This is a genomic window from Streptomyces pseudoechinosporeus (assembly GCF_054783935.1).
In genome coordinates this window covers 1-56,329 of record NZ_BAAGPS010000048.1, presented here as the reverse complement: position 1 = coordinate 56,329, position 56,329 = coordinate 1, and the positions used below count along the sequence as shown (strand labels likewise).

At 69.6% G+C, this 56,329-nt stretch carries 52 protein-coding genes, 1 tRNA gene and 2 pseudogenes (1 of these 55 cut by a window edge); 29 read left to right on the top strand and 26 right to left on the bottom strand.

Going from position 1 to position 56,329, the window contains the following annotated elements; translation table 11 throughout:
- Window positions 1-386, top strand: partial view of a TetR/AcrR family transcriptional regulator gene (locus ACYVO6_RS33940; RefSeq protein ID WP_461067978.1) — the 3' portion only. Its footprint begins 223 nt before the window's first position; only the last 386 of its 609 coding nucleotides appear in the window; its start codon lies beyond the left edge, outside the window; the stop codon is at window positions 384-386.
- Between the two features lie 203 nt (window positions 387-589).
- Here ACYVO6_RS33940 and ACYVO6_RS33935 read toward each other — a convergent pair whose 3' ends face one another.
- The 5 genes from ACYVO6_RS33935 to ACYVO6_RS33915 all read right to left on the bottom strand — a co-directional run bounded on the left by ACYVO6_RS33935 (window position 590) and on the right by ACYVO6_RS33915 (window position 9,201).
- Window positions 590-4,171 carry a family 78 glycoside hydrolase catalytic domain gene (locus ACYVO6_RS33935; RefSeq protein WP_461067976.1) on the bottom strand — a complete coding sequence of 1,194 codons (3,582 nt, stop codon included), beginning with the start codon at window positions 4,169-4,171 and terminating at the stop codon, window positions 590-592.
- An 81-nt stretch (window positions 4,172-4,252) separates the two neighbouring features.
- Window positions 4,253-4,546: a glycoside hydrolase family 78 protein gene (locus ACYVO6_RS33930; protein WP_461067974.1), complete on the bottom strand. Its 294-nt coding sequence runs from the start codon at window positions 4,544-4,546 to the stop codon at window positions 4,253-4,255.
- Between the two features lie 175 nt (window positions 4,547-4,721).
- Entirely contained in the window at window positions 4,722-5,765 is a 1,044-nt protein-coding gene (locus ACYVO6_RS33925; protein ID WP_461067972.1) for a LacI family DNA-binding transcriptional regulator, read from the bottom strand.
- A gap of 272 nt (window positions 5,766-6,037) precedes the next feature.
- A complete protein-coding gene (locus ACYVO6_RS33920) occupies window positions 6,038-7,816 on the bottom strand; it encodes an IclR family transcriptional regulator domain-containing protein (protein ID WP_461067970.1) in 1,779 nt (592 codons plus the stop codon).
- A 104-nt stretch (window positions 7,817-7,920) separates the two neighbouring features.
- Window positions 7,921-9,201: a M6 family metalloprotease domain-containing protein gene (locus ACYVO6_RS33915; protein WP_461067968.1), complete on the bottom strand. Its 1,281-nt coding sequence runs from the start codon at window positions 9,199-9,201 to the stop codon at window positions 7,921-7,923.
- 270 nt (window positions 9,202-9,471) lie between these two features.
- Here ACYVO6_RS33915 and ACYVO6_RS33910 point away from each other — a divergent pair, with 270 nt between their 5' ends.
- Complete coding sequence (locus ACYVO6_RS33910) at window positions 9,472-10,116, top strand: TetR/AcrR family transcriptional regulator (protein WP_461067966.1); 645 nt, start codon at window positions 9,472-9,474, stop codon at window positions 10,114-10,116.
- A 154-nt stretch (window positions 10,117-10,270) separates the two neighbouring features.
- On the top strand, window positions 10,271-11,812 hold the full coding sequence (locus ACYVO6_RS33905; protein WP_461067964.1) for an MFS transporter: 1,542 nt from the start codon (window positions 10,271-10,273) through the stop codon (window positions 11,810-11,812).
- Between the two features lie 158 nt (window positions 11,813-11,970).
- Here ACYVO6_RS33905 and ACYVO6_RS33900 read toward each other — a convergent pair whose 3' ends face one another.
- Window positions 11,971-12,474 (bottom strand): MarR family winged helix-turn-helix transcriptional regulator, encoded by a 504-nt coding sequence (locus ACYVO6_RS33900; RefSeq protein WP_461067962.1) that lies wholly within the window; start codon window positions 12,472-12,474, stop codon window positions 11,971-11,973.
- 108 nt (window positions 12,475-12,582) lie between these two features.
- Here ACYVO6_RS33900 and ACYVO6_RS33895 point away from each other — a divergent pair, with 108 nt between their 5' ends.
- A complete protein-coding gene (locus ACYVO6_RS33895; RefSeq protein ID WP_461067960.1) occupies window positions 12,583-13,395 on the top strand; it encodes a dioxygenase family protein in 813 nt (270 codons plus the stop codon).
- Window positions 13,396-13,422: 27 nt separating this feature from the next.
- On the opposite strand, the gene ACYVO6_RS33890 is transcribed toward ACYVO6_RS33895, so the two are convergent.
- On the bottom strand, window positions 13,423-13,941 hold the full coding sequence (locus tag ACYVO6_RS33890) for a GNAT family N-acetyltransferase (RefSeq protein WP_461067958.1): 519 nt from the start codon (window positions 13,939-13,941) through the stop codon (window positions 13,423-13,425).
- 166 nt (window positions 13,942-14,107) lie between these two features.
- Between ACYVO6_RS33890 and ACYVO6_RS33885 the strand changes: the two genes are divergently transcribed.
- Window positions 14,108-15,100, top strand: coding sequence for a sigma-70 family RNA polymerase sigma factor (locus tag ACYVO6_RS33885; protein ID WP_461067956.1), 993 nt, complete (start codon window positions 14,108-14,110; stop codon window positions 15,098-15,100).
- A 350-nt stretch (window positions 15,101-15,450) separates the two neighbouring features.
- On the opposite strand, the gene ACYVO6_RS33880 is transcribed toward ACYVO6_RS33885, so the two are convergent.
- Window positions 15,451-16,419: a helix-turn-helix transcriptional regulator gene (locus ACYVO6_RS33880; RefSeq protein WP_461067954.1), complete on the bottom strand. Its 969-nt coding sequence runs from the start codon at window positions 16,417-16,419 to the stop codon at window positions 15,451-15,453.
- A 94-nt stretch (window positions 16,420-16,513) separates the two neighbouring features.
- Here ACYVO6_RS33880 and ACYVO6_RS33875 point away from each other — a divergent pair, with 94 nt between their 5' ends.
- The 4 genes from ACYVO6_RS33875 (at window position 16,514) to ACYVO6_RS33860 (ending at window position 22,443) form a co-directional block, all read left to right on the top strand.
- Entirely contained in the window at window positions 16,514-18,031 is a 1,518-nt protein-coding gene (locus ACYVO6_RS33875; protein WP_461067952.1) for an MFS transporter, read from the top strand.
- A gap of 230 nt (window positions 18,032-18,261) precedes the next feature.
- On the top strand, window positions 18,262-19,023 hold the full coding sequence (locus ACYVO6_RS33870) for a DeoR/GlpR family DNA-binding transcription regulator (RefSeq protein WP_461067950.1): 762 nt from the start codon (window positions 18,262-18,264) through the stop codon (window positions 19,021-19,023).
- Window positions 19,020-19,967, top strand: coding sequence for a 1-phosphofructokinase (gene pfkB / locus ACYVO6_RS33865; protein WP_461067948.1), 948 nt, complete (start codon window positions 19,020-19,022; stop codon window positions 19,965-19,967). The genes ACYVO6_RS33870 and pfkB overlap by 4 nt, the downstream gene beginning before the upstream one ends.
- Window positions 19,968-20,277: 310 nt before the next feature.
- The gene (locus ACYVO6_RS33860) at window positions 20,278-22,443 is read left to right on the top strand and encodes a PTS fructose transporter subunit IIABC (protein WP_461067946.1); all 2,166 of its coding nucleotides are present in this window, start codon (window positions 20,278-20,280) and stop codon (window positions 22,441-22,443) included.
- A 506-nt stretch (window positions 22,444-22,949) separates the two neighbouring features.
- Here ACYVO6_RS33860 and ACYVO6_RS33855 read toward each other — a convergent pair.
- On the bottom strand, window positions 22,950-23,693 hold the full coding sequence (locus ACYVO6_RS33855) for a DUF6227 family protein (protein ID WP_461067944.1): 744 nt from the start codon (window positions 23,691-23,693) through the stop codon (window positions 22,950-22,952).
- A gap of 251 nt (window positions 23,694-23,944) precedes the next feature.
- On the bottom strand, window positions 23,945-24,973 hold the full coding sequence (locus ACYVO6_RS33850) for a P1 family peptidase (protein WP_461067942.1): 1,029 nt from the start codon (window positions 24,971-24,973) through the stop codon (window positions 23,945-23,947).
- Window positions 24,974-25,011: 38 nt separating this feature from the next.
- Between ACYVO6_RS33850 and ACYVO6_RS33845 the strand changes: the two genes are divergently transcribed.
- On the top strand, window positions 25,012-25,227 hold the full coding sequence (locus ACYVO6_RS33845) for a hypothetical protein (protein WP_461067940.1): 216 nt from the start codon (window positions 25,012-25,014) through the stop codon (window positions 25,225-25,227).
- A 28-nt stretch (window positions 25,228-25,255) separates the two neighbouring features.
- Here the strand turns inward: ACYVO6_RS33845 and mscL are convergent, their stop codons facing one another.
- The 6 genes from mscL to ACYVO6_RS33815 all read right to left on the bottom strand — a co-directional run bounded on the left by mscL (window position 25,256) and on the right by ACYVO6_RS33815 (window position 30,995).
- A complete protein-coding gene (gene mscL, locus ACYVO6_RS33840) occupies window positions 25,256-25,726 on the bottom strand; it encodes a large conductance mechanosensitive channel protein MscL (RefSeq protein ID WP_461067938.1) in 471 nt (156 codons plus the stop codon).
- Window positions 25,727-25,861: 135 nt separating this feature from the next.
- Entirely contained in the window at window positions 25,862-26,437 is a 576-nt protein-coding gene (locus ACYVO6_RS33835; RefSeq protein ID WP_461067936.1) for a hypothetical protein, read from the bottom strand.
- 201 nt (window positions 26,438-26,638) lie between these two features.
- Complete coding sequence (locus ACYVO6_RS33830; protein WP_461067934.1) at window positions 26,639-27,481, bottom strand: S-methyl-5'-thioadenosine phosphorylase; 843 nt, start codon at window positions 27,479-27,481, stop codon at window positions 26,639-26,641.
- A 74-nt stretch (window positions 27,482-27,555) separates the two neighbouring features.
- On the bottom strand, window positions 27,556-27,876 hold the full coding sequence (locus ACYVO6_RS33825) for an FmdB family zinc ribbon protein (protein WP_461067932.1): 321 nt from the start codon (window positions 27,874-27,876) through the stop codon (window positions 27,556-27,558).
- A 69-nt stretch (window positions 27,877-27,945) separates the two neighbouring features.
- On the bottom strand, window positions 27,946-29,235 hold the full coding sequence (locus tag ACYVO6_RS33820) for an MFS transporter (RefSeq protein WP_461067930.1): 1,290 nt from the start codon (window positions 29,233-29,235) through the stop codon (window positions 27,946-27,948).
- 233 nt (window positions 29,236-29,468) lie between these two features.
- A complete protein-coding gene (locus ACYVO6_RS33815; protein WP_461067984.1) occupies window positions 29,469-30,995 on the bottom strand; it encodes a potassium/proton antiporter in 1,527 nt (508 codons plus the stop codon).
- Window positions 30,996-31,184: 189 nt separating this feature from the next.
- On the opposite strand from ACYVO6_RS33815, the gene ACYVO6_RS33810 reads away from it, so the two are divergent.
- The gene (locus ACYVO6_RS33810; protein ID WP_461067928.1) at window positions 31,185-33,929 is read left to right on the top strand and encodes a penicillin acylase family protein; all 2,745 of its coding nucleotides are present in this window, start codon (window positions 31,185-31,187) and stop codon (window positions 33,927-33,929) included.
- Between the two features lie 112 nt (window positions 33,930-34,041).
- On the opposite strand, the gene ACYVO6_RS33805 is transcribed toward ACYVO6_RS33810, so the two are convergent.
- The gene (locus ACYVO6_RS33805) at window positions 34,042-34,629 is read right to left on the bottom strand and encodes a 5-formyltetrahydrofolate cyclo-ligase (RefSeq protein WP_461067926.1); all 588 of its coding nucleotides are present in this window, start codon (window positions 34,627-34,629) and stop codon (window positions 34,042-34,044) included.
- Window positions 34,630-34,762: 133 nt separating this feature from the next.
- On the opposite strand from ACYVO6_RS33805, the gene galU reads away from it, so the two are divergent.
- From galU to ACYVO6_RS33770, 7 genes are all read left to right on the top strand, one after another.
- The gene (galU, locus tag ACYVO6_RS33800; protein WP_461067924.1) at window positions 34,763-35,665 is read left to right on the top strand and encodes a UTP--glucose-1-phosphate uridylyltransferase GalU; all 903 of its coding nucleotides are present in this window, start codon (window positions 34,763-34,765) and stop codon (window positions 35,663-35,665) included.
- Between the two features lie 5 nt (window positions 35,666-35,670).
- Entirely contained in the window at window positions 35,671-36,993 is a 1,323-nt protein-coding gene (gene glp / locus ACYVO6_RS33795) for a molybdotransferase-like divisome protein Glp (protein WP_461067922.1), read from the top strand.
- 54 nt (window positions 36,994-37,047) lie between these two features.
- On the top strand, window positions 37,048-37,527 hold the full coding sequence (moaC, locus tag ACYVO6_RS33790; protein ID WP_461067920.1) for a cyclic pyranopterin monophosphate synthase MoaC: 480 nt from the start codon (window positions 37,048-37,050) through the stop codon (window positions 37,525-37,527).
- Window positions 37,524-38,027 carry a MogA/MoaB family molybdenum cofactor biosynthesis protein gene (locus ACYVO6_RS33785; RefSeq protein ID WP_461067918.1) on the top strand — a complete coding sequence of 168 codons (504 nt, stop codon included), beginning with the start codon at window positions 37,524-37,526 and terminating at the stop codon, window positions 38,025-38,027. Before moaC ends, ACYVO6_RS33785 begins: the two co-directional genes overlap by 4 nt.
- 26 nt (window positions 38,028-38,053) lie before the next feature.
- Window positions 38,054-38,683, top strand: a complete 630-nt coding sequence (locus ACYVO6_RS33780) for a GNAT family N-acetyltransferase (RefSeq protein ID WP_461067916.1) — start codon at window positions 38,054-38,056, stop codon at window positions 38,681-38,683.
- 380 nt (window positions 38,684-39,063) lie between these two features.
- Window positions 39,064-40,392, top strand: a complete 1,329-nt coding sequence (gene sepX / locus ACYVO6_RS33775) for a divisome protein SepX/GlpR (protein ID WP_461067914.1) — start codon at window positions 39,064-39,066, stop codon at window positions 40,390-40,392.
- A gap of 83 nt (window positions 40,393-40,475) precedes the next feature.
- Window positions 40,476-40,549, top strand: a tRNA-Ala gene (locus ACYVO6_RS33770).
- Between the two features lie 52 nt (window positions 40,550-40,601).
- Here ACYVO6_RS33770 and ACYVO6_RS33765 read toward each other — a convergent pair.
- The 3 genes from ACYVO6_RS33765 to ACYVO6_RS33755 are packed head-to-tail and all read right to left on the bottom strand — an operon-like array spanning window position 40,602 to window position 43,509.
- A complete protein-coding gene (locus ACYVO6_RS33765) occupies window positions 40,602-42,575 on the bottom strand; it encodes a hypothetical protein (protein ID WP_461067912.1) in 1,974 nt (657 codons plus the stop codon).
- Between the two features lie 11 nt (window positions 42,576-42,586).
- Window positions 42,587-43,042, bottom strand: a complete 456-nt coding sequence (locus tag ACYVO6_RS33760) for a hypothetical protein (protein WP_461067910.1) — start codon at window positions 43,040-43,042, stop codon at window positions 42,587-42,589.
- Complete coding sequence (locus ACYVO6_RS33755) at window positions 43,042-43,509, bottom strand: hypothetical protein (protein ID WP_461067908.1); 468 nt, start codon at window positions 43,507-43,509, stop codon at window positions 43,042-43,044. Before ACYVO6_RS33755 ends, ACYVO6_RS33760 begins: the two co-directional genes overlap by 1 nt.
- Before the next feature lie 87 nt (window positions 43,510-43,596).
- Between ACYVO6_RS33755 and ACYVO6_RS33750 the strand changes: the two genes are divergently transcribed.
- Window positions 43,597-43,947: a helix-turn-helix domain-containing protein gene (locus ACYVO6_RS33750; protein ID WP_461067906.1), complete on the top strand. Its 351-nt coding sequence runs from the start codon at window positions 43,597-43,599 to the stop codon at window positions 43,945-43,947.
- 172 nt (window positions 43,948-44,119) lie between these two features.
- Here the strand turns inward: ACYVO6_RS33750 and ACYVO6_RS33745 are convergent, their stop codons facing one another.
- Entirely contained in the window at window positions 44,120-44,614 is a 495-nt protein-coding gene (locus ACYVO6_RS33745; protein WP_461067904.1) for a hypothetical protein, read from the bottom strand.
- Between the two features lie 268 nt (window positions 44,615-44,882).
- On the opposite strand from ACYVO6_RS33745, the gene ACYVO6_RS33740 reads away from it, so the two are divergent.
- Window positions 44,883-45,194 carry a hypothetical protein gene (locus tag ACYVO6_RS33740; protein WP_461067986.1) on the top strand — a complete coding sequence of 104 codons (312 nt, stop codon included), beginning with the start codon at window positions 44,883-44,885 and terminating at the stop codon, window positions 45,192-45,194.
- Between the two features lie 59 nt (window positions 45,195-45,253).
- Here the strand turns inward: ACYVO6_RS33740 and ACYVO6_RS33735 are convergent.
- Both ACYVO6_RS33735 and ACYVO6_RS33730 read right to left on the bottom strand, forming a co-directional pair.
- A pseudogene (locus ACYVO6_RS33735) lies at window positions 45,254-45,346 on the bottom strand (LysR family transcriptional regulator); the annotation flags it as partial.
- A gap of 40 nt (window positions 45,347-45,386) precedes the next feature.
- Window positions 45,387-46,070, bottom strand: coding sequence for a GntR family transcriptional regulator (locus tag ACYVO6_RS33730; protein WP_461067902.1), 684 nt, complete (start codon window positions 46,068-46,070; stop codon window positions 45,387-45,389).
- Between the two features lie 109 nt (window positions 46,071-46,179).
- On the opposite strand from ACYVO6_RS33730, the gene ACYVO6_RS33725 reads away from it, so the two are divergent.
- From ACYVO6_RS33725 to ACYVO6_RS33695, 7 genes are all read left to right on the top strand, one after another.
- Window positions 46,180-47,346, top strand: coding sequence for a mandelate racemase/muconate lactonizing enzyme family protein (locus ACYVO6_RS33725; RefSeq protein ID WP_461067900.1), 1,167 nt, complete (start codon window positions 46,180-46,182; stop codon window positions 47,344-47,346).
- 168 nt (window positions 47,347-47,514) lie between these two features.
- Window positions 47,515-48,855 carry a cation:dicarboxylate symporter family transporter gene (locus ACYVO6_RS33720; RefSeq protein ID WP_461067898.1) on the top strand — a complete coding sequence of 447 codons (1,341 nt, stop codon included), beginning with the start codon at window positions 47,515-47,517 and terminating at the stop codon, window positions 48,853-48,855.
- A gap of 422 nt (window positions 48,856-49,277) precedes the next feature.
- Complete coding sequence (locus ACYVO6_RS33715) at window positions 49,278-50,027, top strand: SDR family oxidoreductase (RefSeq protein WP_461067896.1); 750 nt, start codon at window positions 49,278-49,280, stop codon at window positions 50,025-50,027.
- A 381-nt stretch (window positions 50,028-50,408) separates the two neighbouring features.
- Window positions 50,409-51,245: a helix-turn-helix transcriptional regulator gene (locus ACYVO6_RS33710; protein WP_461067894.1), complete on the top strand. Its 837-nt coding sequence runs from the start codon at window positions 50,409-50,411 to the stop codon at window positions 51,243-51,245.
- Between the two features lie 247 nt (window positions 51,246-51,492).
- Window positions 51,493-52,086, top strand: a complete 594-nt coding sequence (locus tag ACYVO6_RS33705; protein ID WP_461067892.1) for a TetR/AcrR family transcriptional regulator — start codon at window positions 51,493-51,495, stop codon at window positions 52,084-52,086.
- 107 nt (window positions 52,087-52,193) lie between these two features.
- Window positions 52,194-52,931, top strand: coding sequence for an NADPH-dependent F420 reductase (locus ACYVO6_RS33700; RefSeq protein WP_461067890.1), 738 nt, complete (start codon window positions 52,194-52,196; stop codon window positions 52,929-52,931).
- Window positions 52,932-53,160: 229 nt separating this feature from the next.
- Entirely contained in the window at window positions 53,161-53,904 is a 744-nt protein-coding gene (locus tag ACYVO6_RS33695) for an NADPH-dependent F420 reductase (RefSeq protein WP_461067888.1), read from the top strand.
- Window positions 53,905-54,011: 107 nt separating this feature from the next.
- Here the strand turns inward: ACYVO6_RS33695 and ACYVO6_RS33690 are convergent.
- Window positions 54,012-54,122: pseudogene (locus tag ACYVO6_RS33690) on the bottom strand (DUF4158 domain-containing protein); the annotation flags it as partial.
- Here ACYVO6_RS33690 and ACYVO6_RS33685 point away from each other — a divergent pair.
- Window positions 54,075-54,473, top strand: a complete 399-nt coding sequence (locus ACYVO6_RS33685; protein WP_461067886.1) for a hypothetical protein — start codon at window positions 54,075-54,077, stop codon at window positions 54,471-54,473. The pseudogene ACYVO6_RS33690 and the gene ACYVO6_RS33685 overlap by 48 nt on opposite strands.
- Window positions 54,474-54,638: 165 nt before the next feature.
- Here the strand turns inward: ACYVO6_RS33685 and ACYVO6_RS33680 are convergent, their stop codons facing one another.
- On the bottom strand, window positions 54,639-54,974 hold the full coding sequence (locus ACYVO6_RS33680; protein WP_461067982.1) for a transposase: 336 nt from the start codon (window positions 54,972-54,974) through the stop codon (window positions 54,639-54,641).
- Window positions 54,975-55,065: 91 nt separating this feature from the next.
- A complete protein-coding gene (locus tag ACYVO6_RS33675; RefSeq protein WP_461067884.1) occupies window positions 55,066-55,662 on the bottom strand; it encodes a TetR family transcriptional regulator in 597 nt (198 codons plus the stop codon).
- 196 nt (window positions 55,663-55,858) lie between these two features.
- Between ACYVO6_RS33675 and ACYVO6_RS33670 the strand changes: the two genes are divergently transcribed.
- The gene (locus tag ACYVO6_RS33670; protein ID WP_461067882.1) at window positions 55,859-56,236 is read left to right on the top strand and encodes a nuclear transport factor 2 family protein; all 378 of its coding nucleotides are present in this window, start codon (window positions 55,859-55,861) and stop codon (window positions 56,234-56,236) included.
- The last annotated feature ends 93 nt before the right edge of the window (window positions 56,237-56,329 follow it).

Here is a 56,329-nt window from a genome sequence, read left to right as displayed (position 1 = left end):
CCGTCCCCCCGTCGCCCGCCCAACCGACACCGAGCCCGCGTGAGCAGTTGTTGGCCGTCTTCGACTGGAAGCGGCCGGAAACCACCGCTCCGTTCCGGGGATGCCCGCTCCTGAACGTCAGCGTCGAAGTACCAGACCCCGGGCATTCCGCCCACCAGCTGGCCGCGGCGTACAAGAGGGAGTTCGCCCGCCGCCTCACGGCCATCGCACGGCAGGCCGGCGTCGCCGATCCGGAAACCCTCGGTGAGCAGCTGGCACTGCTCTTCGACGGCGCGGCCGCACGCGGTACCGCACTCAACAGCAGCCACACCGCCGCGTGCGCGCGATCCATCGCAGAGTCGTTGGTCGATGCCGCCCTCGCCGGCGTCGGCCCGGCGTCTCCGTGATGAGGTCAGTAACCTCCCTTGCGGAGTCGTCACCATAGTTGCGAAGACGACCGGGCGTCGCAGACCGGCATGCTCCCCCATGCCGCCGTCGGTGCGTCGGCATGGGGGGAATGCGGTGCTGGAAACGGTGATCGCGACCCCCTCCACAGCGAGTGGCGGGGGGCGTAGGTGTCCCAGGTGCCGGAGAATTCGGCGTGTCGGGGTCACAGGCCCTTTTCGATGCGGTCGATGAGCGCTTGCATGGCTACGCCCTGGGAGGCTGGAAGCGTTCCCTTGTCCACCTGTAGGGCAGTCCAGCTGCCGATGTCGCTCAGCCGTGTCCGGGCCCGGTCCGCGTGTTCGTCGGTGCTCTGCGCACCACCGGCCACGTAGGTGGTCCAGGCGGCCTCGACGGAGGTCTGGACCTGCCGGGCCTTCTCGCGTGCGGTCGGCGCGCCCGGAGCGTCCAGATCCGCCACCAGGTCCCGCAGTTCTCCGGCGGCATCCTTGGCCTCGCCGAGGCCGCCGAGGGCGGTGTCGACGCCGAAGCTGTAGGACCCCGACCCGACCTCGAACACGGCTGCCCCGTCCTCCATGCGGAGGAACCGGACTCCCTTGGCGGCGGCGGCCGGTCGGCCACCCTCGGTGACCGCCCAACGGGTCTTCGCCGGCACGTGCACCTCCGCGACGGTGTTGACCGGCACCGTCACCTTCAGGTCGAACTCGCCGTCGTGGATGCTCCACCGCGACGACAGAAGCCCGTAGACGGTCTTGAGGCTTCCGGAGCCCTCCGTCAGGTTTCCGCCGGGCATCGGCGCGATCCGGGAGCGCTTGTAGCCGGGGTCGATCGCCGAGAGGCCGCCGATGTTCTGGAACATCCAGTCGCCCACGGCGCCGTAGGCGTAGTGGTTGAAGGAGTTCATGTCGACCGGGCCGAAACTGCCGTCAGGCATGATCGAGTTCCAGCGCTCCCACATGGTGGTGGCACCGTTGACGACTTCGTAGCCCCAGGACGGGTAGTCCTTGTGCAGCAGCATCTTGTAGGCGAGGTCGTCCCGGCCGATCTTGCTCAACGCGGGCAGCAGCAGCGGTGTGCCGATGAAGCCGGTCCGCAGGTGGTGGTCGGTGAGCGCCAGTTTGGCGACGAACTTCTCGCCGGCCTTCTCGACCAGTGCCGGATCCGAGATCAGGTCCATGCCGAGGGCCAGCGCGTATCCGGTCTGTGAGTTGCGCTTGACGGTGCCGTCGGCTGCGACGTAGGCCTTGGTGAAGGCGTCGCGGATGTCGGCGGAGAGCTTGCTGTAGTCGGATGCCGCCGCGTCATCGCCCAGGGCCTTGGCCACCTCGGCCATCATGCGGGCGTTCTCGGCGTAGTAGGCGGTGCCCAGGATGCCCTGCTCGGTCGGGTCGTCCAGGTGGAGCCAGTCGTTGGTGAAGAACGTGGTGCGGCCGGGCTCGAGAAGGTCCGGCCCGGCGCTGTTGCGCACGAACTGGAAGAACTTCTGCATGGCGGGGTAGTTCTCCCGCAGGATGCGGGTGTCGTCGTAGGAGCGCCACACGGAGTACGGCACGGTGATCATCACGTCCGACCAGCCGACACCGCTGTCGCCGAACTGGCCCTGAGGGGTCGGTACGACCGCCGGCAGGTCACCGTTGGCGTACTGGGAGTTGCGGACGTCCGCCATCCAGTGGGACAGGAACGCGCGGGTGTCGACCAGGTAGTTGGCGGTCGGCGCGAACAGGCTGATGTCTCCCGTCCACCCGAGGCGCTCGTCGCGGGCGGGGGTGTCGGTGGGGATGGAGAGGAAGTTGCCGCGCTGGCTCCAGGAGATGTTGCTCACCAGCTGGTTGAGCATGCTGTCCGAGGTCTTCAGCGTGCCGGTGGACGGGAGGTCGGATCCCCATACGACGCCCTTGACGCCGGAGAGCGCGGGAGGCTCGTTCACCCCGGTGATCTCGATGTAGCGGAACCCGTGCTGGGTGAAGGTGGGTTCGTAGGTCACCGTTCCGGTCTCGGCGAAGGTGTAGCGGTCGGTGACCTTGGCGCTGCGGAAGTTGTCGGTGTAGAGGGTGCCGTTCTTGTTGAGTACCTCCGCGTAGCGGATCTTGACCGCCTGGTCCGCGGAGCCGGTGAGGGTCAGGCGTGACGCGCCGACCATGTTCTGGCCGAGGTCGTAGACGTACGTTCCGGGGGTGGGCTCGGTCATCTTGTTGGCCTGGAGCACCTGGGTCCGGCGCACCGGCTCGTCGCTCTGCGGGACCAGCAGGGCGGTGCGGGACTCCAGGCTCGCGGCGGGCTCCCACGTCGCGTCGTCGAACCCGGCCCGGCTCCAGCCCGTCGGCTCCAGACGGGCGTCGTAGGTCTCGCCGTCCTGAAGGTCGGCCTTGACGTAGGGGCCGTCGCCCGCCTTCCACGAACCGTCCGTGGCGATCCACTGGATGGAGCCGTCGGTGTAGGTGATGCGCATCTTCGCCACGAGAGCGGGGGTGTCCCCGTACTGGCGGCTCCAGCCGAGTCCGACCTTGCCGGCCCACCAGCCGTCCGCCAGGGAAGCGCCGATCACGTTGTCGCCGCTGTCCAGCAGCTTCGTCACGTCGTACGTCTGGGACTGGATGCGCTTGTGGTAGTTCGTCCAGCCCGGGGCGAGCACCTGGTCGCCGACCGGCTTGCCGTTGAGCTCCAGCTCGTAGAGGCCGAGTGCCGATGCGTAGACCCGCGCGGAGGCGACCTTCTTGCCGGTCCTGGTCGCGAAGTCCTTGCGCAGCAGCGGCTGCGGCCGGGCCGTGGGCTGGTAGAGGGCGTCCGTGGTGCCGGACACGACGAGGGCGGAGTCGGCGATCTCACCGCCGGTGAACGGGTTCTTCCCGGACGCGAAGTCGGTGTCGAGCAGCGTGCTGCCGTCGGCGCTGGTCACGACGGCGTCGTGGATGGTTCCCCGTTCGTTGCAGCACGCGTGGGTGCGGAAGCCGATGTAGCCCTTGGTGAACGTGGAGTCCGTGAAGGTGCTGACCAGCTTGCCGTCGAGGGTCGTCTTGATGGTGGTGCCCGCCACGTCGTAGCGGACGCTGTGCCGGCCGGCGAGGAGACCGGCGTTGGTGAAGCCGTGGGGCGCGAGATCCACCTGCTGCACCACGGAGTAGGTGCCCTTGACCTGCTTGTGGAGTCTCAGCATCGGGGTGGAGCCCGTGACGCTGAACTGCCACATGTACCCGTTGCTCACATCCGGGGCGCGCAGGAACATGCCGAAGGCAGAGCTGTCGAGCTCGAACTCGACCGTGGTGGTGTAGTCGGTCCACTTGTCCAGCTCAGTCGCAGCCGCAGGACGAGCGATCCACTGGGCGCCGTCCCAGTCGCCGGAGTCCAGCAGACCTGTCTCGAAGTGCGCGGTCGCGCTCCACGGACTCGCGACTCCCTTGTCGTCCCAGGCCCGAACGCGCCAGGAGTAGCGTGTGTCCGCCTCCAGGTCAGGGCCCTCGTACCGCACGCCGGCCTGGCGGTCGGACGCCACCTTTCCGGACGACCACACATCGGCAGACCTTGGAGTGCGTCCGACCTGGATCTCGTAGGCCTTCTGCGATGTCGCCCGCCGGGCCGACGCCAACTGCCAGCCGAAAACCGGGTCCTCACCACCGATGCCCAACGGATTCACCCGGCCATTGGCGGTCAGACCCTTCACGGTGAACGGCGCGTCCGACACCGACGCCGCGGGGGACACGGATGCCGGCAGCATCGCCGCGCCCCCGACCACGGCAAACACGACAAGACCTCTTAGGAGTACGAGCAACAGCGAGCGTTTACGGAGCATGGCATCTCCAGGGATTGAATCGTTTCATATCAGGGATGTTCGTGGCTGAATCGCCGCTGGGCGCAAAGTGCGTTGTGGACGTCAGTCCGCCGTGCCGCTCAGCAGGGCCTCGAGCTCGGCGGCAGCGTCGACGCCGCCGTCTTCGAAGAGCACCTTGTTCAGCAGTGCAGGCAGTCGGCGGGCGGGCAGGTCCAGGAATGGCGCCAGCCGGCGGGCCGGTTGTACGTCGTACGCCGTCTGCCGCCAGGCGGGGTCGTCGGTGCGGACCTGCCAGGACAGGCGGGGGTCCGGGGTGCCGACGCCGAGCGCGTTCTCCCGGTGCTCGAACCGGACGGAGACCACCGTGGTGTCGGGTTCCGGACGCTCAAGGCTCATGCCGATCCTCGCTCCCTGGATTGTGTACAACGTTCTACATTTGAAACGACTCAACCCTGAGGTGGAGATGACCGGCACGTCAAGAGGAGAGACTCAGGAATTTCCCCCCGGGCCCCGGCGGGGGTCCGAAGCCCGCTCGGCGTAGGTCCCCGCGAGCGGCGAGGACGTCGACTGATCAGGCGCCGGACGGCGGTGCGGTGCTGCCCCGTGTCACCAGGCGCGGTGTCGAGGCCATAACAACAGCGCGGTCACGCCGCTTCTCGATGCGCTCGAGCAGTAGCCGGGCCGCGGTCTCGCCCATCATGGCGCCCGCCTGGTCGACGCTCGTCAGGCTCACGGGCGTGAGGGCGGCGATGGACGTGTTGTTGTATCCGGCGAGCGAGAGGTCGCCGGGGATGCGCAGGCCGAGCTCGGCGGCGGCCCGGAAGACGCCGGTCGCGGCGACGTCCGCACCGGCGAAGATCGCGGTGGGCGGGCGGGCGGAGGTGAGCAGTTCCATGGCGCCGCGGTAGCCGCCCTCGTCCGAATAGCCGGAGTTCACCACCCGGCCAAGGTCCGCCAGACCGTGCCGGGCCATCGCCTCGCGGTAGGCGGCCCGGACGTGGTGCTCCGGCCGCTGCTCCCACTGGCTGCCGCGCACCGTCGGATGCGAGATGTGAGCGATGTCCCGGTGTCCGAGGCCGACCAGGTGGTCCACGACCAGGTCGACGCCGGCCCCGTCCTGATTGACCACGCAGTCGTACGCCGGGGAGGGGTCGTGGTGGCCGATCACCACCGTCGGCACCTCGGCCGCGATGCGCACCACCTCCGTGCGGGGAACCGCGGGTGCGATGAGGATCAGGCCGTCCATCTGCCGGTCCACCATGGCGTGGATGAGCTTGGTCTGCTCCTCCATCTCGGAGGAGCTGCTGGAACCGATGAAGAGCGCGTACTCGGTGCTCCGTAGAGCCGCGTTCACACCGTCCAGGAGGTCGGCGTAGAAGGCGTTGCGGATGCTCGCCAGTAGCACGCCGATCGTGTAGGTGCGGCCTCTCATGCCGCGGGCGGCGGCGTGCGGGCGGTAGCCCAGCTCGGCCATGGCCGTCTGCACCCGCTCCCGCATCCCGGTGCTCACCCCGTAGGCGTTGCGCAGCACCTTCGACACCGCGGAGGTGGACACGCCCGCGCTGCGTGCGACGTCGGTGATGGTGACCCGCTTCGAGCCGCCTGCCGGTTGCACTGGTGCGCCCACCTCCGTTGTCATGCACCGCTCTGCCCGTTATGGCGTTTCCGGAACGTTACTCGCGGATGACTTGACGGCTCCGGCCTGTTCGCTTCAACCTTTGGGTATCTCTTCGTGGAACGTTACACGAAAGGGATCGCATGACAGGGCACGCCGATGGGCGGCTGCGACAGAGCCGGGCCGCCCAGGGTGTCAGATCGGGGGCTGACGGAAGCGCGGTGCGAAAGCTGCGGTTCGGCCCCTCAGGCGTCACCGCCGACCAGCCCGGTTCAAGACGCCGGTACGCGAGTGAACCGCCCCGCCACCCGCAGGTCCCCCTCGATCGCTTCCACCGTCGTACGCAGCTGAGGCAGCACCTCCTCGACGCACTGCTCCGGAGTGCGTCGTGAGCTGTGCATGGCGACGTTCACTGCCGCCACCACCTTGCCCGTGCGGTCACGGACCGGGACCGCGATGGAGCGCAGGCCCTCCTCCAGCTCCTCGTCGACCAGGGCGTAGCCGTCCTCTCGTACGCGGTCCAGGACGGCCGTCAGCGAGGAGGGGTCTGTGATCGTGCGCGGGGTCAGGGCGGGCACGGTGGGCGTGGGGCGTTCGGCGGGGGCCAGGTCCGCGAGCATGACGCGGCCCAGGGACGTGGCGTACGCGGGCAGACGCGTGCCGATCGTGATGTTGACGCTCATGATGCGGCTGGTGGCGACGCGCGCCGTGTACTGGATCTCGTCGCCCGCCAGGACCGCCAGGGACGCCGAGTCGTGGAGCCGGCCCGCCAGTTCGGCCAGGTGCGGTGCCGCGATCTGCGGGAGCGTCGTGCGGGACAGCGGCGGAAAGCCGAGGCCCAGGACACGGGGCGTCAGCGCGAAGGTCCGCCCGTGCGAGGTGACGTACCCCAGGTGCTCCAGGGTGATCAGCGCCCGGCGAGCCGTCGCGCGCGCGAGCCCCGTGGCCCGCGCGACCTCCGTGAGCGTCAGCTCGGCCCGTCCCTCGCCGAACGACGTCAGCACGGTCAGCCCACGCGCCAGCGACTCGACGAACTCCCGGCCCAGCTCCTGCTTCGACGCCCCCGTCCAGACCGCGAGGCCCGACGGAGCGTCTGGAGAAACGGCGGGAGGAACGGCCGGTGCCTCCCGCAGATCCCGCTCCATGGCCTGCACCGTCTCCCGCAGCCGAGGCAGCAACGTCGCTCGCAGCGAGTCCGCGGTGTGCCGGCTGGTGTGACTCACCACGCTCACCACACACGCGATACGGCCACCGCCCTGACCGCGCACGGGCATGGAGAGGGCGACCAGACCCGGCTCGATCAACTGGTCGTCGAGGGCCCAACCCCGCGTACGTGCCTCGGTCACCCGCCGCTCGAAGTCCTCATCCCACAGGGGGTGTTCACTGGCGTTCACCTCGTGAGGCCTCTCCGGCCCAGCCGCCCGGCCCGCTTGTCCTGCCGGGGGTCCGGGGGTCGCTCCCCGGGAAGACACAGCACGCGGCGGCAGCGCCGGAAAACCCCGGTCCTCGGGATCCGCCGCCCGCCGCTCGCGCCACCGCGCCCAGTCCTCGTCAGTCCACTCCGTGGCGAACAGCGGCCCCGGCGCGGTGCGTTCGGCCGGCAGCAGATCGCCGATCCGGAAGCTCAGCGACATCGCGCGCCGCCGGGTCGCCTGGTGGATGAAGCGGATCCCGTCCCGGTCGGCGACCGCCAGCGACACCGACTCGTCCAGCTCGTCCGCCAGCGCGTCGGCCCGCGCGTCCAGCATCCGGGGCAGCCGCAGCGCGGCCAGATACGCGTTGCCCAGCTCCATCAGCCGCGGTGCGAGTACGGCGTCCCGCCCGTCGAGGCGTACGTACCCCATGCGCTCCAGCGTCGCCGCGATCCGGTCGACGGTGGATCTGGCAAGGCCTGTGGACCGCTCCAGGCCACTGAGACTCGACGTCCCGCCCGCCTCGGTGAGCCGGCGCAACACGGCGATCCCGCGCATCAGCGGGGCGACGGCTTCCGCGGGCACGGGCTCGGCGGCGTCGGGGCTGCCGGGCGCCGGCGTGAGGTCTGTCGATGGCATGGGCTCTCGGGTTCTCCGTGACGGTGTCCGGGACACCGTAACCACCGCCCACCACCCATCCCAGCCGGAGCCGCACCACCTCCCCGGCGCACGGCGTACACCCGTCACCGGCGCGTGACGTACACCCGCTGCTTCCCGGCCGCCTCCGTCTCCCCGACCCGAATCCGGATCCCCGCCTTCACGTCCTTGAACTGCTGCCCCGGCCCGAACGTCGCGTCCGACAACTCGGCATGCACGTTCGGGCTGCGCGTGCACCCTCCGCTGTCCTTGGTGGAGTCGACCACGTGGATGGGGCCCTGCCCGGTGTCGACGTTGGCGTTCACCTTGTAGACGAGTACGCCCGACTTGCAGACCTCCTCGTCATTGCCCCCGGGCGTGCGCAGCTCGACCGCGTACCCCCTCTTCGCGTCGATCGGCACGAAGACCAGCTTGGCGCCGCCGCGTTCGGGCAGCGGGGTCAGGACGTGTTCGGTGGTGCCGGGCGCGGCCACGCAGGCGACCTGGTCGTTGTCGAGCCAGCCGAGCTTCCACTTGTGCCAGCCCAGCAGATCATTACTGGCTCCCCAGTCCTCGCTCATGATGTCCCAGTGCCCGACCGCGCCGCCCCCGTCCTGGGTGTAGAGGTCGGGCAGGCCGAAGACATGGCCGTTCTCGTGGGGGAGTACGCGATAGCCGGTCTTGGCGTACGAGCCGGAGCCGTCGTCCTGGCGGCTGTAGATGAAGGACGCGTTGGCGAGGGGCGTGCCGTCGGCGACCGGCGCCTCCGCGTTGCCCGAGAAGGTCACCGACAGGACGGTGTCCAGGGCGGAGGGGCCCGCGTTCGGGGTGACCAGGACGTTCAGGAGGTCGTACGCCTTGAAGTCCACCTTCGGATCGGCCACGGCCACGAGGTCCTCGACCAGCTTCCGGTACGCGGGATCGAAGGGGGCGCCGCGTTCCAGCCCGTACGCCTTGAAGGGCTTGGGCATCCGCAGCCAGTCGCGGACGGGGACCGCGGGGCGGTAGTCGAGGCGGCCGTACGAACTGGTGCGGAACCAGCGGGTGGTCTGTGGGAAGAACTCCCGGTAGCGGTCGAGCGCGCGGCCCCGGCCGGGCGCGTCGGAGAAGTCGATCATGAGGTTCAGGGCCCGGACGGTGCCGGTGGAGCGGGCGTAGCCGGGCGGGGTCGGGATGCCCTCCGACAGCTGTACGTCCACCGAGCCGCTGATCATGCAGGGGCCGAGCGCCGCCGGGCGTGCCGGCGCTTTCGGTACCGCCGTCGTCGCCGAACCGGCCGGCAGCCGTCCGCTCCCCGCCGAGGTGCTGACCACCAGCGTCAGCAGCGTCACCGAGGCGAGGGCAACGCCGCGGCGGCGCGGGCGTATCCGACGGCTGGTGGGCTGCATGCAGGGGGCCTTTCGCTCCAGGCAGCCGGCCATTTCTGGCTGCACCCTGTCCGATCACCCTGTGCCGCCGCATACGCGGGCGCGCGCTGGAGGAGACCGATCGTGGGAGGCCGCCCGCCCGGAGAAGCGCGGTGGGTGATGTGACTCGGGTCACAGAAAGAAAGGGGAAGGGTGGGAAATAACCGGGGATCGTTTCCCCGTTTAGCCATGTGTCCGAGCGAAACGGGGAGCAAGTCCCCGGATCGCACAGCAACTCCCGAGGAGTGCACCGTGACCACCGTCGCCCCCGTACAGCACAAGGCGCCCCGGCCGCGCGCCGACGCCCTGCGCAACCGGGAGCGGATCGTCACCGCCGCCCGCGAGATGTTCGTCGAGTTCGGGGCCGATGTGCCGCTCGACGAGATCGCCCGCCGGGCCGGCGTCGGCAACGCCACGGTGTACCGCAACTTCCCGGACCGCGACGCCCTGGTGCGAGAGGTCGTCTGCTCGGTCATGGACCGGGTCTCCGAGCAGGCCGAGCAGATGCTTGCAGCGAGCGGGGACGCCTTCGAGGCGCTGTCCCGCTTCGTACACGCCTCTGCCGACGAGCGGGTCAGCGCGCTCTGCCCGATGATGTCCAACGCTTTCGACAAGCAGCACCCGGATCTGGTCGCCGCGCGCGAGCGGATGGAGCAGTTGGTCGAGAAGCTCATGGAGCGTGCCCAGGAGGCCGGGCAGCTCCGCGCCGACGTGGGCGTCGGAGACCTGATGATCAGCGTGGTCCAGCTCTCCCGGCCGCCCGCCGGCGCGGGATGCCTGAGCCTCGACCCCTTCGTACACCGTCATCTGCAGCTGTTCCTGGACGGTCTGCGGGCACCGGCCCGCTCCGAACTGCCCGGCACGGCCGTGACCTTGGAGGACCTGCGACAAGCATGACCGATCAGTCATGACCGATTAGTTCGGCGCCCAGCGCCAGTCACCACTCGCAACGCGCACAAAACTTCCGGCCGTCACCGACGAAGACGTCACCGACGGGTCGTCCCTTTACCTCATTCTTTTTTCGCTACGAAGTCCCGGAGTGGGTACCCCCATGTCTGAAACAGACCAGGCCACCGCCGCCAAGGCGCCGGCAGCCGATCCCAACCGCTGGAAAGCGCTGACCTTCATCGCGCTCGCCCAGCTGATGGTCGTGCTCGACGCGACCATCGTGAACATCGCCCTTCCCTCCGCCCAGCAGGACCTGGGGATATCGGACGGCAACCGGCAGTGGGTCGTCACGGCCTACGCCCTCGCGTTCGGCGGTCTCCTCCTCTTCGGCGGCCGTATCGCCGACCTGTGGGGCCGTAAGCAGGCCTTCGTCGTCGGCCTTATCGGGTTCGCCGCGGCCTCCGCGCTCGGCGGCGCGGCCACCAACGAGGCGATGATGTTCGGCGCCCGCGCCCTCCAGGGCGTGTTCGGCGCACTGCTCGCGCCCGCCGCGCTGTCCCTGCTCGCCGTGATGTTCACGGACGCCAAGGAGCGTGCGAAGGCGTTCGGCATCTACGGTGCGATCGCCGGTGGCGGCGGCGCCGTCGGTCTGATCCTCGGCGGCTTCCTCACCGAGTACCTGGACTGGCGCTGGACGTTCTTCGTCAACATCCCGTTCGCGATCGTCGCCGCGGCCGGTGCGTACTTCGTCATCCGTGAGCCCAAGGGCGGCCGCAACCGCAACCCGCTCGACATCCCGGGTGTCCTGCTGTCCACCCTCGGCCTGGTCGCGCTGGTCTACGGCTTCACCCGCGCCGAGTCCGAAGGCTGGAGCGACTCGCTGACGATCGGCATGTTCGTCGCCTCGGTGGTCCTGCTCGCGACCTTCGTGCTCGTCGAGTCCAAGGTCAAGGCCCCGCTGCTGCCGCTGCGCGTGGTCACCGAGCGCAACCGTGGTGGCGTCTACCTCTCGCTCGGCCTCGCGATCATCTCGATGTTCGGCCTGTTCCTCTTCCTCACCTACTACCTGCAGATCGTGAAGGGCTACTCCCCGGTCGAGACCGGCTTCGCCTTCCTCCCGATGATCGTGGGCATGATCGTGGGCTCCACGCAGATCGGCACCCGGCTGATGACCCGGGTCCCGCCGCGCCTGCTGATGGCTCCCGGCTTCCTGGTCGCCGCTCTCGGCATGCTGCTGCTGACCCGGATGGAGATCGACTCGTCGTACGCGGCCCTGCTGCTGCCGGCGATGCTGCTGCTGGGCCTCGGTATGGGTACGGCGTTCATGCCGGCCATGTCCCTGGCCACGCTGGGCGTCGAGCCGCGTGACTCGGGTGTCGCCTCCGCGATGGTCAACACCTCGCAGCAGGTGGGCGGCGCGATCGGTACGGCTCTGCTGAACACGATCGCCGCCTCGGCGACGACCTCGTACATCGAGGACCACATCGGCGGCGCCACCTCCACCGCGCAGGCGCAGCTGGTCCAGCTTCAGGGCCAGGTGCAGGGCTACACCAGCGCGATCTGGTTCGCCGTCGGCATCCTGGTGGTCTCCGCGGTGATCGCCTTCACCCTCGTCAACACCGGCAAGCCCGACATGACGGCGACAGCCACCGGAACGGGTGACGAGGCCGAGGACGAGCTGCCGGTCCCGGTGATCGCACACTGACGGGACGGCGCGGGGTCACCCACTGACCCTCGTACGTACGCAGTGGTGGGGACGACTTCGTACGTACGAATCCGGGATCTGCCCCGGCTCCATGAGCGGTGGAGCCGGGGCAGATCCATGCCCGGAACGGGCAAGGCCCTTTTACGGGCGAGGCCCTTTCAACGAAGCCAGGGCAAATCCGCCCCCGCGTCCTTCGGCTCGAGTCCCTCGGCGATGATCTGCATGGCCTCGCCCAGAGCCTTCTGCTGGTCGGGGGAAAGCCGGTTGAAGATGGCCTGGCGGACGGCGCCGACATGACCGGGCGCGGCCTTCTGCAGGACCGAGAAGCCCTGGTCCGTCAGGATCGCGAACTGTCCGCGCTTGTCCGAGGGACAGTCCTCGCGCCGTACCCAGCCGTTCTTCTCCAGCCGGGCGACGGCATGGGAGAGCCGGGAACGCGTGATCTTCATCTTCATCGCGAGTTCGGTCATCCGCAGTCGACTGTGCGGTGCCTCGCTGAGGCATGCGAGCAGGACGTAATAGATGTGCGGCATGCCTGCGTCGCGCTGCAGCTGACGGTCGAGATGGTCCTCAAGGAGGGCGGTGGCATGCACATACGCACGCCAGACGCGTTGTTCCTCATCGCTGAGCCAGCGCGGCTCTTCAACGTGTGCCGTATCCATGTATCTACTGTAGACGACCCCTCCTTGAATTTTAAACGAAAGCGAGGTATTGTCCTCTTCAGATAAGTTGAGGATTCAAGTATTAGGTCCCGGAGGGGAGTCGCCGCCATGTCCGCCGCCACCGAGGAGCGTGCCGTTCCCCTCCCCGAGCGCATGCCCGCGCTCTACCTCTCGCACGGCGCCCCGCCGCTGGCCGACGACCCCATCTGGCCCGGCGAACTGGCCGCCTGGTCGGCCGGCCTGCCGCGCCCCAAGGCGATCCTCATGGTCTCCGCCCACTGGGAGGAGGCCCCGCTGGCCCTCGGCGCGGTCGAGCCCGTCCCGCTCGTCTACGACTTCTGGGGCTTCCCCGAGCACTACTACCGGGTCCGTTACGAGGCTCCCGGCGCCCCCGAACTCGCCGAGTCCGTACGCAAGTTGCTGCGCGCCCCCGGCATCCCGGCGCAGGACATCCCCGACCGGGGCCTCGACCACGGGGCGTACGTCCCGCTCGTCGAGATGTTCCCGGCCGCCGACATCCCCGTACTCCAGATCTCGATGCCCACGCTCGACCCGGTCCGGCTGATGGACATCGGCCGCAAGCTGGCACCGCTGCGCGACGAGGGCGTCCTGATCGTCGGCTCCGGCTTCTTCACGCACAACCTCGCGGCCCTGCGGCACACGGGCGGCGGCGTCCCCTCCTGGTCGAGCGAGTTCGACGACTGGGGGCGCAGGGCCCTGGAGTCCGGTGACATCGACGGACTGCTCGACTTCGAGCGCAAGTCCCCGGCGGGCCGCCTCGCCCACCCCCGCACCGAACACTTCGCCCCGCTCTTCGTGACGATGGGCGCGGCGGACGCGGTGGGCGAACTGAAGGACCAGAAGTCCGTCATCGAGGGCTTCTGGGCAGGCATGGCCAAGCGGTCGGTGCAGTTCGGCTGAGGGCTGTTCCCCGTACGGGAAGCGCCACTAGAGTTCCTTCTCGTACCAGGCCACGTCCCAGTACCGTCCGAACTTCCGCCCGACCTCGCGATACGTGCCGACGTACCGGAAGCCGAAGCGCTCGTGGAGTCGTACGGACGCCTCGTTCGGCTGGGCGATTCCCGCGTACGCCCGGTGCAGGTCCTCGGAGGCCAGATCCTCGAACAGGGACTTGTACAACAGTGTGCCGATGCCGCGTCCGCCCGCGTCGGGGGCGAGGTAGATGGTGACCTCCACGGACGTGCCGTAGGCGGGCTTCGCTCGGTAAAGGCTGGATGTGGCGTAACCCAGAATCTGCTGTGAGTCCACGTCTACGGCAACCTTCAGGAGGTGTGGACCGTCTTCAGGGTGGGAGAGCAGCCAAGGGCGACGTTCTTCCGGAGTGAAGACCGCGGTATCGAAAGTGATGGGCGTCTCGCGTACGTAGTGGTTGTAGAGGTCGGTGAGGGCGACGAGGTCACTCTCGACTCCCGGCCTGACCAGCACCTCTGTACGTTCCGACGACATCTGGCCTCCCTTGTGGCGGCACAGGGTACTGCAAGATCAGAAAATTTGAGGGGCGGGTTGGGAATTCTGTCCGGATTCCAGTCGTTGAGTCCATCGGAGGCAGGGCACCCGGAAGGGTGGCCGAACTCCACAGATGACCCGCAAGCCACCACGTAAGGGAGCACGCATGGCAACCCGTGCCGTCGCCCGTCACAAGTCCGCCACTGGCGAGACCGATGCGGCACGCAGCGCTCGCGCGGGCGAGATCGCCGACCGCGACCTGGTCGGCATGTACCTCGACGAGATCGCGCGTACGCCGCTGCTCGACGCCGCCAAGGAGGTCGAGCTGTCCCAGATCATCGAGGCGGGTGTGTTCGCCCAGCAGATCCTCGACGGAGAGGTCACCGACGCCAAGGCGGACGCCTCCCGTGAGGAGCTGGAGGCGCTGGTGGCCGACAGCGAGCGGGCCAAGGACATCTTCATCCGGTCCAACCTGCGCCTGGTCGTCGCGGTCGCGCGGCGCTACCCGCGCAGCGGCCTCCCCCTGCTCGACCTGATCCAGGAGGGGAATGCCGGGCTGGTGCGCGCGGTCGAGAAGTTCGACTACCGCAAGGGCTTCAAGTTCTCGACGTACGCGACCTGGTGGATCCGTCAGGCCATCACGCGCTCGATAGCCGACCAGTCGCGGACCATCCGGCTTCCCGTCCACCTGGTGGAGGAGCTGGGCCGGATCCGCCGCGTGCAGCGCGAGTTCAACCGCGAGCACGGCCGGGAGCCGGAGCCCGCGGAGATCGCGGCGGAGCTGGGCTCGAACCCGGAGCGCGTCATCGACGTGCTGGACTGGGCGCGTGACCCGGTCTCGCTGAACATGTCGGTGGACGACGAGGGCGACACGCAGTTCGGCGACCTGCTCGAGGACACCTCGGCGGTCTCGCCCGAGCAGTCCGTGCTCACGCTGCTGCGCAGCGAGGAGCTGGACGACCTCATCGGGCGGCTCGACCAGCGCACGGCCTCGATCATCAAGATGCGGTATGGCATAGAGGACGGCCGCGAGCGCACGCTCACCGAGGTCGGCAAGGAGCACGGCCTCACCCGCGAGCGCATCCGCCAGATCGAGAAGCACGCGCTGCTGGAGCTGAAGAAGCTGGCCCGGCAGACCGGGTTCGACGCGGCGGCGTAACGCCTCGCGGCAGCGCTTCTCGATGGCTCGCACACCGGACCGTATACGCCCGCATCAACCGCTTGAGCCTGGGCACAAGCCCTCAGGGTCCAGGGCTCCCAGAGCCAAGTCCCGACGCTATCCCCCCCGGCGCCGGGACTTCCCCAGAGCCGAGCCTCCGGCGCCTCTCCCCCTGGCGCCGGGGCTCGGCTCCATCTCTGTGAGGGACGCGGGGACAAACGAAGGGCCACCCCGGACCTGAACCCCGGGGTGACCCTGTGGACACATTGTGTCACGGAGGCGGTCTCTGTGGCCCATACCAAGTGAGCGGAACTGGTGAAGCTCCCTGACCTCAGGGCTGGTGGAGCCCCCTAACCTCCGGCCGCCGCCCGACTCAAGCGGCCCCCCAAGTCCCGCACGCACTGGACCAGTTCCGCCGGTTCATGGACCGTGAACTCGCAGTCGACCATCGCGAGCCGTACCGCCATCCACTCCACCGAGTCGCCCACGGCGGCCCGGAGCCGGCAGCTGTGGTCGTCCAGGGGCTCGGGGGCACCGAGCCACTTGGGCAGGCGGGCCGCGATGAACTCCGCGGGCGCCGCGAACGTCACCTCCAACTCGTACGTCTCCTGCCGTCGGTACATCGACTGCCGCAGATACTCGGCCGCGCTCCCCGTCGGCAGCTCGCGCGGCGCGAAACGGGCGCCCGTCGCGAAGGGCTCGGAGACCCGGTCGACGCGGAACGTACGCCAGTCCTCACGGTCGAGGTCGTACGCGACGAGATACCAGCGGCGGCCGGTCGACACCAGACGGTACGGCTCGGTCAGGCGCTTGGAGGGCGTGCCGTCCCCCGAGCGGTAGGCGAACCGCAGTCGCTCATGGCCCGCGACCGTCGAGGCCATCACGGTCAGCGTCTCGGGCGCGATACTCGCCCCGTCGCCGCTGGTCAGGGGAGTGGTGGCGGCCTGAAGGGTGGAGACACGGTGGCGCAGCCGGCTCGGGAGGACCTGCTCCAGCTTGGCGAGCGCCCGTACGGAGGCCTCGTCGACGCCCTCGACGGCGTGCCCGGCACCGGCCCGCAGCCCGACCGCGATCGCCACCGCCTCCTCGTCGTCGAGCACGAGTGGCGGCATGGCCTTCCCGGCGACCAGCCGGTATCCGCCGTCCGCCCCCATCGTCGCCTGCACGGGATAGCCCAGTTCCCGCAGCCGGTCCACATCCCGGCGTACGGTCCGCCGCGAGACCCCGAGCCGGTCGGCGAGCTCACCGCCGGGCCATTCGCGCGGGGTCTGGAGCAGGGAGAGGAGCTGGAGGAGCCGGGCCGGGGTGTCGGTGGTCATGGGTTCTCCCTCTCAGCGTTCTGTTTTTCGGCTTCTTCGAGGATGCCTGACTACTAGGACATGATCTGACCTACTAGACCTCTAACTTCGAAGCATGACCTCAACCGAGACCCCTCTCAACAGCCCGGCCACCACGGCCGACCGGCGACGGTGGATCGCCCTCGCCATCGTGATGACCGCGGCCTTCATGGATCTGGTCGACGTCACGATCGTCAACATCGCGATCCCGTCGATCCAGCGGGACGCCGGCGCATCGTTCAGCCACATCCAGTGGATAACGGCCGGATATGCGCTCGCCTTCGCCGCCGGCCTGATCACCGGCGGGCGGCTCGGCGACATCCACGGCCGTAAGCGCCTCTTTCTCATCGGCATCGGCGGATTCACACTCGCATCGGCGCTCTGCGGATTCGCCGCGAACCCCGAGATGCTGGTCGCCTCCCGCATCCTCCAGGGCGGTATGGCCGCGCTGATGGTGCCGCAGGTCCTGTCGATCGTGCACGCCACCTTCCCGGCGCACGAACGCGGCAAGGTCTTCGGGCTGTTCGGGGCGGTCGTCGGGCTCGGGGCGGTGTCCGGTCCGCTGCTGGGCGCGCTGCTGACCGAGTGGAACCTGTTCGGCCTGGAGTGGCGGCCGATCTTCCTCATCAATCTGCCGGTGGGCATCGCCGGCCTGATCCTCGGCCGTCGCTACATCACCGAGTCCAAGGCCCCGCAGGCCCTCAAGCTGGACCTCGTCGGCGTCGCCCTCGTCACTCTCGGCCTGTTGATGCTGCTCTACCCGCTGACCCGCGGCCGTGAGCTGGGCTGGCCGATGTGGGGTTACGTCTCGATGGGCGGCGCGCTCGTGGTGTTCGCGGTGCTGGTGGCGTACGAGAAGAGGAAGACCGTGCGGGACGGTTCGCCACTGGTCGAGCTCTCCCTCTTCAAGGTGAAGAGCTTCGCGGCGGGCATCGCGGTGCAGACGGTCTTCGGGATCGCGCTCGGCATCTTCTTCCTGGTCTGGACGCTCTACATGCAGTTCGGCCTCGGCTGGGGCCCGCTGCGGGCCGGACTGACCGGCATCCCCTTTTCCCTCGCGGTCTCGACGGCGGCCGGGCTTTCGGTGCAGAAGCTGGTGCCGCGGTTCGGGCGCAAGGTGCTCCAGGCGGGTGCGCTGGTGATGGCGGTGGGCGTACTGCTCTACATCTGGGAGTCCGAGCGGTACGGGATGTCCATCGCCCCCTGGCAGATGGCGCTTCCCCTGGTGGTCATGGGCGTGGGCATGGGCCTGATCGTGGCCCCGCTGACGGACGCGATCCTCTCCGAGGTGCCGCGCGAGCACGCCGGTTCGGCGTCCGGCCTGATCAGCACGGTCCAGCAGATGGGCAACGCGCTCGGGCTCGGCCTGGTGTCCGTGGTCTTCTTCGGCACGATGTCCGACCACCTGCCGCGGGCCGAGGTGGGCGCGGCCTTCGTCGATGCCTTCCAGAACGCGCTGATCTGGGTCGCCGCGGTGATGACGGCCATCTTCCTGCTGATGTTCGCCCTGCCGAAGCGGCCGGCCCAGCATGTGGAGGGCGACGAGACGACGCCCGCCGTCGCCGTGGACAAGGAGCCCGAACTCGTGGGCTGACGCCGCCAGTTCAGGCTGATCCTGCCCGAGCCGTCAGGCCCGGCCCCGCTCGGGGCCGGGCCTGACGGCTGTCCCATGCCCCGCTCGTGCCCTGCACCCGAGCTCCCGGCGCCGTCACGCCGATGTCCGTTCATGCCCACTTTTACGTCTGACCCCGTTTACATTGCGGAAATTCGGGCGTAGCCTGCGAGTGAAACCACACGTTCGGGCATGGACGGAGGCGAACGGACATGTACGCACCGGAGCGGCAGCAGGAGATCCTCCGGCTGGCGCGTGACGGTGGCCGCGTGGACGTGGTGTCGTTGGCCGAGGAGTTCCAGGTCACGGCCGAGACGATCCGGCGGGACCTGAAGGCGCTGGACCGCGCGGGCCTCGTGCGCCGGGTGCACGGCGGCGCCATCCCGGCCGGACGGCTCGACTTCGAGCCCGATCTGGCCGAGCGGGAGACCACCGCGGCCGACGAGAAGGACCGCATCGCACAGGCCGCGCTCGCCGAACTGCCCAGCAACGGCACGATGATCCTCGACGCGGGCACGACGATAGCCCGGCTCGCCGGGGCCCTCCCGCTGGAGGCGACGCTCACTGTCGTGACGCACAGCCTTCCCATCGCGGCCCGCCTCGCCGACCATCCGGGCATCCAGCTCCACCTCGTCGGGGGGCGCGTACGTCACCGCACGCGCGCCGCTGTCGACGCCTGGGCGCTGCGGGCGTACGGCGAGATCCGTGCCGATGTCGTCTTCCTCGCCACGAACGGCTTCTCCCTCGAGTACGGACTGACCACGCCCGACCTCGCCGAGGCCGCCGTGAAGCGCGCGGCTGTCGGCGCCGCGCGCCGCGTGGTGCTGCTCGCCGACTCCGCCAAGCACGGCCAGGAGCACTTCGCGCGCTTCGGCGCCCTCGACGACGTGGACGTTCTGATCACCGACAGCGGGCTGAGCCCTGAAGACGCGACCGCCCTCAAGCGCGGCGGCACGGAAGTGGTGCGTACATGATCCTCACGGTCACCCCCAATCCCTCGCTCGACCGGACCTACGAGATCCCCTCGCTCGACCGCGGCGAGGTCATCCGGGCCACCGGCGAACGCATGGACCCGGGCGGCAAGGGCGTCAACGTCTCACGGGCGGTCACCGCGGCCGGCCGGCGCACCGTCGCCGTACTGCCGCTCGGCGGCGCCCCCGGCTCCCTCGTCGCCACCTTGCTCGACGCGCAGGGCATCGAGGTCGCGCCGGTCCCCGTCGCCGGGGCGACGCGCTCCAACATCGCGCTCGCGGAGGCCGACGGGGTACTGACGAAGATCAACGCACCCGGACCCGAACTCACCGCCGCCGAGGAGGAGTTGCTCCTGGAGACGGTACGGACCCAGTCCCGCGACGCCTCCTGGATCGCCTGCTGCGGCAGCCTGCCGCGCGGCCTCGCCCCGTCCTGGTACGCCGCACTGGTCGCCCGAGCGCACGCCGCCGGCACCCGGATCGCACTGGACACCTCCGGCCCGGCACTGCTCGCGGCCCTGCGCGAACGTCCCGACGTCGTCAAGCCGAACGCCGAGGAACTGGCGGAAGCGGTCGGCCGCCCCCTCGCCACCATCGGCGACGCGGTCAAGGCCGCCGAGGACCTGCGGGAACAGGGCGCCGGTGCGGTGCTGGCCAGCCTCGGCGCCGACGGGCAGTTGCTCGTCGAGGCCTCGGGCGTGTGGTTCGGCAGCGCGCGGGTCGACGTGGTCCGCAGCAATGTGGGCGCGGGCGACTCCTCGCTCGCCGGTTTCCTGATCGCCGGCGGCAGCGGCCCCGACGCCCTCGCCTCCGCCGTCGCACACGGCGCCGCGGCCGTCCAGCTCCCCGGCAGCGTGATGCCGGGGCCGGCCGACCTCGACCCCTCCGCCGTGACCGTCACGTCGGCGGTTCCGGTGGATCGCGTACTGACGGAGCCGGTGTCATGAACTTCCGTACAGCTACCGCCAGTTCAGCCCGTACGACCTGTGCGTCCCGTATGTCTCGTACGACCCCTGGACCGGCCCTGAAGCGGCGGAGCCTGCCCCTCCCCGCCGCAGCCGGGGGGAGGCGGGGTTTCCCCGACCCCGCCTCCACCTTCCCCGCTGACCTCGGCATATGTGACACTTCCGGCAATTCAGTCACGGCTGAGCGCGACACATCTGAACCCAGCCCGTCTGAACGCAGCCGGTCTGAACGCACCACCCCCGTCCCCGCCCATGACTTCCCCCGGGCGATACGCGTGCGAAGGAGCCCGCGATGAGCGAGATGATCACCGCGGATCTGGTCGACCTCGACCTGTCCGCCGATACGAAGGAAGCAGCGGCGCGCGCCCTCGCCGAACGCATGGTGGCCAAGGGCCGGGTGACCGACCTCGAAGGCTTCCTCGCCGACGTGGCCGCCCGCGAGGCCCAGATGCCGACCGGCCTCGATGGCGGCATCGGCATCCCGCACTGCCGGAGCGAACACGTCACCGAGCCGACGCTGGCCTTCGGGCGCAGTGCGGCCGGGATCGACTTCGGCGCTCCGGACGGTCCCGCCGACCTGATCTTCCTGATCGCCGCTCCGGCAGGGGCCGACGACGCCCACCTCACGATCTTGTCGTCGCTGGCCCGGCAGCTGATGAACACCGAGTTCACCTCCGCACTGCGGGCAGTGGACGACGCGGAGGGGGCAGCCGCCCTGATCCGCGGGAACGAGCCCGTAGTGGCCGCGCAGGTCGCCGGCACAGCGGGCAGCACCGAAGACTCCGCGGCGGCACCGGCCGGAGCGGCCTCCGTCGAAGCCGCCGCGGACACCTCGGCCCCTGGGACGACCGCCGAGGACGGCCCCGCCCCGGCGCCGGTCGCGGAGGCTTCCGCAGCCGGCACGGCGGCTGCGGCGCCGAGCACCGACGGCACCGGCTCCGCCCAGCCCGTCGGCGGCCGGCCGTTCCGTATCGTCGCCGTCACCTCCTGCCCCACCGGCATCGCGCACACCTACATGGCGGCCGAGGCGCTGGAGAACGCGGGCCGCGAGAACGACGACATCGAGGTGGTCGTCGAGCCGCAGGGCTCGGCGGGCTTCAACCGGCTCGACCCGGCCGTCATCGCCGCCGCGGACGGCGTGATCTTCGCGCACGACGTGCCCGTACGGGAGAAGGACCGGTTCGCCGGGAAGCCGACCGTGGACGTCGGCGTGAAGGCGGGCATCAACCGGCCCGCCGAGCTGATCGCCGAGGTCCGGGCGAAGGCCGAGCGCGGCGAGGTCACCGCGGCCGCGGGGCCCGGCGGTACGCCGGTCGAGCGGACCGGAGAGCCCGGCGAGGGCTACGGCACCAAGCTCCGCAAGTGGCTGATGTCCGGCGTCAGTTACATGGTCCCGTTCGTCGCCGCGGGCGGTCTGCTCATCGCCCTCGGCTTCGCGATCGGCGGCTACCAGATCAACGAGGCCAAGCCGGTCACCGAGGTCTTCAACTGGGGGCAGGTGGACAGCTGGGGCGCCCTGCTGTTCCAGATCGGCGGCGTCGCCTTCAACTTCCTGATCCCGGTCCTCGCCGGATACATCGCCTACGGCATGGCCGACCGGCCCGGTCTCGTCCCCGGTTTCGTCGGCGGCATGATCGCCTTCAACATCAACGCCGGCTTCCTCGGCGGCCTGGCCGCCGGTCTGCTGGCCGGCGGGGTCGTCCTCGCGATCCAGCGGGTAAAGATCCCGCCAGTGCTGCGCGGCATCATGCCAGTGGTCGTGATCCCGCTGATCTCCTCGATCGTCGTCGGCTTCCTGATGTTCGTGGTCATAGGCAAGCCCATCGCCGAGGCTCAGGAGGCCATGACCGACTGGCTCTCCGGCCTCTCCGGCACCAACGCCATCCTGCTCGGCGTACTGCTCGGCCTGATGATGTGCTTCGACCTCGGCGGCCCGGTCAACAAGGTCGCGTACGCCTTCGCCGCGGGCGGTATCGCCGTTCAGGACCCGAGCAGTTCCGCGATGAAGATCATGGCGGCGGTCATGGCGGCCGGCATGGTGCCCCCGCTGGGCATGGCCCTGGCCACCACGATCCGCAAGAGGCTGTTCACCAAGGCCGAGCAGGAGAACGGCAAGGCGGCCTGGGTACTGGGCGCCTCCTTCATCTCCGAGGGAGCGATCCCCTTCGCGGCCGCCGACCCGCTGCGGGTCATCCCGGCCTCGATGGCGGGCGGCGCGGTCACCGGCGCCCTGACCATGGCCTTCGGCTCGACCCTGCGCGCCCCCCACGGCGGCATCTGGGTCACCTTCCTGATCGGCAGGCCCTTCCTCTACCTCCTGGCCATCGCAGCCGGCACCGCCGTAACGGCAGGCCTGGTCATAGCCCTGAAGGGCATGCGCAAAACCAAGCCGGAGGGCGAGGCCGAGCGGCCGGAGGCCGCGGCGGCCTCAAAGGCGAAGGAGCCGGTAGCAGCCTGAGCTCCACCGGGACGGGCTGTGGCCCGGGACGCAAGTCCCGGGCCACAGCGCGTCTGACACGTATGTCGGGTGCGGGGTGCCTCCGGCGGTTGGGCGGGTGGGTTCGTTGTCGGCTGCCGGTCGGTTGTGGCTGGTCGCGCAGTTCCCCGCGCCCCTGGGTGGGTGGTGGGTCGGGGCCGTGGGCCGGTGCGTCAGCCCGTCGCAGGCCGGGCGTACGACCCGGTGTCGGTACACCGCGAAGGTGGCCTGAGACCGAACCTACGCGACGGGCATACGACGCACCGGCCCACGGCCCCTCCCGCCGGTGGGAGGATGCCGGCGTGTGGGGGTGCGGGCTTTCCCGGGGCCCGGGCTTGTTCGGGGCGCCGGGTCCTCGGGGCGCGGGAAGGCGCAGGCTTTTTAGGGGCGCGGGGAACTGCGCGACCAGCCACAACGAACCCGCACTCGCCCATGAACCGAACCCACCACCCCCGTAGGCCCCCGCCCAACCGCCGGAGGCAACCCGCTCAACCGCCGGAGGCAGAGGCGCGCCTCTCCATCGCGTCCCGCGCAGCGTCCTCACTCGCGTACACCTCACACATGTGCCGCCCATCAGGCGTAGCCGTGTGCTCGACCTCCCAGAGGGACAACTCCCGCCCGTCCAGCAGCAGAAACGCATGCTCGTAGAGCGAGAAGCCCACCCCCCGCCCCCCATACGGCCGCCCGAACGCCTGCGTGATCTCGTGCGCGAACGCCATCCGCAGCAGCTCGGCCATCTCCTCACCCGGCCGGTCCACGTTCTCGGCGCGCCGCAGCAACCGCCGTCCATGGTCCGCCGAGTCATCGAGCACGTACACATGCCGAGGCTCGGGAACCGGCGCCAGCCGCGCCATGACCGGCATCTCGAAGTCCGGCTCGTCGGGCGGCAGCGGCAACCGCGCGGTCGCGGCCCGCAACTCCTCCCACTCCTCGTACACCTCGTGCTCCACATGGCTGCCGGGCCCGGTGTTGTGGACCAGCTCCCACAGCGTGAGCGCCGAACCGTCGGCGAGCAGCCACGTGTGCCGGTACGTCTCGCGGTGCAGCCCGGCACTGTGGTGCGCGGAGTGCAGCGAACTGTCGTGTGCCAGCGCGGAGTCGAGCCGTCCTATCGTCTCGTCGGAGAGCTCGAAGGAGTTCAGGGCGCGGCCGAGGAGTCGCGCGAGATGCTCCTCAGGAGACTCGGGCGACTCGGGTGGCTCGTACGCTGCCGTCTCGTACGGAACGCTCAAGGTTTCTCCCGGCGTTGCTGCATGTCACCTTGTGGGTGCATACCGTAGCCCCTCAGCCGGACATCATGTCCGGGAACCGAGAAAACGTACGCACAGAAAACGTGGAACCCGCGCGACAAGTTCCCCTCCACCCTGACACAACCTCAAACTCCCCTGCTCAGAAGGGGGGGGCAGGCACCCCTTCCCGTGCGCCCCGCCCACCGGCACCCCTTCCCCGCCTCCCCGCCCCCTTCCCCGCCGACTGGCCCCCGCTACAAGTCGCCGTACAACTCCCCATACGCCGGCCACACCCCACCCGGCCCCTCCACCGACTCGGCGGCCCGTACCGCCCGCACGATCGCCCGTGTCACCAGATCCGCCCCGGCCGCGAGGACCTCGTTCAGCGCGAGCGGGTTCTCCTCCGCCAGCGGACGCGCCCCTGTGGCGAGCGTGAACACCGTGTCTCCGTCGTTGAGCAGATGCACCGGCCGTACGGCGCGCGCGATGCCGTCGTGCGCTGTCCCCGCCAGCTTCTGCGCCTGTGCCTTCGACAACTCCGCGTCGGTGGCGACCACCGCGAGCGTGGTGTTCAGCGGGGGAGCGCCGTTCTTCGCCGCGGCCTCGGCCAGCCGGGCCCGCGCCGCCTCGTGCACCTTCTCCGCCGGATACGTCATACGCCCCTGGAACAGCTCCCCGTACAACGCCCCCGTCAGCGGATCCACCGCCGACCCCGCCGCGTTGGCCACCACCAGCGCCGCCACCGTGACACCCGAGTCGAGCACGGCACTCGCGCTGCCGATCCCTCCCTTCATGCTCCCGACCGTCGCTCCCGTACCGGCGCCCACGCAGCCCTCCTGAACCGGCGCGCCGAGCTCGCTCGCTGCGGCTGCCGTCACCGCCTCGCGGCCGGTCGCCGCGTCGGGCCTGGCCCGGAAGTCGCCGCCGCGTCCCAGGTCGAAGACACAGGCCGCGGGGACGACCGGCACCACGTGTGCCGGATCGGGCCCGACGCGCACCCCGCGTCCCCTCTCCTCCAGCCAGGCCATCACGCCTGCCGCCGAGTCCAGCCCGTACGCACTGCCGCCGGTCAGGACCAGTGCCTCGATCTTCCGCACCACGTTGCGTGGATCGAGCGCGTCGGTCTCCTTGGTGCCGGGCCCGCCGCCGCGCACGTCCACGGCCGCGACCGCACCGCCCTCCGGAGCCAGGACGACCGTCGTACCGGTCAGCCAACCGCCGCCTGTCCGCGTGGCATGCCCCACGCGCAGTCCGGTCACATCTGTCAGAGCGCCAACTGTCATGGCACCCAGTGTCGCCCTCAGGGCCGTACCCTGAAGCCATGAGCAGCACCCCCGCCCCCGAACCCCACCCTGCGCCTTCCCAGGGGGTAGCCCCGGCCCCCCGGGACTCCCGCAAGCCCGCGCTGGTCTTCGACGATCCGTTGAGCCAGCAGTCCGCGGACGACACGGACGGCGGGTGGGGCGAGCGGCCCAGCGGTGACAGTGCTGGGGACCTGGCCCGCTTCCTGGACGAGAAGCCGCCCCACCACCTCTGAGCCCGGCAGGCCCGGCCAGCCGTGGTCGCTAGTCCTGTGTGTGCCCCGAGCCGCGCTGCGCCACCAGGGCGTCGCGGATCTCCTTCAGGACCTCCAGCTCGGTCACCTCGATAACCTCGTGCGCGCCCTCCTTCTCCTTCTGGCGGGCCGCCTGCCGGGCCAGGTACTTGGACATCGGCAGCACCATCAGGAAGTAGACGACGGCCGCAGTGATCACGAACGAGAGCGTCGCGCCGAGCACCGAACCCCACATGATCCGGACGCCCTCCGCGGTGGCACCGGTGCCTGTGCAGGGGCCCTTGATGCAGGAGCTGTAGTTGTCCAGGTTCTTTGTGCCGATCGCGCCCACCAGGGGGTTGATGACTCCCTGCACCACCGAGTTGACGATGTTGGTGAAGGCCGCGCCGATGACCACCGCCACTGCCAGGTCGACGACGTTCCCGCGCATCAGGAAGGTCTTGAAGCCCTCCCAGACGCCCGGTTTCTTGTTCTCGCTCACCAGGGAGCCCCTCTTCAGCCGCACGAGTTGTGGAACGAACAGCTCCGCAACCTACGGCAGAGCGTGGCGAACCTGTCCAACACCCCAGTTCCAACGAGGGACTTGACAGCCAGCCGGTGATCCGCTTCAGCAAGCTCAGCACAGGGTCACCGCCAATCGCGAGGTCGCGCCGGCTCCGGCCAGCCGCACCGCCGTCTGCCGCGGCACCGACAGCACGACCAGCGCACCGCCTTCGGCCACACCGTCCAGGGCCTCGGGCACCTTCGTCACCCGCACCCCGCGCGCGACCACCCGCGCATCACCGCCACCCGCCGCCGACTCCTCGGCCGCGACGACATCGACACGATCGCCCGGCCGCAACAGCCGTACCGTCGCGCCGTCCGCGATCCGCACCGGCGCCGTCACCATCTCGACGGCCCGCCGCTCCCGCACGGGATCGCCCGCCACTCTCGACTCCGCCGCGACAGGCGGTGTATCGGCGGAGTGGGCCCTTGCCCGGCCGGCGTCCCGTGGCCCCGCCGCCACCAGCGCGGCAGCGGTCACGGCGAGCCCCGCGGCCACGGCCCGCCTTCTGTGCCGTACGAGCCGTCGCAGTTGATACCGCCCGCCACGCACCCGCACGGGAGCGAAGTGCGGCACTTCGCAGGTACCGGGTGCGTCCGTGCCCAACGGGCGCGGAAAGGAAGGGAGTAGCGACACGAGAACCACCACCAGCGGGTCGGGAGATCGGCTTGCGATGCCAGACTGCGGCCTCGCGCCGAATCCCGCTGCGGCCCGTGGACTACCGGCCGGTTGTGGACAACTCGCTCACCCGAAGGGGGAGTTCCGCTCCAACCGAGCCGTCCACAGAGCCACCGAGCCGTCCACAGAACCGCCCTGAGATCCCCGGCACCCGAAGCCCCCGGGACCGCCCTACGGCAGATCGAACCCCGGATCCATCCCGCCCAGCGCCTTCGCGCACAGGCAATCCCGCGCCCCGTTCTCGGGCAGCCCCGCCACCGCGTCGAACAGCACACCCCGCAGCCGTTCCACATTCGCCGCGAACACCTGCAGCACCTCCTCGTGCGAGACGCCCTCGCCGGTCTCGGCCCCCGCGTCGAGGTCGGTGACCAGGGTCAATGACGTGTAGCAGAGCTCGAGTTCACGGGCGAGCGCCGCCTCGGGATGCCCGGTCATACCCACCACCGACCAGCCCTGCGCCTGGTGCCACAACGATTCGGCACGGGTGGAGAACCGCGGCCCCTCGACCACCACGAGCGTCCCGCCGTCCACCGGCTCCCAGTCCCGGCCGCGGGCCGCCTCCAGCGCGGCCTCGCGCCCGACGGGGCAGTACGGGTCGGCCAGGGACACATGCACCACGTTCGGCACTTGGCCCCCCGGCAACGGCATCCCGTCGAAGTACGTCTGCTCCCGGGACTTCGTACGGTCCACCATCTGGTCCGGTACGAGCAGCGTTCCCGGGCCGTACTCCTGACGCAGCCCGCCGACCGCGCAGGGCCCGAGCACCTGACGCGCCCCGACGGAGCGCAGCGCCCACAGGTTCGCGCGGTAGTTGATGCGGTGCGGCGGCAGATGGTGGGCGCGGCCGTGGCGGGGGAGGAAGGCGACCCGCCGCCCGGCGATCTCGCCCAGGAAAAGGGAGTCGCTGGGCGCCCCGTAGGGCGTGGCCACCTGTATCTCGGTCACGTCGTCGAGGAAGGAGTAGAAGCCCGAGCCGCCAATGACGCCGATCTCGGCGTTCTCCGTGTTCGCCATGACCGCACCTTAACCGGGCCCGAAAACGCCACGGACCCCGCCGTCGTGCGACGACAGGGTCTCGTAAGAAAGGCTTACGCGGCCGAGCTGCTGCTCGAGGAGGTGCCGGCGCCGGACGACGACGAGTCCGAGGAGGACGAGGTCGTGGAGGACGACGAATCGGAGGAGGACGAGGTCGACGAGGAGGACGACTTGGCCGTCGAGCTGCTCGACGAGGAGCCGCGGCTGTCGTTGCGGTAGAAGCCGGAGCCCTTGAAGACGATGCCGACCGCGGAGAACACCTTCTTCAGGCGGCCATCACAGCTGGGGCACTCGGTCAGGGCGTCCTCGGTGAACTTCTGCACCACCTCGAGGCCCTCGCCGCACGCGGTGCACTGGTACTGGTAGGTCGGCACTTTGTCTTCCTCCTGGCACTCTCACTCGATGAGTGCTAACGACCATCAATAGTGACCTATTCCCAGCGTTCAGTCCACTGCCAGCGGTACGCGGTGACCGACGCCACGTGCGACGGTCCGACCGATCGGCCTGGGTACGAGCCGCGAGCGCTGGACCACGAGCGTCGCCAGCGCCAGCAGCGTTCCGCCCATCGGGACGAGGAAGCCGGCGCCGTCCCAGAGGCGGTCCTCCAGCTGTCCGGCGACGGTGACGGCCACCGCCTGCCCGAGCGCGACCGCGCCGGTCAGCCAGGTGAAGGCCTCCGTGCGGGCCCCTGCCGGAACCAGGCCGTCGACCAGCGTGTAGCCGGTGATCAGGGCGGGCGCGACGCACATGCCGACCAGGAGGCCGACTCCCGCGAGGGCGACAACGGAGTGCGCGGCCCACAGACCGGAGGCGGTCAGTGCCAGTGCCGCGTACCCGATGACCAGACGGCGGCGCGGAGCTGTCTTCCAGGCGATGGCGCCGCAGACGATCCCGGAGAGCATGTTGCCCGCGGCGAAGGTGCCGTACAGGACGCCGTTCAGGCCGGGCTCGCCGATCGACTCGGTGAACGCGGCGAGCGAGACCTGCATACCGCCGAAGACGGAACCGATGCCCAGGAAGGCCACGATCAAGACACGTACTCCGGGGACCGACACAGCGGAAACGTGCTCCACGCGCGCGTGCCCGTCGAGACGTACAGCGGGCTGCGTGCTCTTCTGGGCCGCGAACAGCAGACCGCCGACCAGGGTCAGCGCGGCCTCCGTGAGCAGGCCCGCCGCCGGGTCCACGGTGGTGCACAGCGCGGTCGCGAGCAGCGGGCCGAGTACGAAGGTCAGCTCGTCGGTGACGGACTCGAAGGCCGCCGCGGTCGTCATCAGGGGCGAGCCCTGGAGCTTGACGCCCCAGCGGGCCCGCACCATGGGCCCGATCTGCGGCACGGAGGCGCCGGTCGGGACGGCCGCCGCGAACAGCGTCCACAGGGGAGCGTCCGTGAGCGCGAGCGCCGTCAGGGAGAGACCCGCCACGGTGTGGACGAGGACGCCGGGCACCAGGACGGTGCGCTGCCCGTGACGGTCGGCGAGACGGCCGGTGAGGGGCGCGAACAGTGCCATGGAGACACCGGTCACGGCGGCGACGGCACCGGCAGCCCCGTACGAGCCGGTGGTGTGCTGCACGAGCAGCACAAGGGACAGCGTCAGCATCGCGAACGGCTGCCGTGCGGCGAAGCCGGGAAGCAGGAACGTCCAGGCGCCCCGTGTGCGCAGCAGTTGCCCGTATCCCGGGCGGGAGGAGACCGATGTCCTGGCGGACTCGGAGGTGACCGTGGATGCCACGGCCCGTGCCTTTCTGCCGCCTGGTGGCGCGCCCGTCCAAAGGCGCCGCCGAGAGCTGTCCTCTTGCGCGGAACTGCGGTAGATACCGGGCCGCCCACTGTGAGGGCACCGCGGCCGCCATACGGTCGCGCCAGCTCTGCGTCAGGCAGAGTTGGTTCGATCTGAGTGCGCCTTCATCATACAGGTATCCGTGATTGTGCCCCTGGGAAAGCCAGCACCCGAGCCACATCCACCTACGAAGTGCCGTTACCGCCCGTCCCCAGCCACCCCGCCAGCTTGCCGCCCCGCCCGACCGCCCGCAGTCGCCGCTCGGCCGCGTCCCGGACCGGGTCCGTGGCCACCACGAGGAGTTCGTCGCCGCGTTGCAGAATCGTCGTGGGCAGCGGGACGAACGATTCTCCGTCCCGTACGACCAGCGTGACCGCGGCGCCCGGAGGCAGCCGCAGCTCGTTGATCTCGACGCCGTGCATTTTCGACCCCTCCGGGATCGCGACGGACAGCAGATGTCCGCGAAGCCGCTCCAGGGGCGCCGATTCGATGCCCAGGTCGGCTGCCTCGGCGGCGGACTTGCCCAGGCTCAGCTTCCGGGCCAGCCAGGGGAGGGTCGGGCCCTGTACGAGGGTGTAGACGACGACCAGTATGAAGACGATGTTGAAGATGCGACGGCTCTCTTCGACGCCGCTCACCATCGGAATCGTGGCCAGGATGATGGGCACGGCGCCGCGCAGGCCCGCCCAGGACATCAGGACCTGCTCCTGCCACGGCAGCCGGAACGGCAGCAGAGCCACCACGACGCTCAGTGGCCGCGCCACCATGGTCAGCACCAGGCCGATGCCGAGCGCGGTCCAGAAGTCCTCCTCCAGCTCGTGCGGCGTGACCAGCAGGCCGAGCAGGACGAACATGCCGATCTGGGCGATCCAGCCGAGCCCGTCGGCGAAGCCGCGGGTGGCGGGCCAGTGCGGCAGCTTCTGGTTGCCGAGCACCATCGATGCCAGATACACGGCGAGGAAGCCGCTGCCGTGGGCGAGTGCCCCGCCCGCGTACGCCATGACCGCGATGGCCATGACGGCGATCGGGTAGAGGCCGGAGGCGGGCAGTGCCACATGGCGCAGCCCGTACGCGCCGAGGAAGCCCACCGCGAGCCCGATGGCCGCGCCGATGGCCAGCTCCAGGGCTATCGTGCCGAGCAGCGCGTACCAGTGCTCCACCGGACCGGCTGTGGAGAAGGCAACGACGAGGATGACCACCGGAGCGTCGTTGAAGCCGGACTCGGCCTCCAGCATGCCCGTCAGGCGGGCGGGGAGGGGCACTTTGCGCAGCACCGAGAAGACCGCCGCCGCGTCCGTCGAGGAGACCACCGCGCCGACGATGAGCGCCTGCCGCCACTCCAGATCGATCAGGTAGTGGGCCGCCGTGGCCGTGACGCCGACGCTCACCGCGACGCCCACCAGCGCCAGTGACGAGGCGGCCGGGAGCGCCGGCTTGATCTCCTGCCACTTCGTGCCGAGACCGCCCTCGGCCAGGATCACGACCAGGGCCGCGTATCCGAAGACCTGGGTCAGTTCGGCGTTGTCGAAGTGGATGCCGCCGATGCCGTCCTGCCCCATGGCGATGCCGATGCCCAGGTAGACGAGCAGGCTGGGGAGCCCACTGCGTGAAGAGATGCGAACCGCTGCCACCGCGACGAGCAGAACGAGCGAGCAGATGAGCAGGAGCTGGTTGAGGTGGTGGACAGTCAGCGGGTGCTCCCCTCTCGGCAGTGCAAGTACTTCGTTACTTTACCTAACTCTTGACGCTTTCTTGACGATCGCGAATGTGGCTCCGATCGAGTGAAGAGCCCTGTTCCCGACTCCGCGTCAAGCCGCGCCAGGCCCTGACCTATGGTTGCTCCAGCGTTCAGTCAAAAGCACGGCCCGCCTGCCGCTCGCGTGAGGACAGCAAGGACAGCGATGCCCCCCAACACCACCTCTTCTTCTGGTCAGACGCGCGGCAGGTCCGGCAGGAAGAAGGGGCGCAGAACCCGTCTGATCTTGATCGTCCTGGTCCTGGCCATCATCGGGGGCGTCGGTTACGGGGCGTTCTGGTCGATCAGCACCGTGCGCGCCTCCTTCCCGCAGACCAAGGGATCGATCGAACTGGACGGTCTGTCGGGCCCTGTGGACGTCAAGCGTGACGGCAACGGGATCCCGCAGATCTACGCCGCCACCGACGAGGACCTGTTCATGGCGCAGGGCTATGTCCAGGCGCAGGACCGGTTCTACGAGATGGACGTACGCCGCCACATGACGTCCGGCAGGCTCTCCGAGATGTTCGGCAAGGACCAGGTCGACAACGACGAGTTCCTGCGCACGCTCGGCTGGAAGCGGGTCGCGGAGGAGGAGTACAAGACCAAGCTGTCGGCCGAGACGAAAAAGTACCTCCAGGCGTACGCCAAGGGAGTCAACGCCTACCTCCGGGGCAAGGACGGCGAGGACATCTCCCTGGAGTACGCGGCGCTCGGCTTTTCCAACGACTACAAGCCCGAGGAATGGACTCCGGCCGACTCGGTGGCCTGGCTCAAGGCGATGGCCTGGGACCTGCGCGCCAACATGCAGGACGAGATCGACCGCTCCCTGATGACCAGCCGCCTCGGCCCGCAGCAGATCGCCGACCTGTATCCGCAGTACCCGTACGACCGGAACAAGACGATCGTCCAGGAGGGCGAGTACAACCGGAGCACCGAGGAGTACGAGCAGAGCAGCGGCACGGACGCGTCCGAGGAGGGCTCCGGGCTCGCCGGCGGCGCCACGGCCCCGGACGGGCTGCAGAGCCAGCTGTCGGGCCTCTACGAGGAACTGGACGACGTCCCCACGGCCGTCGGCGTGAACGGCAACGGCATCGGCTCCAACTCCTGGGTCATCGGCGGCGCCCACACCATCAGCGGCAAGCCGCTCCTCGCCAACGATCCGCATCTGTCGCCGTCGCTGCCGTCGGTCTGGTACCAGATGGGCCTGCACTGCAAGAGCGTCTCCGACAAGTGCCAGTACGACGTCTCCGGGTACACCTTCGCGGGCCTGCCGGGCGTGGTCATAGGCCACAACCAGAACATCGCCTGGGGGATGACCAACTCCGGTGCCGACGTCGCCGACCTGTACCTGGAGAAGCTCACCGGGGATGGCTACGAGTACGACGGCAAGGTGAGGTCCTTCACCAGCCGCGAGGAGAAGATCGACGTCGCGGGCGGCGCCAGCAAGACGATCGTCGTCCGGGAGACCGACAACGGGCCGCTGCTGTCCGACCGCGACGACGAGCTCGTGAAGGTCGGCAAGAAGGCCACTGTCGACCAGTCGGCACCCGACCGCGGCGACGGCTACGGCATCGCGCTGCGCTGGACCGCCCTGGACCCCGGCACCTCGATGGACGCCGTCTTCGCGATGAACAAGGCCACCGACTGGACCGGCTTCCGCAAGGCCGCCGCCCTGTTCGACGTGCCCTCGCAGAACCTGATCTACGCCGACACCGAGAACAACATCGGCTACCAGCTGCCCGGCCGGATCCCCAAGCGCGGTGCGGGCGACGGCTCGCTTCCGTCGCCCGGCTGGGACTCCAAGTACGAGTGGACCGGCTACATCAAGCAGTCCGAGCTGCCCTACGAGTACAACCCGGATCGCGGCTACATAGTGACCGCCAACCAGGCCGTCATCGACAAGGAGAAGTACCCCTACACGCTCACCACGGACTGGGGCTACGGCACACGCAGCCAGCGGATCACCGATCTCATCGAGTCGAAACTCAAGGGCGGCGGCAAGGTCTCGACCGACGACATGCGCCAGATGCAGCTCGACAACAGCAGCGAGATCGCCAAGCTCCTGGTGCCTCTGCTGCTCAAGATCGACGTCCCTGACAAGGACGTACGGGACGGGCAGAAGCTCCTGGAGGGCTGGAACTACACCCAGGACGCCGATTCGGCGGCTGCCGCCTACTTCAACGCGGTCTGGCGCAACATCCTGAAGCTCGCGTTCGGCAACAAGCTGCCCAAGGAGCTGCGGGTCGAGGGCCAGTGCCTGTACGTCGAGCCGGTCGACACCACCGGGCCGGCCGACGAGGACCGGCGGGTGCGCGAGTGCGGCGAGCGTGACGCGGACAGCGCGCAGCCGGACGGCGGCGACCGCTGGTTCGAGGTGGTCAGGTCGATCCTCGACGACGAGGACAGCGACTGGTGGCAGGCGCCCGGCAACCGCACCGACGAGGCGGCCACGAACCGCGACGAGCTCTTCGGGCGGGCCCTGGAGGACGCCCGCTGGGAGCTGACCGCCAAGCTCGGCAAGGACATGGACACCTGGAACTGGGGCCGCCTGCACCGGCTGTACCTGAAGAACCAGACCATGGGCACCGACGGTCCCGGCTTCCTGCAGTTCATGCTCAACCGCGGCCCGTACAACCTGGGCGGCGGTGAGGCCGCGGTCAGCGCCACCGGCTGGAACGCCGCGGGTGGCTACACCGTGGTCTGGGTGCCGTCGATGCGGATGGTCGTGAACCTCGACGACCTCGACAAGTCGAAGTGGATCAATCTCACCGGCGCCTCCGGGCACGCCTACAACGCCCACTACATCGACCAGACCGACAAGTGGGCCAAGGGCGAGCTACTGGACTGGGTCTCCACGGAGAGGGCGGTCGACGAGGCCACGGAGGACACGCTGGTGCTGCAGCCCTGAGGCGGACTTCGGCAGACCTCGCCGTGAATCGGCAGGCCCCGCCGTGAAAATGGCCCTCCACGCGCGCGTGGAGGGCCATTTCGCAGATCAGCCTCTACGGGTGGATCAGCCTCTACAGAGGGCGTCGCCGGAAGCGACGTACTCCCGAAGGAGTGATCACCGCGTGCACCGGCCGGTCATGCGGTTCCTCAGGGACACGATCGACCACTTCGGAGTCGTACAGCAGCACCACCAGCGCCGGATCAACCCCCGCCCGCTCCAGCCGCGCGAGCACCCGGTCGTACGACCCGCCGCCGCGCCCGAGCCGCATCCCGCGCGCGTCCACGGCGAGCCCCGGCAGCAGGACGGCACCGGCCGACAGCACGGCATCCGGTCCGAGGCGCTCGCCCGCGGGCTCCAAGAGGGCCATTTTTCCCCGGTGTTGTACGCGGACGAGCGAGCCCTCTCCGCCGTACGCACCCCAGTCCAGGTCGTTGTCCGCCATCAGGGCCGGCAGCAGAACGCGTACCCCGCGCGCGTGGAGCGCGTCGAGGAGCGCGCGCGTACCCGGTTCGCTACCGACGGAGACGTACGCCGCCACGGTGTGCGCCTGCGCCAGTTCGGGCAGCTCCAGGGCGCGGGCGGCGAGTGCGGCTTCCGTTTCCCGTCTGTCATCCGCCGTAAACCGGCTTCTCACCAGGAGGAACTCTTGTCGCAACATCCGTTTGCCAGGCTCCGCATCCGGTCTCGGCCGACTCACAGTTCGCTCCCGTACTCTTGCTCATGCGCTCATATGAGAGCGAATTAACCGGAGCCACACATTCAACACTTTGGCACCGGATATGGTGACCGGCATGACTCAGGCACACCCCAGGATCAGCAAGGCTGTCATCCCCGCAGCGGGCCTCGGTACCCGGTTCCTGCCGGCCACCAAAGCCACTCCCAAGGAGATGCTGCCGGTCGTCGACAAGCCGGCGATCCAGTATGTGGTCGAGGAAGCCGCCTCCGCGGGCCTCGACGACGTCCTCATGATCACAGGCCGTAACAAGCGCCCCCTCGAGGACCATTTCGACCGCAACTACGAGCTGGAATCGGCCCTTCAGAAGAAGGGCGACGCCAACCGGCTCGCCAAGGTGCAGGAGTCCAGCGACCTCGCGACCATGCACTACGTACGCCAGGGCGACCCCAAGGGCCTCGGCCACGCCGTCCTGTGCGCCGCCCCGCACGTCGGCGACGAGCCCTTCGCCGTCCTCCTCGGCGACGACCTGATCGACCCGCGCGACCCCCTGCTCGCGCGCATGGTCCAGGTCCAGGAGCAGTACGGTGGCAGCGTCATCGCCCTCATGGAGGTCGCGCCCGAGCAGATCCACCTCTACGGATGCGCGGCCGTCGACACCACCGCAGACAGCGACGTGGTCAAGGTCCACGACCTGGTCGAGAAGCCGTCCGCGGCGGACGCCCCGTCGAACTACGCGATCATCGGCCGCTACGTCCTCGACCCGCACGTCTTCGACATACTCCGCAAGACCGAGCCGGGCCGCGGCGGCGAGATCCAGCTCACCGACGCCCTCCAGCAGCTCGCCGCCGACGAGAAGGTCGGCGGACCCGTGCACGGCGTCGTCTTCAAGGGCCGCCGCTATGACACCGGCGACCGGGGCGACTACCTGCGTGCCATTGTCCGACTCGCGTGCGAACGTGAAGACCTGGGCCCGGACTTCCGGACCTGGCTTCGCAGTTACGTCACCGAGGAGATGTAGCAACTTTGAGCAGCGCCGCGACCCGCGTCACCGGCCAGGACCACCTCTGGTCGGTGACCGAGCACCTGGAGGACATCCTCACGACCGTCCGTCCCCTCGAACCCATCGAGCTGCAACTCCTCGACGCCCAGGGCTGTGTCCTGGTCGAGGACGTCACGGTGCCGGTCTCCCTGCCGCCGTTCGACAACAGCTCGATGGACGGCTACGCGGTCCGGGTCGCCGATGTCGCGGGCGCGAGCGAGGAGTTCCCGGCCGTCCTCAGGGTCGTCGGGGACGTCGCGGCGGGTCCGGCCGAGCCGCTCCAGGTGGGCCCCGGCGAGGCCGCTCGCATCATGACCGGCGCCCCGCTGCCGCCGGGCGCCGAGACCGTCGTCCCCGTGGAGTGGACCGACGGCGGCCTCGGCGAGGGCCCCGTCTCCCGGATGCGCGCCCACAGCGCGGCCCCCGAGGGCGCTTCCGGGCAGGTCCAGGTGCACCGTCCGGCTCCGGCACGCGCGCACGTGCGCGCGAAGGGCAGCGACGTCAAGGCAGGGGACCGCGCTCTCGAAGCGGGCACGATCCTCGGCCCGCCGCAGATCGCGCTGCTCGCCGCGATCGGCCGCGGGACGGTACGCGTGCGCCCGCGCCCGCGCGTGGTCGTCCTGTCCACCGGCAGCGAACTCGTCCAGCCCGACGAGGAGTTGGGCAACGGCCAGATCTACGACTCCAACAGCTTCGCGCTGACCGCCGCCGCCCGCGACGCCGGAGCCATCGCCTACCGCGTGGGCGCCGTCGCCGACGACGCCGAGACCCTCCGGGCCACCATCGAGGACCAGCTCATCCGCGCCGACCTCCTGGTCACGACTGGCGGCGTCAGCGTGGGGGCGTACGACGTCGTCAAGGAGGCACTGGAGTCCGTCGGCGACGAGGACGAGCCCGGCAGCGGCATCGAGTTCCGCAAGCTCGCCATGCAGCCCGGCAAGCCCCAGGGCTTCGGCTCCATCGGCCCCGACCACACCCCGCTGCTCGCACTGCCCGGCAACCCCGTGTCCTCGTACGTCTCCTTCGAACTCTTCGTACGCCCCGCGATCCGCACCCTGATGGGGGTCGACGACATCCACCGGCCCACGACCAAGGCGGCCCTGAACACCGACAAGGCGCTGACCTCGCCCGCCGGACGCCGTCAATACCTGCGCGGGCGGTACGCGAACGGCGAGGTGACCCCCGTCGGCGGCGCCGGCTCGCATCTGATCGCGGCCCTCGCCCGGGCCGACGCGCTGATCATGATCCCCGAAACCGTGGAATCCGTGGAGCCCGGTACCGAGGTCGAGGTGGTACTCCTCGGCTGACAGGGCCGGGATGGCGGTACCGTGTCGCGCACAACAGGCCCGACCGGGAGCGCCATGAGTACCAACGACCGACTGACCCACATCGACGAGGCGGGCGCCGCCCGCATGGTCGACGTGTCCGGGAAGGATGTGACCGCGCGCACCGCCCGCGCCAGCGGCCGGGTCCTGGTCTCGCCCCGGGTGGTCGAGCTGCTGCGCGGCGAGGGCCTCCCCAAAGGCGACGCCCTCGCCACCGCGCGCATCGCGGGCATCATGGGCGCCAAGCGCACACCGGATCTGATTCCGCTGTGCCACCCGTTGTCGGTGTCGGGTGTCAAGCTTGATCTGTCGGTCGCGGACGACGCTGTCGAGATCCTGGCCACCGTCAAGACCACCGACCGTACGGGTGTGGAGATGGAGGCCCTCACCGCGGTCAGCGTGGCGGCTCTCACCGTGATCGACATGGTCAAGGCGGTCGACAAGGGGGCGGTCATCACGGACGTACGCGTCGAGGAGAAGACAGGCGGCAAGTCGGGCGACTGGAGCCGGACATGACGTATCGCGCCCTTGTGGTGACGGCGTCCAACCGTGCCGCCGCCGGCGTTTACGAGGACAAGGGTGGCCCGCTGATCGCCAAGGGCCTCGGAAGCATGGGGTTCACCGTCGAAGGACCGCAGGTCGTCCCCGACGGAGACCCCGTGGAGGCCGCCCTTCGAGGGGGCGTCGAGGTCGGGTACGACGTCATCGTGACCACCGGAGGCACCGGCATCTCGCCCACCGACCGCACCCCGGAAGCGACCCGGCGCGTCCTCGACCACGAGGTGCCGGGCATTGCGGAGGCCATCCGAGCGTTCGGAAGGGAGAAGGTGCCGACGTCGGCGCTGTCCCGAGGCCTCGCCGGTGTCGCCGGGCGGACGCTGATCGTGAACCTGCCGGGCTCCACCGGCGGGGTCAGGGACGGACTCGCCGTTCTGCGGCCCCTGTTGATCCACGCCGTGGACCAGCTCCGCGGCGGCGATCACCCCAGACCCAGCGGCAGTGGGGGTGCGAGCTGAACAGCCCATCCTGGCCGGTCGAGCTGGTGGACGCCGATGTCGTCCTCCGGCCCATAAAGATGCGCGACCACCGGGCCTGGCGCGACGTCAACCGGCGCAACCGGGACTGGCTGCGCCCCTGGGAAGCCACCATTCCGCCGCCTACGCCCAGCGGGCCTATAGCGCACCGCCCGACCTACCGCCAGATGGTCCGGCATCTGCGCGCCGAGGCCAACGCAGGCCGGATGCTGCCGTTCGCCATCGAGTACCAGGGGCGGCTCGTCGGGCAGTTGACCGTAGCCGGAATCACCTGGGGCTCGATGTGCTCGGGCCATATCGGCTACTGGGTGGACCAGGCGGTCGCCGGACGCGGAGTGATGCCGACGGCCGTCGCTCTCGCGGTCGACCACTGCTTCCGCACCGTCGGGCTGCATCGCATCGAAGTCTGCATTCGCCCCGAGAACGCGCCCAGCCGCCGGGTCGTGGAGAAACTCGGATTCCGCGAGGAAGGACTTCGTCCACGTTATCTTCACATTGACGGGGCCTGGCGCGACCACCTCGTCTTCGCGCTCACGGCAGAAGAGGTGCCCGAGGGCCTGCTCAGCCGCTGGCAGCGGACACGCTCTCGGAACACGTCTGAAAACTCACCGCGGGACACCCCTCGGAACACGGCCTGAGCGCTCCGCTGGGAGTGCGGTTTGCAACTGCGGGTCCGTCGTGGCTGGTCGCGCCCGCGATGGGGGTTCCCCCGCTCATGGGTTCCCCCGCTCGAGCGAAGCCGAGAGTGGGGGAGGAGCCGCAGATTGATACAGCCCCGCGCCCCTGAAGGGGCGCGGGGACCGCACAGGACTTCGGCAAGTCCGCTTAGACCGCCGCCTAAATGAAATGCGTGTTCGAAAATGATCGGTGATCGACCGTCCCGGGGCATTAATTTCCCGGTCCCGGCGGCCTGCTGATCGCATCGGTCACAAAAAAAGCTCGAAATATCAGCCAGATCGTGCGACACACCGGCGGAATTGGCAGATGGCCTCACGTAAACCCCTCTACCGTGTGAGGCGTGAGCAGCAGCGGCCTCATCTACGCAGTCATTGTCGGGGCCTGGGCCGCCTACTTGGTGCCCATGTGGCTCCGTAGGCAGGACGAGCTGAACGAGGCCCGTCCGACGGAACGCTTCAGCACCGCCATCCGGCTGCTGTCCGGACGGGCGGGTATGGAGCGCCGATACGCCAAGGACCTGCGGGCGCGCTCCACCGAAGAGGGGGAGCACGACGCCGAACCGGACGGCCTCACCGCCTCGGTGGACGCCCGGGCCTTCGCCATGCCCCAGACCCGGCGCGAGGCACGGGGCAAGGCCGCGGACGTACGGGACGATGCGCGGGGCGTACGCGGTGAGGGGCGGCCCGAGGCGGAGGGCGGGCCTTCGGGGAAGCGGGCGTCCAGCCCGGCGTCCAAGTCCGCATCCGCGGCGGAGCCGAAGCCCGGCGCCAAGTCGGCGTCGCAGGCGGGCCGTTCGGCCGGTGCCGGGCCCGTGCCTCGGCAGGGAGCGAAGCCCAGAGGGAAGCCGGGCACCAAGCCGTCATCGTCTCCGGCACCGATGTCCTCGCCGTCGTCGGCGCGTGCGCGCCGGGCTGCTGCGGCGGAGGCCGCCGCGCGCGCCCGGCGCTCGAAGGTGCTCGCGCGCCGACGGCGTACGACAACGGTTCTCTTCCTCGCCTTCACGCTCGGCGCGATCGTGGCAGCTGTCGGGGGGCTCACCCTCCTGTGGGCGCCCGGGGTGCCGGCGATACTGCTGAGCGTCTACATAGCGTATCTGCGCTCCCAGGAGCGACGGCGATTCACGTACACGATGGACCGCAGGCGCGCCGAGGCCGCGGCGCAGCGGCTGCGGGAACGGCAGCCGAGGCGGCGACCGCCCGCCGAGCCGGGCACCGCCGACGACCCGGAGGACGGACCCGAGCCGACCAGTGACTCCGGCCTGTCCGCGCTGGCCGCCGACCGTCGTGCCCTCGTCGAGCAGACCGACCACGCGGAGTGGGTCGACCAGCAGCGCGAACGCCGACGCGGTCCGGCCGGCGGCGACAGCTGGGACCCCGTCCCGGTACCGCTGCCGACGTACGTGACGGCCCCTGTCGCCCCGCGCGCCACATCCGGCGTCGACCTGGGCGCACCCGACGCGTGGAGCTCGGCGCGGTCCAGCGCGGCCGAGCGGCCCGCCGCCGGGGCGGCTCCGACGCCGGAGGGCGAGCCGTCCGAGCCCGACGCGGACTCGGACGGCGCCGCGGACGCACGCCGCGCCGCCTCGGCCCGCCGCGCCCGCGAACGCGGCCACACCCCGCTCTTCGACCAGTACGAAGACGGCGACCGGCCGCGCGCCGCCAACGAGTGACACTCCAGAAGCCCCACCCCTGACCAGCCAGGAACGGATTTCCAAGCACCCGGACGGGGATGCTAGAGTTTCCCTCGTTGCAAGGGCCTGTGGCGCAGTCTGGTAGCGCACCTCGTTCGCATCGAGGGGGTCTGGGGTTCAAATCCCCACAGGTCCACCGCACGGCCGTTCTTGAGTTGGCTCAGGGTCGGTTGACGAGATCCCGACGATCATGATGATCGTGCGGGATCTTCGTCGTTTCCGGGGTCTGTTCGAGGTTGTTCGGGGTGATGGATGGCGGCGATCCTTGAGGGTGGCCGCGCCGCCGCGCTGTATTTCTCTGTTGCGCCCATCACTGTCAGCCCCGGGGTGCCGGGGCTGACTGAGGTCCTATGTGGTTCTTCCCGCTCAGCGATCTGTGGTGGCCGTCCGGTCTGCGCGGGCGGCTCTGCTTCTGGCCGTGTTGGTGGCTGGGGATCGGCGTAGTCGTAGTCCAGGCGGCTGAGTTGGGCGCCGGTGCGCTGGTAAAGCCAGGTCTCGAGGATGTCGAGGTTTCCTGCGGTGACCAGGATGGCGACGAGGAGTGTCTGGGCGACCTGGCCCGGGGCTGGCCGGTGTTTGGGGTTGCCGATGTCGATCTCGTCGCCTTTGAGGCGGCCGTGGATGCCTTCGTTGTGGGAGCGGATGGGCTTGTAGGCGGTGATCCAGTCGTCGGACAGGTAGTGGCTGTCCTGCCGGAACTTGGCGGTCTTGAGGTCGCCGGCGGCGTCGGCGGGGACGGTGATGTCGGACTTGCTGCAGACCGGGGGCAGTTCGTCTGCCGGTGGCTGGGTGAGCCATTCGTCCTGGGGGAGTTGGACGGTGGGCCGGGCGGCGGGGTGGGCAGCGCGTTTGCGGTGGTCGGTGAAGTCGACCACTGCCGACGGCGGTCCCGGGGTGGGGGGTGTGCGGGGGCGGAGCCGGTCGCGGCGTGCGCAGTTCACCGACGGCGACGGTCCGGCGGCCGGGCACTGGAGCCGGATGGCGCCTCGGGCGTCGGGGCCCTGCTTGGTTTTGAGGTAGTGCGGTTCGCGGGCGGCGATGTGTTCGGTGAGCTGCTGGTTGTCGCGTATTTCGCGTACGGCTTTGTCGTCCAGGCCCCGGGTGGTGTGGGCGAGCGTGTGGGGCATGTGGGGGCAGGCGAGGGAGCCGTCGATGAGCAGGGCGCCTTGCCAGCTGCCCTGCGGGCCTCGGTCTTCGACCTTGTAGTCCAGGGCCAGGCGGTAGCCGAGGCGGCGTACGGGGATCTGGAAGTGCTCGGGGAAGCAGCCGGTGTAGGCGCGGTCGGCCGCGCAGGTGCCCGTGGGCAGGCGGAGGTTGCTGACTTCTTGGAGCGCGATGATCGCGTTGCGGCCGATGCGGACGGTGGGTGTGTCCAGTACCAGGCCGACGCACATCTGCGGGTAGGCGGTCGGCTTGCCCGCGCTCTCGCCGGGTCGGCGGCGGTGGGCTGCGACGACGAAGGTGGCGCTGTAGCCGAAGGTGCCTTCGTCCGAGCCCGCGCTGTAGTGCCAGCCGGCCGTGATCTCCACGGATGCGGTCTGGGTGCGCTCGCTGGAGGGACGCGCCAGGACCAGAATGGGGGTGGCGTCCACGCCCACGTCCCCGCGCCAGCCGCGCAGGTAACCGCGATCCTGAGCAAGACGGACCGGGGAGAGAACCAGCTGGTTGGCGAGCAGCTGGAGCCGCTCGGCGGCCTGCCTGCCGGAAGGGACGTTCCATGCCTTCGCGTAGGCGTCGGCGATTTCCTGAGGAAGACGGGAACGGCGGTTGCACCGGGCCGGGTCCAGCACGGTGGTGATGCGGTCGAAGCCCCGGTAGAGGCGGCTGGCCGCGATGCTCTCCCGCGCCGTCGCCGGCGGCTTGGGCGAGATGTCCAGCCAGGTGCGGGCTTTGGCTTCGAGGCGGAAGTGCAGGATCCGCCAGGCCTCGGCGATGGTGGCCCGGCCCGTGTAGTACGCCGCCAGCAGCAGCCCGGCCAGCACCGTGCGCGGACGCACCCCCGCCGGTCCCGGCCGCCCCTGCAGCAGGCTTTCCAGGTGCTGGGGCACCCCGGAGCGGTCCAGCAGCGTCAGCAGCTGTCCGACCTTCGAGTCCTCGATCTTGGTGATCTTTCCCGGGCGGATGCGGGGCCGAAGGGCGCGTGCGGCCTCCTCGTCTGCCACCGGGCGGGGCATCATCGGCGGCGCCCGTGCAGCAGCCGGATGACCTCCTTCCGCGGCAGCGGAGGGACCCACCGGTGGTAGGGCGCCAGACCGGCGGGCGAGATCATCCCGGCGGCCGTGGCGACCACGGACGGGTCGATCCCGTCGGCGAGCAGGCTCACGATCCACGTCGACCGCAGCCGCCGCGCCGACAGCCGGGGCAGGCCGCCGGGCGGCCGGTGGCGGGCAGGCCAGGAGGACACCAGGTTCTTTGCCGCGGCCACCTTCCGGCCCGGCCGGAACACGTAGCCGGCCCCTGCCGCGTCGGCGAGTTCCACCAGGACCGGTGCCCAGCCGGCACGGCAGGCCACCAGGCGCCCGAGCAGGGCCTCGTCCAGCACGGGCACCCCGCAGGCGGCATCGATGTGATGACCGCGGACCTTGACGAGTTCACGGGGTGCCAGGCCGCAGCCGGCGCTGAGCGCCATCAACGCCAGGCCGTCCTGCCGGGCCTGGCCCGGCAGGTGCCCGGCCAGTTGCGCAGTCTGGCCAACTCGCCCTTGTCGTAAGGCGGTTGCGGATTCCTTCGGGACGAGATCCGCACGGGCGGAGCCTCTCCGCGCTGTATCCACACCAGCGCCTCGCGGGTGCGTCGCAGCCAGGTGCGGCAGGTCTGGACCGTCGATCCGTCCAGGCCGGTGCAGCCGGAGAGCACGAAGGCGTCGATCGTCTCCGTGCGCAGCCACACTCCCGGGTCCCGTGGCAGGCCCTGCTGGTCGGCCCACACGGCCAGGCGACCCACGGCGTAAAGAAGCCGCCGTGTCTCATAGCAGGTGGCCGGGGCGGCCGCCGTCACCGTGGCCCGCACCTGGTCGGCCACCGGCGCCCACCGCCGGTGCGGCAGGCGCGGGCAGTAGTCGCGGATCCGGCCGGAGATCTCCGAACTCAACGTCACAGACCAAGCCCACCGGCTGGTCAGGCAGCCAGTGAAGGGGTTGAAGCCGATCTTCACGGAAAGGAGTGCATCTGCATGGTCGGAGGCATGAACCGCCGAAGGCCGCCGCGCGAGCTTGCCGACGATCCGGAAGCCTGGCCCCACGCCCAGCTCACCGACCCCGGCGCCGCTGCCGTCCAGCACATCGCCCGTACCCTCGCCGGGGTCATGTCGGAACGCCGCGTGAGCCTGCGCGGCCTCGCCGAGACCTCCGGGGTGAACCGGCAGGCCATCGCTGACCTCATCAATGGCCGGTCCTGGCCGGACGTCGCCACCGTGGCCCGTCTCGGCGCTGCCCTCGCAACCTCGCTGTGGCCGCAAACGGCCGTCATTGACGGGAAGATGAGTCATGAAGCCTCAATCCCTGCCCGAACTCGCACGAAGAGCGATCGGACATGACGATTTCGTGGCTCCACCCGTCGAGCGCTGAATGCCTCGAATACGCTCAGACACGCGTCGAGCCACCTGATGGGAGCTCGCGTGCCGGCACCGCCGATCGGTTACCAGGCCACCGGCGGTGCCGACCCTCTCCTGCCGCCCACCCCTCGCGAGGCGGCACAGGAGTCTGTGTTCAGCCTTCTGCGGCCGTCCCCCCTCCGCTGCTGGCGGCGATGGCAAACCAGCCGACAGGGTCCTCGATCACGTGCCCTTCTCCTGCCAGCCTCTTCAGGCGGCCGCGGGTGGTCTCCACCCGCGCCGGAGTCGAGACGTCCTCCCCGACCGCCGCGGCGATCTCCCTCGCCTTCATCGCCCGCCCCGCGGTGGCCAGCAGCGACAGCATCCGCCGTCGGCCCTCCTCCCACTCAAGCGGCCCCTGCGGAGACTCGGAGGCTGTCGGGGCTGAAGGCCCTTCAGGCGCCGGCGCTGATGGACCTGCCGCCTCTTCCGCCTCCGAAGCCCCAAAACCGCCTAGAGCAGTGGCGGGCGGCAAGGACTCCAGGGTCTCCCGGGTGATAGCCAACCGGCGCAGCCGCTCCTCGGCCTCGCCGATCTGCTTGTGGATCCGCTCAAGCTCCTCGTGCAGCCCGGACAGCCGGTCACGCACGGCCGACTCTTCCCGGTCCAAACGCTCAAAGTACGACGCCACGTTTCCGCCCCGGCTCCCGTCGACACCGCAGAAAGACCCCACAGCCCCGTCAGGGCCTCAGCACACCGTAGGAGTCGCAGCCACAAGATCGCACGAGCTGTCCGCCAACGACCGCAAAGGACAACTCGCGTACATCCGCTGATAGTTGGTGTGCAGGCTGAGTGGGCATACCGCCACATCACAGCGAAAGGATCGAGCATCCACGACCAGCTTGTGCGAGCTCGTCACGTGCCAGAGGGACGGGGCGATGACAGAAGTCAGCCGTGCCTCGCTGCAGACCGACCTGGCCAACGCCCTGGAACGCAACAACCGCCTGGCCGCCCGTGTGCGGCAACTGGAAAAACGGCTGTCTCAGTCGATCGGGGCGAAGGTCTGGGCGGATTCCGGGCTCGGAGCGTCGGCCGATGTTGATCACCTCCAGCGGCGGATCACCACGCTGGAACAGCAGTTATCGAATAAGCAGGGCGAACTTGACGAACGCACCGAAGAGCTCGAGGCGGCTCGTGCGGCCAATCGTGAGATGACCCGGTCGCTGGACCACCGCCCCGCTCGTTTGTGACCACACATGGTGTCCGTCAACGTGGCTGCAGGCAGACCGCCAAACACTATGTCAGGGCCCAGGGGCGGCTGCGAGACGTGCAGGGCGAAGGCACGGTTGAAGCCGCCGGAGTCGACGACTGCCAGGAAATACTCCAGCTCACGCATTTCCATCAGGCCCCCCATGCATCACGACGGCGCCGGTCGCCGCGCGTCACGTCACGCGAATGCCCTCGCGGTCTTCGAGGGCGCTGATGGCGGTGGCGGTGAGGCTGTGGGTGATGTGGTTTCGCATCAGCTGGGCGGCTTCGGCGGCGCGGCCGTCCACGATGAGGGAGACAAGTTGGTGGTGTTCCTGTAGGTCCCGGGTGCGGGGTTCGTCACCGGGCGGGAGTTCGAGGCCGAGGCGCCGGTAGCGGTCGGACTTGTCCCACAGGTCGTCCAGGAGACGGATGAGGACGTCGTTGTGCGAGGCCCGGTACAGCGCCTGGTGGAAGGCGCGGTGGGCCGTGAGTGCCTCTTCCCCCCATTGGCGGGTGACGGGGAGGAGCTTGTCGACGGCGGCCTGCATGGTGGCGATGTCGTCGTCGGTGCGTCGCTGGGCGGCGAGTTCGGCGGCGGTCGGGTCCAGGGACAGGCGGACTTCGAAAAGCTGGCGGGCTTCGTTCGAGTTCATGACGGAGACCCGGACGTCGCGGTGGGTGTCGACGGTGACGAGTCCCTCGCTGCTGAGGCGGCGGATGGCCTCGCGCAGGGGTGTGATGCTCATGTTGAGGGACTCGGCGAGGTCGTACTGGGCGAGCCGTGACCCGGCAGGAAGAGTGCCGGAGAGGATCCGATCGCGGAGTTCTGCGTAGGCGAGGTCGCTCTTGCTGAAGAACAGGTTCTGTCCTGCCATAGCCCCCTGACCGTTCCTTTCCGGAGGTTTCCCACCCCTTGACATCCCGCATCGGACCAGCCCAGTCTAACAGGCGTTGCATCTTATAAGATATGAGAGAGGCTCCGCAGTGAAGATCACCAACGTCTACGAGGGCGTCGTTCCGATCAGCTCCTCGATCCGTAACGCCTGGATCGACTTCAGCTCCATGGACTGTTCGATCGTGGCGATCGAGAGCGACGTCATCCGGGACGGCAAGCCCGTGGTGGGCTACGGCTTCAACTCCAACGGCCGCTACAGCGCCGGAGAGATCCTGCGCCGCCGGGTCCTGCCCCGCCTCCTCGAGGCCGAGCCCGGCAGCCTGCTCGACGAGCAGGGCGGCCTGGACCACGCCAAGGCGTGGGACGTGATGATGAACAACGAGAAGCCCGGCGGGCACGGCGAGCGCTCGGTCGCGGTCGGTGTGGTGGACATGGCCCTGTTCGACCTGGCCTCCAAGATCGAGGGCAAGCCGCTGTACCGGTATCTGTCCGAGCGCTACGGCGACGGACAGCCCGACGACTCCGTCTTCGTCTACGCCGCCGGCGGCTACTACGCCCCGGGCAAGACCCTCACCGACCTTCAGGACGAGATGCGCGGCTTCCTCGACCTGGGCTACGACGTCGTCAAGATGAAGATCGGCGGCGCCGACCTGGCGGAGGACCTGCGCCGTATCGAGGCCGTCATCGACGTCCTGGACGGCGACGGCTCCCGGCTGGCCGTCGACGTCAACGGCCGCTTCGACCTCAACACGGCCCTGGAGTACGGGCGGGCCATCGAGCCCTACGGGCTGTTCTGGTACGAGGAGATCGGCGACCCGCTCGACTACCACCTCAACGCCACCGTCGCCGAGCACTACACCGGCTCCATCGCCACGGGCGAGAACCTCTTCTCCCTCCAGGACGCCCGCAACCTGATCCGCTACGGCGGTCTGCGCCCCGACCGCGACACCATCCAGGTCGACCCCGCGCTCTCCTACGGTCTGGTGGAGTACCTGCGCATCCAGGACATGCTCCGTCAGCACGGCTGGTCGTCGAGGCGCTGCATCCCGCACGGCGGGCACCAGTTCTCCCTGCACATCGCAGCCGCACTCAAGCTCGGCGGCAACGAGTCCTACCCGGGCGAGTTCCAGCCCACCGGCGGCTTCGCCGACGACGCCGTCGTCGAGAAGAGCCGCGTCGGCCTGACCGACACCCCCGGCATCGGCTTCGAGAGCAAGGCCGCCTTCTACAAGGTGCTGCGCGCCCTGCACAGCTGACCGCCACCCCACCGCAGACGCGCCCGCCACCGGGCGGGCGCCATCGGCCGGCGCCGCCGGATACGGGCGCCACACACGAGATCGGGGGCGCGCGAGCCGCGTCGCGTCCCCCCACACCCCCCCACGGGACAGGGCTACACACAATCGTCGTGCAAGGGAGCACCAACGATGACAAGCACCACCGCCGCCGGCCGCCCGCAGCGGTCACGGCTGAGCCGTCTCATACGTGAGCTGTGGTTCCAGGTCGTACTGGCCGCCGTCCTCGGCATCGCCGTCGGCATCCTCGCGCCCGGGCTGGGTGAGGACCTGAAGCCGCTCAACGACTGGTTCATCGCGCTGGTCAAGATGATCGTGATCCCGGTCGTCTTCTGCGTGGTCACCACCGGCATCGCCTCCATGGACAACCTGCGCAAGGCCGGCCGGATCGGTGTGAAGGCGATCGGCTACTTCCTGGTGCTGTCCCTGGCGTCCATGCTGATCGGGCTGGTCGTCGCCAACATCTTCCAGCCCGGCTCCGGCCTGCACGTCGACCCCTCGTCACTGAACGCCGACGACGTGCCCAAGACCGCCACCGAGCACGCCACCTTCACCGGCTTCATCTCCTCCCTCATCCCCGCCTCCCTGCTGGGCGCGATCACCGGGGATGCGATCCTGGCCGCTCTGATGGTCTCGATCGTCTTCGGTGTGGCCCTGAACATGGCCGGCGAAGAAGGGGCACCGCTGACCCGCGGCATCAAGGCGCTGTCGGACGTCGTCTTCCGCATCGTGGGCTGGGTGATGCGGCTCGCGCCCTTGGGCACCTTCGGCGCCCTGGCCACCGTGGTCGCCACCTACGGCGCCGAGAGCCTCAAACAGCTCGGCTACCTCATCATCCTGTTCACCGCGACCTGCATCGTCTACGTCCTGGTCGTCCTCGGCGCCATCATGCGGGCCTGCCGCCTGAGCCTGTTCGGCCTCATCCGCTTCCTCAAGGCCGAACTGCTCGTCGCCCTCAGCACCTGTTCCAGCGAGGCCGTCCTGCCCCAGCTGGTACGCAAACTGGAGATCCTCGGCATCGGCCGGCCCGTGGTCGGCATCGTCATCCCCTCCGGGTTCTCCTTCAACCTGGACGGCTCCGCGGTCTACCTCACGATGGCCTCCCTCTTCCTGGCCCAGGCCATGGGCATCGACCTGTCCTGGCAGCAGCAGTTGATCATGGTCGGCGTCATGATGCTCACCAGCAAGGGCACCGCCGGGATTGCGGGCGGCGCGTTCATCGTCCTCGCCAGCACCGTCACCGCGGTCGGCCACATCCCGCTCGCCGCCCTCTCCCTGATCGTCGGCATCGACCGCATCCTCAACGAGGGCCGCGTCTTCATCAACGTCCTCGGCAACGCCGTCGCCACCATCGTGATCGGCAAGTGGGAGAACGACTTCGACACCGAACAGGCCCGCAAGGTCCTGCACTCCCGCACCACCACGCCGCCGCAGGCCGAGTCGGACACCACCAAGGTCGGCGCCGACAAGTAGCCGTGCCCGTCGAGTGCAGTCACCCCTCGACGGCATATACGTCACCCACCGGCGGCATCCTCCAGGCCGCCGTGCACCAGGACAGCTGAGGACCCTTCCCGTAAGCACGCCCAGCGTCTCCTACTCGATGACCATCCGGCTCGAAGTCCCGCGGCAGGCAACGCGGTCTTTCAGCTGACAGCCACGATGGGGGCGCTCGGCGGTTCAGTCACCGCCCTCGCCGTCGTCAGCCGACGCCGACCGCCTCGGCATCGACGTCACCTCCACCGCCCACGACACCGGATCCGCTGCACAGGGCCGCTTCACGAGGCAGAGACCGCCGATCCATGGATAAACCTTCCTCTCCCGCCCCTGCGCGGGCACCCCTACGGTCGAGGCCGCGGGCGCTCACCGGCCCGCCGTACCGAAGGAGCACGACCCCCATGAAGATGACCAGCAACACGATCCTGATCACCGGCGGAACCTCGGGCATCGGCCTCGGTCTGGCCCTGCGTCTGCACGAGGCCGGCAACAAGGTGATCGTCGCCGGCCGGCGCAAGGAACTCCTCGACGAGATCACGGCCGAGCACCCGGGCATCGACGCGCTCGTCCTCGATGTGGCGGACCCCGCCTCGATCGCCCGGGCCCGTGAGACGGTGGCGGCGAGCCACCCGGGGCTGAACGTCCTGGTCAACAACGCCGGCATTCAGCTGCTGGAGAGTGTCCTGGACCCGGCCGGACTCCAGGTCGCCGAGGATCACGTCGCGACCAATCTGCTCGGCACGATCCGGATGACGTATGCCTTCCTGCCGCTGCTGGTGGGTAAGGACGACGCGGTCGTCATGAACGTCACCTCCGCGCTGGCGTTCGTGCCGTTCCCGATCACGCCGACCTACAGCGCGACCAAGGCCGCGCTGCACTCGTTCTCCGAGAGCCTGCGCATCCAGCTCGCCGGTGCCGACGCCGGCGTCCAGGTGATCGAGGTGGTCCCGGCGGGCGTGCGCACGTCGCTGATGGGCCAGCAGGACAGCGAGCAGTCCATGCCGTTGGACGACTTCCTCACCGAGGCCCTCGATCTGCTGCGCGAGAAGCCCGACGCGAAGGAGATTGTCGTCGAGCCCGCCAGGTTCATCCGCGACGCGGTGGCCACCGGCTCCTACGACGACGTCCTCGCCATGATGACCAGCAGCTGACCGACCCGAAATGCCCGACGCGGAACAACAGCACGCAGGCGGGGGTCCCGTTGGGCTACATCATGGACGAACGCGAGCTCGACCCGCCTCAGGGAGGTCCTCGTCCAAGACGCGGAACGGTCAGGAAGCGTCTTCGGCTTCGCCCCGGTCGTCGCACTGGAGATGACCGGCTCCGTCCTGAGTGCCGTCGGCCTGCGGCGCACCGCCGACAGTCAGCGAATTTCCCAGCGGCTCATGGAGCTCAGGTGACCATCGGGTCGTCTGGCGGCGCGCGCCCTCGGCGTCGGCCGTATGAGCGGCTTCGCGCGGGTGGAAGAGGAGGACTCAGCCATGGATCGCTGGTCTCTGGATAGCCGGGCGGGATGCGGCGAGGATGAGGCCATGGACAAGAAGGAACTGGCGGAATTCCTGCGCCACCGGCGTGAGACGCTGCGCCCCCGCGACGTCGGGCTGGTCGAGGGGCCGCGCAGGCGTACGCAGGGGCTGCGCCGCGAGGAGGTCGCGCAGCTCGCCGGCATGTCCACCGACTACTACGCCCGGCTGGAACAGCAGCGTGCTCCGCAGCCCTCCGTCCAGATCACCACGGCTCTCGCCCGGGCACTGCGGCTGACCCTGGACGAACGCGACCACCTCTTCGTCCTCATCGGCCACAACGCCCCGGCCCGCTTCCACCGCTGCGAACATGTCAGCCCGACGCTGATGCGGGTCCTGGACCGCCTGGACGACTCCCCGGCCCTGGTAACGACCGACCTGGTCGACACCCTCGCGATGAACCCGTTGGCCGTCGCGCTGCTCGGCGACCAGACCCGCCACACCGGTCTGGCCCGCAGCGGCTACTACCGCTGGTTCATGGACCCGGCCGAGCGTCTGGTGTATCCCGAGGAGACCCACGAAAGCCACGGCCGCGCCCAGGCAGCACGCCTGCGGGCCGCGCTCACAGCCGGCAGCGACACCCCCCGAGCCGCCCGGATCCTCGCCGAACTCCAGGAACACAGCCCCGAGTTCGTCCGCATGTGGGAACTTCAGGAGGTCGCCCGCTACGGCGACTGCAAGACCGTCCTCCATCCCGAACTCGGCCGCATCGACGTCGACGCCCAGCTCCTGTACACCGAGAACCGCGCCCAGACCCTGGTGGTGCTGACCACACGCCCCGGCACGGAGAGCCACAGCAAGCTCGAACTGCTCTCCGTCATCGGACACCAGCAGCTCACCCCCTGACGTCCTGGACCGGGGACCGAGCCGGGCTCGGCGCGGGAGGGGCCGGACAAGGGCACCCTGGAATGGTGCAGCCCGCACGGCTTTTGCTCTGCGCTCTACGGCCAAATATGTCGGCCCCCTGCGCTGTCCGGGCTCCGTGGTCGGGCCGCCGGTTTGACCGGATGCCGCCTCCGCTTTACTCTCGAATACGTACGGAGGTAGCATCCGTTTTGATGCGGCCGCAGGATCAGGGCAGGCAGGAGGGCGCATGAGCGCCGTCGAACAGCGGGGACGCAAGCCCCGCGCGGACGTCCAGCGCAACCGCGCCGCCCTCCTGGAGACCGCGCAGCGTCACTTCCTGCAGCACGGGGTCGGCACCTCCCTTGAGGCGGTGGCCAAGGAGGCGGGCGTCGGGCCCGGCACCCTGTACCGGCACTTCCCCACCCGGGAGGCGCTGCTGGCGGCTGTGCTGCAGACGCGCTCCGAGGAGCTGGTGGCCCGCCAGGCGGACATCGATCAGCTCGGCGACCCCGCCGAGGCGCTGGAACAGTGGCTGCGGGCGATGGAGGAGTACTTCAGCGCCTTCAGCGGGCTGCCGGACCCGCTCATGGCCGCGGCCCGAGCACAGGAGCCGGACAACCCGCTCACGATCCCCTGCGACATCCTCATCTCCGCCACCGATCAGTACGTGCGGGCCGCGCAGCTCGCGGGGCGCGTGCGCGCGTCGGTGCGGGGGCACGACCTGTTCCTCGCGGCCTGTTCCGTTGCCTGGATCAAGGGCACCGGCACCGAAAAGGAGCCGCTCGACCGGCTCCGCACGCTCATCGCGAGCGGCTACCGCCAGCGGGACACCCAGGCGTAAACCGCCAGACACCCCGCCCCCGGCCCCCGCAACGCCAGGCGGCACCACCACACGGCCATCACATCGCGTTGCCCTCAGGGGCGGCACAACCTCTCAAGGAACAAATCATGAAAATTACTGTCATAGGCGCCGGTGCCATCGGCGGGAACCTTGCCGCCAAGCTCAGCACGGCGGGTCACGACGTCCAGGTGGCCGACGCCCGCGGCCCCGAGGCCGTCCGGGCGGAGGTACGGGAGTCCGGAGCCCGCGCGGCGGACCTCGCCGACGCCGTCCAGGGCCGGGACGTCATCGTCCTGTCGATCCCGTTCGGGGTGGCGGGCCAGCTGGCGGACCTGTTCGCGTCGGTGCCCGACGAGACGGTGGTCATCGACACCTCGAACTACTACCCCGGCATGCTCAGCGAGCCGATCGAGGCGGTGGACAACGGCCAGGTGGAGAGCGTGTACACCGCCGAGCTGCTCGGCCGCCCCGTGGTCAAGGCGTGGAACGCCGCGCTGGCCGAAACCCAGCGGACCAAGGGCGTCCCGGCCGGAACGCCCGGCCGCCTGGCCATACCCGTCGCCGGCGACTCCGAGGAGGCGCGGAAGGTGGCCATGAGCCTGGTGGACGACACCGGCTTCGACCCCTACGACGCCGGCACCCTGGCCGACTCCTGGCGCCAGCAGCCGAACAGCCCCGCCTACTGCACCGAACTGACCCTCGACGAGCTGCCGGCGGCCCTGGCCGCGGCCGACCGCGCCAAGGACGCGCGCGTCCGCGACAGCCTCCCGGAACGCTTCGCCGCCCTCGGTGCCAATCCCACCGTCGACGACGTCGTCGAGATGAACCGCGCCGCCCACCGCTGAGTCACCCGACGCGGCCCTCGTGCACCCAACGGCACGAGAGCGGCAGCGCCGGCACGCCACGAGCACACACGACGAACACGAAGAACGGCGCTCACTTCGGCAAGGCCGCCATCACCCACCTACACCACCGCGTCCGCGGTCCGCCGCAGCCCCGGTCGCGCCGCGGGGACCAAGCCCCGGAACCCCGGTCACCGACACCGGGGCTCCGTTCCGGACAAGGAGTTTCACCATGAAGATCGGCATTCTCGGCACCGGGAACATCGGCAAGACGCTGACCAGGCGGTTGAGCGCGGCCGGGCACGAGGTAAAGGCGGCCAATTCGCGCGGCCCGGAGACGATCGAGGCGGACGTGCTGTCCTCGGGCGGACGCGCGGTGACCGCGGCGGAAGCCGTAGTGGACGTCGACGCCGTGATCCTCTCCATTCCCTTCGACCGCATTCCGCAGGTCGCACCACTGATCGCCAAGGTGCCGGCTGACACGGTTGTCATCGACACGTCGAACTACTTCCCGCATCGGGACAACGGAATCGCGGCGATCGAGGCCGGCCAGGCCGAGAGCGTGTGGGCTGCCAAGCAGCTGGGCCGGCCCATCGCCAAGGCGTGGAACTCGATCGGAGCCGAGTCGTTCGCGCACAGGAACAAGCCGGCAGGAAGTGCGGACCGCATCTCGCTCCCCGTCGCGGCCGACAGTCCGCGAGAGCGTGACCTGGCAATGGCACTCGTTGAGGACACCGGGTTCGACGCCTTTGATGCGGGGCCACTCGCGGAATCGTGGCGGCAGCAGCCCGGCACACCCGCCTACTGCACCGATCTCACCCGTCAGGAGCTGCCGGACGCACTGGCGACGGCCGACGCGGCACGATCACCGAAGCGGCGCGACCTCGGGCTCGCCGTGGTCCAGGAACGCTTCGGGGCCGGCGTGCAACCGGACGCGGAGTACCTTGTCCGCCTGAACCGCGCAATTTCCATGTGAGGAGGGACGGGGGCCGACGCGGTGACCCGTGAGAGGCCCTCGTGTCTCGCCCCTGTCTCCAGCTGCTCCGCGACGAACGCCGCCACCCCCGGCGGCACGTCGGCCGGCGCCGACAAGAAGGCGCCCAGCATCTGGGCGGTGCCCCACTGCACCGCCCAGCCCAGCCGGTTATGAGACCGGCGCTTGGCCCGGGCCTGTTCCAAGGCCACCGCGTCCAGCCAGAAAAACTCCTCCAGCTCCTGAACGGACGGCTCGCCGGCGAACCGCGCGTACCGGCCTTCTGCTCTCCTGAAAGACAGTCAACTGCCACAGGTGGTGACGCTAGGCAACAGACACCTCACTGGAAGAACAACCCAGACCTCCGCGCGGACTACCGCCGGCCCCGGCCCAACATCGAACGCGTCGTCTCCCAGGTCGCCAGCCGAGGCGGACGCCGCCTCAAACTGCGCTATCGCGGCACAGACCGCAACAACGCCTGGCTCAAACGCCGCACCGCCGCCCTCAACCTGCGCAACCTCATCAACCGCGGCCTGGACTACGCCGCAGGATGGCCCCTCACCACCGCCTGAGGGCCCGAGGCGCCACACACCCCCCGCATGCGGGGGCCAGCCCCACAGCAGGCCCTTCAGGCACCCCACCACGCCCACAACCCGCCACCCCAACCAATCCCGGCCGCCGGCCATCCCGCCGACGGCCTCAAGCCCAGCCCCGGAAACGGCGATATCAGCGGCCTCCTAAGCGGTTCTGGTGAAGTTTGCTGCTGATCCTTGGATGCGGGTTCGTCGGCGGGTCAGTGCCTGGTCCACGGCGGTGGTGATGGCGTCGTTGCTGGTGTGGGCGCGGTGGGGGTGGTCCTCGTACTTGGCCGAGCGCCAGATGCGTTCGATGTCGTTGAGTTCGGGGCTGCGGGGCGGTAGGTAGAACAACTCCACCCCGATCTTCGCCAGCTGCTCGCGGCGGTCCTTGAACTCCTTGTCCAGGTGCGCGGAGGCGTTGTCCAGCACCACCGTGCACGGCCGGGACCGCCGCCAGAAGCGTAGGAATCTGCCGGTGTCGGGCTCGCTCGCGATGGTGAGGATGCGGTCACGGGTGGGCTTGTCCGCACCGCAACGACCGGGCGAGGTTCCTGCCGGCCGGTTGTCCGGCCCCGGGCCGGTTCCGTCAGGAGTCGGAAGCCGAGGTCGGGGGGCTCGTGGTGTCGGGGCGTGCCTGGTGCAGGCAGTACTTCAACCGTTGTAGGTAGTCGTCGAAGGGTTCGTCCGGGGTCCATGCCTCATACGCGGTGGTTTGTGCCGCGAGGGCCAGGTTGAGGTGCAGGGTCGCGGTGAGGGAGTCGCCTTCGGGGGTGCGGGAGGTCATCCAGGCGTGCAGGTCGGCGGAGAACTGTCCACCGACGACGTCCCAGCTCGACTTCGCCAGGGCGGGGGAGTGGGCCTTCAGCCGTAGTTGCATCGGCAGTCGGTCGCCGAGGAGTTCGTTGAAGCCGACCAGGATCGCGGTCAGTGAGTCCCACAGGGGTTCGTCGGTGGGGCGGGCCGCCATGATCGCCCGCCAGTGGTCGCGTTCCTCGGGGTCCTGGTCGAAGACGACGGCTTCCTTGCCGGCGAAGTAGTTGAAGAACGTGCTGCGAGAGACGCCGACGGCGGTGGCGATCTCCTCGACGCTGACCGCCTCGAACCCGCGCTCGTCGAACAGCTTGAGCGCGGTGGACCGGATGGCGCGCCAGGCCGCCAGCTTCTTCTGTTCACGCAGGTTCATGGCTCATCCTCCTGCATGGAGTCTACAAGACTGGATGCAGTCCATATGATTGCACTCAGTCCAAAATTCTGTATGGTGGTGGGACACGGCGCGGACACGGCCCCTTCGGGGGCCCGGCCGCTGCCGTGGCAAGCCCATCACTCATTCCCGGCTGTGCTCAACCAGCGCTGTCGGCACCAGAGAAGTGAGCAAGCGAATGCAAAGCCCCGACGCGATCGTCCGTGAGTTCATCCAGGGCTGGAACGTCCCCGCCCCCGATCCGGACCGGCTCAGCAAGTACTTCGCGGAAGACGCCGTCTACCACAACATGCCGCTGGAACCCAGCGTCGGCCGCACCGCCATCCGCGACAACTTCGCGGACTGGCTGCCCAACTTCGATTCCACCCACTGGGAGATCCACCACCAGGTCGCGTCGGGCAACGTGGTCATGAATGAACGCACCGACACGTGGCGCTCCGGCGAACGTGCGACCCCGGCCCGGGTCATGGGCGTCTTCGAGGTCACCGACGGCCTCATCACCGCCTGGCGCGACTACTTCGACTCCGCCGATATCCCCCGGATCCTCGGCCAGTAGAGCCCGAACGAGTCCGCGTAGCACGGATCCCGGACGCCCGTACGCTCCGGTCAGGAGGCACTCATGAACTCACCGAGCAACAGTTCGCCCGCC

Bases quoted from the DNA above. Each gene is read 5' to 3' on its own strand.
- ACYVO6_RS33935 (WP_461067976.1), bottom strand. From the start codon at position 4,171: ATGCTCCGTAAACGCTCGCTGTTGCTCGTACTCCTAAGAGGTCTTGTC.
- ACYVO6_RS33930 (WP_461067974.1), bottom strand. From the start codon at position 4,546: ATGAGCCTTGAGCGTCCGGAACCCGACACCACGGTGGTCTCCGTCCGG.
- ACYVO6_RS33920 (WP_461067970.1), bottom strand. From the start codon at position 7,816: ATGCCATCGACAGACCTCACGCCGGCGCCCGGCAGCCCCGACGCCGCC.
- ACYVO6_RS33915 (WP_461067968.1), bottom strand. From the start codon at position 9,201: ATGCAGCCCACCAGCCGTCGGATACGCCCGCGCCGCCGCGGCGTTGCC.
- ACYVO6_RS33905 (WP_461067964.1), top strand. From the start codon at position 10,271: ATGTCTGAAACAGACCAGGCCACCGCCGCCAAGGCGCCGGCAGCCGAT.
- ACYVO6_RS33900 (WP_461067962.1), bottom strand. From the start codon at position 12,474: ATGGATACGGCACACGTTGAAGAGCCGCGCTGGCTCAGCGATGAGGAA.
- ACYVO6_RS33895 (WP_461067960.1), top strand. From the start codon at position 12,583: ATGTCCGCCGCCACCGAGGAGCGTGCCGTTCCCCTCCCCGAGCGCATG.
- ACYVO6_RS33890 (WP_461067958.1), bottom strand. From the start codon at position 13,941: ATGTCGTCGGAACGTACAGAGGTGCTGGTCAGGCCGGGAGTCGAGAGT.
- ACYVO6_RS33885 (WP_461067956.1), top strand. From the start codon at position 14,108: ATGGCAACCCGTGCCGTCGCCCGTCACAAGTCCGCCACTGGCGAGACC.
- ACYVO6_RS33880 (WP_461067954.1), bottom strand. From the start codon at position 16,419: ATGACCACCGACACCCCGGCCCGGCTCCTCCAGCTCCTCTCCCTGCTC.
- ACYVO6_RS33875 (WP_461067952.1), top strand. From the start codon at position 16,514: ATGACCTCAACCGAGACCCCTCTCAACAGCCCGGCCACCACGGCCGAC.
- ACYVO6_RS33870 (WP_461067950.1), top strand. From the start codon at position 18,262: ATGTACGCACCGGAGCGGCAGCAGGAGATCCTCCGGCTGGCGCGTGAC.
- pfkB (WP_461067948.1), top strand. From the start codon at position 19,020: ATGATCCTCACGGTCACCCCCAATCCCTCGCTCGACCGGACCTACGAG.
- ACYVO6_RS33860 (WP_461067946.1), top strand. From the start codon at position 20,278: ATGAGCGAGATGATCACCGCGGATCTGGTCGACCTCGACCTGTCCGCC.
- ACYVO6_RS33850 (WP_461067942.1), bottom strand. From the start codon at position 24,973: ATGACAGTTGGCGCTCTGACAGATGTGACCGGACTGCGCGTGGGGCAT.
- ACYVO6_RS33845 (WP_461067940.1), top strand. From the start codon at position 25,012: ATGAGCAGCACCCCCGCCCCCGAACCCCACCCTGCGCCTTCCCAGGGG.
- ACYVO6_RS33830 (WP_461067934.1), bottom strand. From the start codon at position 27,481: ATGGCGAACACGGAGAACGCCGAGATCGGCGTCATTGGCGGCTCGGGC.
- ACYVO6_RS33810 (WP_461067928.1), top strand. From the start codon at position 31,185: ATGCCCCCCAACACCACCTCTTCTTCTGGTCAGACGCGCGGCAGGTCC.
- ACYVO6_RS33805 (WP_461067926.1), bottom strand. From the start codon at position 34,629: ATGTTGCGACAAGAGTTCCTCCTGGTGAGAAGCCGGTTTACGGCGGAT.
- galU (WP_461067924.1), top strand. From the start codon at position 34,763: ATGACTCAGGCACACCCCAGGATCAGCAAGGCTGTCATCCCCGCAGCG.
- moaC (WP_461067920.1), top strand. From the start codon at position 37,048: ATGAGTACCAACGACCGACTGACCCACATCGACGAGGCGGGCGCCGCC.
- ACYVO6_RS33785 (WP_461067918.1), top strand. From the start codon at position 37,524: ATGACGTATCGCGCCCTTGTGGTGACGGCGTCCAACCGTGCCGCCGCC.
- ACYVO6_RS33760 (WP_461067910.1), bottom strand. From the start codon at position 43,042: ATGGCGCTCAGCGCCGGCTGCGGCCTGGCACCCCGTGAACTCGTCAAG.
- ACYVO6_RS33750 (WP_461067906.1), top strand. From the start codon at position 43,597: ATGAACCGCCGAAGGCCGCCGCGCGAGCTTGCCGACGATCCGGAAGCC.
- ACYVO6_RS33740 (WP_461067986.1), top strand. From the start codon at position 44,883: ATGACAGAAGTCAGCCGTGCCTCGCTGCAGACCGACCTGGCCAACGCC.
- ACYVO6_RS33730 (WP_461067902.1), bottom strand. From the start codon at position 46,070: ATGGCAGGACAGAACCTGTTCTTCAGCAAGAGCGACCTCGCCTACGCA.
- ACYVO6_RS33720 (WP_461067898.1), top strand. From the start codon at position 47,515: ATGACAAGCACCACCGCCGCCGGCCGCCCGCAGCGGTCACGGCTGAGC.
- ACYVO6_RS33715 (WP_461067896.1), top strand. From the start codon at position 49,278: ATGAAGATGACCAGCAACACGATCCTGATCACCGGCGGAACCTCGGGC.
- ACYVO6_RS33710 (WP_461067894.1), top strand. From the start codon at position 50,409: ATGGACAAGAAGGAACTGGCGGAATTCCTGCGCCACCGGCGTGAGACG.
- ACYVO6_RS33705 (WP_461067892.1), top strand. From the start codon at position 51,493: ATGAGCGCCGTCGAACAGCGGGGACGCAAGCCCCGCGCGGACGTCCAG.
- ACYVO6_RS33700 (WP_461067890.1), top strand. From the start codon at position 52,194: ATGAAAATTACTGTCATAGGCGCCGGTGCCATCGGCGGGAACCTTGCC.
- ACYVO6_RS33695 (WP_461067888.1), top strand. From the start codon at position 53,161: ATGAAGATCGGCATTCTCGGCACCGGGAACATCGGCAAGACGCTGACC.
- ACYVO6_RS33685 (WP_461067886.1), top strand. From the start codon at position 54,075: ATGAGACCGGCGCTTGGCCCGGGCCTGTTCCAAGGCCACCGCGTCCAG.
- ACYVO6_RS33675 (WP_461067884.1), bottom strand. From the start codon at position 55,662: ATGAACCTGCGTGAACAGAAGAAGCTGGCGGCCTGGCGCGCCATCCGG.
- ACYVO6_RS33670 (WP_461067882.1), top strand. From the start codon at position 55,859: ATGCAAAGCCCCGACGCGATCGTCCGTGAGTTCATCCAGGGCTGGAAC.